Origin of the sequence: Intrasporangium oryzae NRRL B-24470 (genome assembly GCF_000576595.1) — a bacterium.
GTDB classification, from domain to species: Bacteria; Actinomycetota; Actinomycetes; order Actinomycetales; family Dermatophilaceae; genus Intrasporangium_C; species Intrasporangium_C oryzae.
In genome coordinates this window covers 1-56,808 of the sequence record NZ_AWSA01000025.1, presented here as the reverse complement: position 1 = coordinate 56,808, position 56,808 = coordinate 1, and the positions used below count along the sequence as shown (strand labels likewise).

Sequence of the window (56,808 nt, the reverse complement as noted above, 5' to 3'; positions counted from 1 at the left end):
ATACGAGCGATCGCCCGAAGTTGGCCCGGGCCGCCGAGGCGGCCGCCGCCGAACGCCCGGCCACCGGACGGCCGAGCGTCGAGGCGAGCGCCGAAGCGACCATGACCACGAGCAGGACCGCGCCCGCGAGCCAGGTGCCGGCGATGAGTGCCGTCATCGAGGCGACGACGAGGCCGTTGGTGAAGTCGACCCAACGGTCGGTGTAGCGCGCCAAGCGATCGGCGTCCATCGTGCGGGCGACCACTTCCCCGGGCGGGGTCCGCACGAGCCGGCGCTGAGCAGTCTGGCCCGCGAGCACGGCGGCGCGCACCCGGAGCCGGACCTCGACCCACCAGTGCGGGTAGGAACGGAAGGCCTGCGACAGGACGATCGGACCGGCGACGAGCGAGACGACCAACGCTGCCGCGAGCCAGCCGGGGTTCTGACCGGCCTGAAGGTCGGTGACGACGAGCCCCCAGATCCAGCCGGTGACGGCGCCGAACGCGCCGGTCAGCGACGCGACGAGGAAGAGGGAGGCGCCGAGCAGGCCCCACTGAGGCTGGATGCTCACGGCATGGAGCACCTGCCGGGCCAGGCTCGGAGTCGGAACGAGCTCTGGAGGCGGCGGCGGTGTCGTGCTGCGGCGCACCGAGCCGATCGCGGCGTCTTCGTGGTGGTGCTCCTCCACGGCCACCTCGTGGGCGGCCGCATCGAGCAGCCGCCGGAACGGGCCATCTGTGGCCGCCAGCCGACCGCGCGGACCCTGCTGGACGACGCGACCCGACTCGAGGACGGCCACCTGCTCGGCCCGCTCCGTCGTCGAGAGGCGGTGGGCGACGAGGATGCCCGTGCGGCCCGAGATCAGCCGGTCCGCGGCCCGGACCACACGCGCCTCGGTGACCGGGTCCATGCGGGCCGTGGCTTCGTCGAGGACGACGACACGCACGTCGCGCACGAGCAGCCGCGCGAACGCCACGAGCTGCTCCTCCCCGGCAGAGAGGGACGTGCCGCCCGGGCCGAGCATCGTGTCCAGGCCGTCGGGCAGACCGGCCACCCACTCGGTGAGGCCGAGCTCGTCGACAGCGGCCTCGACTCGGGCACGGGGCACGTCACGGAAGAGCGTCATGTTCTCGGCGAGCGTCCCGGCCAGCACCTCGGTGCGCTGGGTGACGACACCGACGGCCGCGCGCAGCTGCTGCAGGTCGAGGTCGCGCACGTCGACGCCTCCGAGCAGCACCGTCCCGCGCGGCGGCTCCACGGCCCGCGACAGCAGCGAGGCGAGCGTGGACTTGCCGGAGCCGGTGCGTCCGACGAGCGCGCAGGTGTGCCCCGCCGGGACAGTCAGGTTGACGTCACGCAGCGCGAAGGTGCCCGTGCCGTAGGTGAACTCGAGACCGCGGAACTCCACGTCGAGCGGCCCGTCGCGCAGGGGCCGGCCCCCGGTCGGCTCGGCCGGGGCGGCGAGCATGGCCCGCAGGCGCAGGACGGCTCCGAAGCCCTCCTGAAGGTCAGGCAGGTGACGCGCGAGCATGTCGACACCGCCGACGAACATCGTCGTGACGAGGAAGAGGGTGACCAGACGGGCGGTCGACAGGTCGCCGGCCAGCACGAGGGCGATGCCGACGACCGCGACGGCGGCCAGCGCGCCGTGGAGCAGGCCGCCGCTCCGCCGGGTGATCCGGACCTCGACCTGAAGGACCTTGTCGAGGGCAGCGTGGACCCGGGCGGCCATCCGGGCGTTGCGGCGCAGCACGTGCGCCTGGCCCAGCGCCGTCCGCAGGTCGTCACGGGCGGCGACCCCCTCCTCGGTGGAGGCTGCGTGGTCGGTCCACGCGGCCTCCTCGACCACCTTGCGCTCGGCGACCTGGGGAAGCAGCCGGCGGACGACCCAGTACGTCGCGAACCCCGTCAGCGGGAAGAGGACGGCGGCGGGCCTCCACGCGATGGTCGCGACGACCCACAGCGGACCCGAGGCGAGAAGCGTGCGCACGGCCTGCCACACGCCCCAGCGCATCAGCTGGCCGACCTCCCACGTGTCGTCGTCGATGCGGTCGAGCACCTCCCCGACGGCCTGCTCGGACAGCTCGGAGAGCGGCTGGGCCATCGCCGCGTCGAGCAGGTCGGCCCGCAGCCGGCCCTCGGCCCGGTCGCACACGGTCGCCCACATCATCTTGGCGACGGTGTCGATGACGGCACCGCCGACGACGCAGAGCGCCAGCAGGACGACCAGCGTCGACGTGGCGTGCTCAGCCAGCCGACCGGCGACCATCGACCCGAGAGATGCGGCGACGGCGCCCAGCAGCGACATCGAGAAGCAGACAACTGTCAGCGGACGACGCACCCGGCGCCAATCGATGGGGACGCGATCCGCCGGCAGCCCCGTGTCCCGAGGAGCACCCTCCTGCGTCGTGCTCCGCGCCTCTTCATACCCCTGTCTGGTCATCGTCACAGTGACAAGACGCTACCGACCACCCCCGACAGCGCGCCTCCCGTTTTCCTCGGGGCTTCGGGCGCGCCATCGAGAGCACATCCGGAGGCACCATCAGCGGCACCACCCCCCTCAACCGCCAGACCGGGTGACCGCCTCGATGGTCATGCGCCGGGCTCGGCAGCATGCGGTGTCGCCGCACCCTCGTATCGTCAGGGCATGGAGTCGTGTCGGTTCACCGCGGAGCTCTGGCGGTGGGAGGCCCAGTCGAGCTGGTTCTTCGTCAGCCTGCCCGAGGACGCGTCCGCCATGATCCGCGAGCGCCCCAGGCCACCAAGGGGTTTCGGATCCGTGCGGGTCCGGGTCGAGGTGGGCGGCAGCACGTGGACGACCTCGGTCTTCCCCGACGCGAGCCGCGGGGTCTACGTCCTGCCCGTGAAGAAGTCGGTGCGCAGCGCCGAGTCCCTCGCCGAGGGCGACCCGGCCGACGTCCACCTGGAGGTGCTCGAATGAGCAGCAGCGCGACCGGCCCCGCGCCCAACCGGGTCAGCCCCCTCGGCGAGGTCGTCGCCGCGCCCGGGCGCGGTGCCTGGATGGGCAACCGCGGCCGCCTCCACGACGGCGCCGGCCCCCGTGACGTCCGGCGTCACCACGTCGGCCGCGCCTGGATCGTCTGCAGGCTCGACTTCCGCGACCGACGGGTCGAGCAGTGGGCGCCCGGGCGCTACACGCCGCTCTTCTTCCTCGACGAGGCCGTCGCGTTCGCGGCGGGCCACCGGCCCTGCGCCGAGTGTCGACGTCCGGCCTACACCGCGTTCCGCGACCTCGTGGCCGCTGCGCACGGGGCCTCGCGCCTGCTCGCGCCAGAGCTCGACCGGATCCTCCACGAGGAGCGCTGGGATGCCCGGCAGCGCACCCGTCGGCTGCACGCGTGCGCGTGGGGGGACCTCCCCGACGGGGCCTTCGTCCTCGTCGACGACGGCCCGGCCCTCGTCACCGCGGGGGCGCTCACCGTGTGGCGCCCCGACAACACGTATGCCGCGACGCTCCTGGCGAGGCCGACGACCGGCACGGCCGCCGTCCTCACGCCACCCACGACGCTCGAGGCGCTGCGCCGCGGCTACCCCGTGCAGCTCGGGGCTCAGGCGAGCCCGAGCTCCTCGAGCGAGTAGGCGTAGCGGTACTCCACGCCGGCCTCGGCCGTGATGCGATCGCCGGCACCGGTCGCCCGGTCGGCGATGGTCGCGACGGCCACGACCTCGGCGCCGACCTCACGAGCAGCCTCGACGGCGGCGAGCGGCGACGCGCCCGTCGTCGTCGTGTCCTCGACGACGAGGACCCGGCGACCCGCGATGGACGGTCCCTCGATCCGCTGCTGGAGCCCGTGCGCCTTGCCGGCCTTGCGCACGACGAACGCGTCGAGCCGCTCGCCGGCCGCAGCTGCTGCGTGGAGCATCGAGGTCGCGACCGGGTCGGCCCCGAGCGTGAGGCCACCGACAGCGGCATACGACAGGTCCGTGGTCAGGTCGCGCATGACGATCCCGACGAGCGGGGCGGCCTCGCCGTCGAGCGAGATGCGACGGAGGTCGACGTAGTAGTCGGCCTCCTTGCCCGAGGAGAGGGTGACTCGTCCGTGGACGATGGCCTTCTCCTTGATGATCTCGAGCAGTCGGGCGCGGGCGGCAGCTACGTCAGTCACGGCCCCGATCGTATGCCGCTCACCGCGGTCCGCACCAAACCCGCGGACCGCGCGCGGCCCGGCTCCCGGACCCGCGACGGCAGGGTCAGCGGCGGCGCTGGACGCGTGCCACCCGCCCGCGCACGGCCGAGCGAGGCACGACCCGGAGCAGGCCGACGATCGCCTTGTACTGGGCGCCCGGGACGGAGACGACCCGGCCTCGGGCGACGTCGGCGAGGCACGCCGACACGAGGTCGGCCGCGTCGAGCCACATGAACGCCGGCCCTGTCTTGGCCAGGGCCGCCCGCTCGTGGAACTCCGTCGCGGTGAAGCCCGGGCAGAGCGCCGTCGCGGTGACGCCCGTGCCCGCGAGCTCGGCGGCGAGGCCCTCGGTGAAGACGGTGACCCACGACTTCGCGGCCGAGTACGTCCCCGACGCGATGAACCCGGCCACCGAGGAGACGTTGATGATCGTCCCCCGCCCACGCGCCTTCATGGCCCGGGCGCCCGCGTGCGAGAGGACGAGGACCGCCCGCGTCAGGACGTCGAAGAGCCGCTCCTCGACGTCGATGTCGTGCGAGAGGAACGAGCCCTTGAGGCCGTAGCCGGCGTTGTTGACGAGGACCTCGACAGGGTCGCCGGGCGCCGAGAGCCGGTCGGCGACGCGCTGGAGCGCCGCGCGGTCGGAGAGGTCGGCAGGGAGCACCTCGACGTCCACGCCGTGGGCTGCCCGGAGCTCGGCCGCGACGGCCTCGAGTCGCTCGGCGTCGCGGGCGACGAGGACGAGATGGTGGTTGCGCCGCGCGAGCTGGGTGGCGAACTCCCGCCCGATGCCCGCGGTCGCGCCGGTGATGAGGGCTGTCGTCATGGGGCAAGTCCTACGTCACTGCTGCCTCGCACGCCAACTCGGCGCGCCTCCGGCCGCCCGGGGCGCACACCACTACGTTGGCTCAGGTGCCGCGCCCCCGCGCGTCGCGCAGGTGTGTGAGCGCTTCCGGGAGCGGCACTCCCATCACCCAACACATCGGAGGACAAAGGTGTCCAGACGTCTCATCGCCGGAGCCGTCGCCGCCACAGCGGCGTTCGCAATGGCCGGTGCGCCCGCGATCGCTGCGAGCGCATCAACACCGGCCACAACCAGCGCCGGAGCCAAGAAGCCCGAGCCCGCGGGGTCGTTCGCCCTGTCGGGCGCCGACGCAGCCGCCTTCCGTATGCCGCCCGGCATGACGAAGGTGCGCAGCTGGAAGGACGCGGACGGCAACACGCTGACCCGCTACCAGCAGAAGGTCGGCAACGCGACCGTCATCGGCGGCCAGGTCACCGTCGTCAGCGACACGGCCGGTGTCCAGACCGCCGTCGTCGGCGCCTACCTGCCCGGACTGCGGGCCCGTAACGCCGTGAAGCTCACCACGGCCGACGCCCGGGGGAAGGCAAAGGCAGACCTCGCGGCCCGGTCCCTCAAGGGGGATGCAGCCGCGCGCGCCAAGGAGATCAAGACCGACACGACGCTCCGCTTCGACCCGAAGACGGACCGTTACGTCTACGTCGTCGACACCGTCGCCCAGGGGGAGCGCCCGGTCCGCTGGGTCGACGCGGGCAGCGGCGCCATCGTCAAGTCCGTCAACGCGCTGACCGAGGGGACCGGCGAGGGCGTCAAGGGCGACACCAAGTCGGTCGACAGCACCCAGCGCGCCGACGGCACGTGGGTCATGATCTCGGCCGACGGCCGCAAGCAGACCTACGACTTCCGCAACACGACGTCGAGCGTCGTGCGGGCAATCGACGACAACGACGTCTGGGACACCAAGGCACCGCTCTTCGCGAGCCCCGACCAGCGCCCCCTCGTCGACGCGCACTACTACGCGGACGTCGTCGACGACTTCTACCGAGACACCTTCAAGCGCAACAGCATCGACAACGAGGGGCTCGTCATCCGCTCCCTCGCCCACTACGCGAAGAACTACTGCAACGCCTTCTGGAACGGCGTCTACATGACGTACGGCGACGGCAACGGCACGTCGTGCCTGCCGCTCTCGGGTGGCCTCGACGTCATCAGCCACGAGCTGACCCACGGCGTCACCGAGTACACCTCGGGCCTCATCTACGAGAACGAGCCGGGCGCCCTCAACGAGGCCTTCAGCGACATGATGGGCAACACCGCCGAGTTCTACGCCGAGGACACCGGTCGCGACCCGTCGGTCACGCCCGACTGGCGCATCGGTGAGGACGTCATCGTCACGAGCCACGGCTTCCGCAACATGGGCAACCCGGGCGAGTTCGACGACCCCGACCACTACTCGCTCCGCTACACCGGGGACCTCGACAACGGCGGGGTCCACACCAACAGCGGCATCGCCAACCACGCGTACTTCCTCGCGGTCAAGGGTGGCTACAACCGCGGGTGCGCGACGGCGGGCAACCCGACGCCGACCCACACGGCGGACTGCGACGTCTCGGTGCCCAAGCTCGGGCTCGGCCAGGCCAAGAAGATCTTCTACAACGGCTTCACGGCCCTGCCGGAGTACGCCAACTTCTGTGACGCCCGCAACTCCACCATCGCCGTCGCCGGCCGGTATGCCGCGAACATGGGCAAGGTCTGGGACGCCGTCGGCGTCAAGGCCGGCTGCGCCCCCGGCACCCCGCCGCCGCCGCCGTGCGTCGGCGACGCCAACGCGACGATCCCGTTCGGCACGCAGAACGGCTACGGCAACGACGGCGACTGCACCTGGACGTACGACAACGGCACCGCGGGCTTCCGCTTCCGCTTCAGCGTCCTGTCGACGGAGCTCGACTTCGACTACGTCTACGTCAAGGACGCGAACGGCAACGTCCTCGCGACCTACACCGGCTCCTACCCGGCCGGGACCCTCTCGCCCTGCATCCCGACCTCGGTCGGCTCGGTCCAGCTCGTGAGCGACCCCGGGGTCAAGGACAAGGGCTTCGTCGTCGACGCGACCGAGGCCTGCTGAGCGCGACCGCACGACCGGGCCCGACGGCATACGGGCGAATCGACCGACGGGGCCGAGAGCACACGCTCCCGGCCCCGTCGCCGTCCGTGCCTGCGTCTAGGGTGTCGGCGTGCGCATCGCTACGTGGAACGTCAACTCCATCCGCTCGAGGATCGACCGGGTGGAGGCCTGGCTCCAGCGCACCGACGTCGACGTGCTCGCGATCCAGGAGACGAAGGCGCGCGAGGACCAGTTTCCCTTCGACCGGTTCGCGGCCCTGGGCTACGAGGTCGCCCACCACGGGCTCAACCAATGGAACGGCGTCGCGATCGCCTCCCGCGTGGGTCTCGACGACGTGAGGGTCGGCTTCGAGGGTCAGCCCGGCTGGGGCGAGCCCGCCGCGGCCGAGGCCCGGGCCATCGGCGCCGTGTGCCGGGGCGTCCGGGTGTGGTCGCTCTACATCCCCAACGGCCGCGCCCTCGACGACCCGCACCTCGAGTACAAGCTCCAGTGGCTCGACGCCCTCGCCGACGCCGGCCGCGGCTGGATCGCCGCCGACCCCGGAGCCCAGATCGCCCTCCTCGGCGACTGGAACATCGCCCCGCAGGACGACGACGTCTGGAGCGTCGCCTACTACGAGGGCCGCACCCACACCTCGCCCGCCGAGCGCGCCGCCTTCCAGCACGTCGTCGACGCGGGCTTCGCCGATGTCGTGAGGCCGCACGCCCCCGGGCCGGGCACGTACACGTACTGGGACTACACGCAGCTGCGCTTCCAGAAGCGGCAGGGCATGCGGATCGACTTCGCGCTGTGCTCCCCCGCGCTCGCCGACCGTGTGGTCGGCGCGGCGATCGACCGCGAGGAGCGCAAGGGCAAGGGCGCCTCCGACCACGCGCCGGTCGTCTTCGAGATCGCCGACTGAGGTCGCCGCCCCCGCCAGGTGCCGGTCAGCGGGCGCGGCGCAGCCCGAGCGTCAGGGCGAGCAGGCCACCGACGAGCGCGGCGAGCGCGCCGCCGAGGAACACCGTCTGGACCTGGACGACCCCGGTCGCGACGAGAGCGTCGGTGTCGAGCGGGTCGGGCAGCCGGCGCACCGCATCGAAGTAGCGGGACAGGCCGACCGAGGTGAGCAACGCGAGCCCCACGACCATCCCGACCATCCGGGCGACGACGACGAGCGACGAGGCGACACCGTGCGCATGCGACGGCGAGTCCGCCAGCACGGCGTTGTTGACCGGGGCAAGGGCCAGCCCGACCCCGAAGCCGACGAGGACGAGGACCGTCGTCGTGGGCCCGGTGTCGGTCACCGAGCCGAGCGTCCACCCCGACATGACGAGCATCCCGGCCGCCCCGAGGAGCAGCCCGGCGCCCGCGACGAGCCCGTCGCCGAGTCGCCGCAGCGACCAGCCGCCGAGGAACGCTCCGGCCGGCACGGCGACGAGGAAGCGGACGAGGACGAGTGCCGCGCCGGTCTCGTCGTAGTGGTCACTGAGACGCGCGAGGAGCGGCACGTCGACGATGACCGCGACGAGGGCCACCCCGACGAGCAGGCTGACGCCGAGCGACCTGAGGCCGCGCGCGTGGACGACCCCGCGCGGCACGAGCGGGTCGGCGGCTCGACGGTGCCACCAGAGCAGCGCGAGGACCGCGAGCGCACCGAAGGGCAGGAGCGTGTAGCCGAGCGGGCCGACGACCTCCTTCTCGGGGTCGGACGACGCGAAGGTCAGGACGAGGCTGCCGAGGGCGACCGCGACGAGCAGGGCACCGACGAGGTCGGCCCGGCGCAGGACCACCCACCAGCGTGGCGCGGTGAGGACGGCGAGCAAGAGGAGGAGGGCGAGCGCCGTGACCCCGATCGGCGTGACGACCCGCGAGTCGCCCGTGAACGCCACGAACGGCGCCCCGAGCGCCACGTCGGTGACGAGCGAGTCCGGTGCCGCGAGGGCGAGCCCGCCCAGGCCGAGCCCGAGTGCGGCGAGGACCCAGGCGACGACCGTGACGACCCGCGACCGCCCGACCACGGAGGCCGACTCGCCCGATCCGGCCGACTCGGCCGACTCCGACGCGACGGTCGGCGCCCCGATGACGCGGATGACGGCATACAGGACGACGCCGGCAGCGACGTTGGCCCAGAAGATCGCCCGCCAGCCCGACCAGGCGAGGATGACGGCGCCGAGGACGGGCCCGAGGACCGACCCGAGCTCCTGGACGGCCCCGACCGCCCCGAGGGGGGTGCCGCGTCGGTCGGCGGGCCAGAGGTCGGCGACGAGCGCGAGGGTCGCGGGCACGAGGCCGCCGCCCCCGATGCCCTGCAGGACGCGGCCGGTGACGAGGACCGGCATCTCCACCGCGAGCGCCGTGATCGCCGACCCGACGACGAAGACGACGAGGCAGCCGAGGAGGATCCTGCGCCGGTCGAGCAGGTCGGACAGTCGGCCGATGAGGGGCAGGACTGCGATGTAGCCGAGCAGGAAGCCGGAGATGATCGGCGTCGCCCGCTGGAGCGCGTCGATGCCGATCCCGACCCCGGCCATCATGTCGGTGAGGGCAAGGACGACGACGTAGGTGTCGGCCGCCGCGAGGGCCACGGCCGCAGACGCCGCGGCGAGGAGGGGGAGGCGGCGCGCAGCGACCTCGGACGCGGGTGCGTCGACCGTCGACACGGTCACGGTCAGGGCTTCGTGATCGTCACGGGCGCGTTGTACTGGTCGAGCGTCAGCGTGTACGTCGACGTCGTGCCCGGTCCAAAGAAGGGACCGGTCAGCGTCACGGTTCGCAGCTCCTGGTCGTCGGTCAGGCCGAAGGTCGCGTCGAACGTGCCGTTGCGGTCACCGACGAGGAAGAGGTCGACGACCGCGGACCCGGGGATCTTGCCCTTGATCTGCGTCAGGACCTCGGAGCCCTTGCGGATCTTCTCGCCGGCTACCGGCGAGGTCGTCGCGGCGAGGAGGGTCGTGAGGCCCTTGTCGGGCGAGAAGAGGACCGCCGGGTCGGGCAGTCCGAAGGCGTTGGGGTCGATCTTGTTGACGCCCGGGATGAGCGGCAGCTTGGCCCAGACCTCGCCGTCGACCGAGGTCAGCTCGGCATCGGCGGGGACCCCCTTGAGCGACACCTTGAAGGTGCCCTTGAAGGCCGGCGGGTGCTTGCCCACGCCCTCGGCGGAGACGACGCCGCTCGACCCGCTCGGCACGTCGGAGCTCGCGAGCTTGAGGTGCACGGACGACGCGGCGTCGACCTTCGTCTTGGCGGCGGCGAGCCGCTGGGCGGCGGTCAGCTCGGCCTGCTGGGTCGAGGAGGCTCCGTCCCCGGAGCTCGTGCAGGCGGCCGTCCCGAGGACGCAGAGTCCCGACAGGGCGGCGGCGGCGAGCTTTCCCGTGATGCGCATGGGGGTCAGGCTAGCCCGCCCTCCTGTCGCGACGGGGTCACGATCCACGTCGCGTCGCGGCAGGCAGCGTGATGACGGCCCGCAGGCCGGGCATCGCGTCCTCGAGGCGGATCCGGGCCCCGCCCCGGGCCAGCAGCGCCCGGGTGATCGCGAGACCGAGGCCGCTCCCTCCGCTGTCCCGGTCGCGGCCCTCGTCGAGCCGGGTGAAGCGGTCGAAGACGCGCTCACGCTCCGCCGCTGGTATGCCGTGCCCGTCGTCCTCGACGGCGAGCTCGACCCGCTCCCCCACCGTCCACACGCGGACCGTGACCTGGGTGGCCGCGTGACGGACCGCGTTGTCGACGAGGTTGCCCACCGCGCGGGAGAGGTCGCCCGGGACGGCGACCACGACCGGGCCGTCGCCCGTCGCCGTGGAGCCCGCCGACGTGGAGGGGGCGAGTCGCACGGGAACCCGCGCGGCGGCATACCGGCGGAGCACGTCGGCGAGGAGCGGCGCGAGGGGCAGCTCCGTGGGCACCACGGTCGCCCCCGCGTCCTCGGCCCGCGCGAGGACGAGGAGGTCCTCGACGAGCCCCGCGAGGCGCTGCACGTCCGTCAGCAGGTCGTCGACGAGCGGTCCACCCTCGCCGAGGCGCTGCGCGACCTCGAGCTGCGTGTGCATGCTCGCCAGGGGGCTGCGCAGCTCGTGGGCGGCGTCGGCGACAAAGGCACGCTGCTTGCGGCGCGCGGACGCGACCCGGTCGAGCATGTCGTTGAGCGTCGTGGCGAGGGCGCTGATCTCGTCACGCGTCGGCGGCACCGGCAGGCGCTCCGTTTCGGCCGACGTCTCGTCGATCCGGGCGGCGCCGACCCGGAGGCTCTCGACCGGCCGAAGGGCCAGGCCGATGAGCCGCCAGCTGAGCAGGGCCAGCACGGCGAGGAGGAGAGGGAACGACACGAGGAGGAGGCGACGCAGCGTCGCGGCACTCGACTCGATCTCGGCGGTGGGGACCGCCGCGACGACGGTCACCCGGCCGGTGACCGGCCCAGCGGCCACCGCGGCCACCTGCAGACCGCCGGAGAGGCCCGTCCGGTTGCCCGGCACGACGACCGCCTCTCCGGCCAGGGCGCGGACCTTCTCTTCCGGCGTCACGAGGGGCGTCAGCCGGTCGGCCGTGACCGAGCCGCCGACCACGCGGTCCTGCGCGTCGAGGAGCTGGATCACCTGGACCCCGGAGACGGGGACCGGGTCAGGCACGCGGCCGGTGTCGACGAGGAGCGCGACCTCGGCGGCACTCGCGTGCGCCGAATCCTGCGCAGCTCGGGTGAGGGAGGCCGTGAGGACGACGGAGAGCAGCACCCCGCCGACGAGCAGGGCCGCGGCCACCGCGAGGACGCTGAGCGCCGTCAGCCTCGCCCGCAGGCTGAGCCGGTCGAGCCGTCCATGCGACCGGCTCACGACGGGACCCGGTAGCCCGCGCCCCGCACCGTCTCGATCCGGCCGCGGCCGAGCTTGCGGCGCAGGTAGCCGACGTAGACCTCGACGACGTTGACGTCGTCGGAGGACCCCCAGACCGACTCGAGGAGCGTCTCCTTGCTCACGACCGCGGGGTGGGCGCGCAGGAGGTGCTCGAGGAGCAGGAACTCCCGCGGGGACAGGTCGACCTCGTGCCCCGCGTCGCGGACGACGTGCGTCGCCGGGTCGAGACTGAGCGAGCCGACGACGAGGACGGTGGGGCGCGGCTGCGGGTCGCGCCGCAGCAGGGCCCGGAGCCGGGCGAGCAGGACGACGAACGAGAAGGGCTTGGTCAGGTAGTCGTCGGCGCCGTAGTCGAGGCCGTCCGCCTCGTCGTACTCCCCGTCCTTGGCCGACAGCATCAGGACCGGCACCCAGTTGCGCTCGGCCCGGAGGGTCCGCACGACGGTGTAGCCGGACATCCCAGGCAGCATGATGTCGAGGACGACGACGTCGTAGCCGCCGAAGCGGGCCAGGTCGAGACCGGACGGGCCGTCCCCCGCGCGGTCGACGACGAAGCCCTCGGCCTCGAGACCGCGCGCGATCGCCGCCGCCATCCGCGGCTCGTCCTCGACCAGGAGCACTCGCACGGCCTCACCATCGCACGCGGGGCCGCCACGGCGCGCACCGGAGGCACGCCTTCTCAGGACGCTCTCAGGAGCCCGGGGCGACGATGAGGTCATGACCTACTTCGCCCAGCACCCACGCGCCCGCTGGATCGCCCCGACCGCGGCCGTCGCCGTCATCGGCGCGACGAGCTTCCTCGTCACGCGGACCGCCACCGCCGACGCCGGGCTCCCGCCGCGCACCGCGGCGCAGTTGCTGGCGGACGTCCAGAAGGCCAGCCTCGAGAGCCTGTCCGGCACGGTCGTCCAGACCGCCGACCTCGGCCTCCCGCAGATCCCCGGCCTGAGCGGCTCGTCGGGCGGCCCTGGAGGCGCCAGCAGCTCGCTCACGTCGCTCCTCGCCGGCAGCCACACGTTGCGGGTCTGGTTCGCCGGGCCGACGCAACAGCGCGTCGCCGTCATCGGCAACCTCGGCGAGTCGGACATCATCCGCAACGGCACCGACCTCTGGCTGTGGTCGAGCCACGACAAGACGGCTGAGCACCACGTCCTCGGCTCCGGCCCCAAGCGCGACGCCGCCCACGCGGACCGGCCGGCCGGGCTCCCGACCGGGATCCCCACCGGGCTCGCGTCGGGGATGCCCTCGCAGCTGCCGACCACGCCCGACCAGGCGGCCCAGCAGGCCCTCGCCGTCCTCGGCACCACGACCACGGTCTCCACGTCCGGCACGGCCGTCGTCGCAGGCCGCCAGGCCTACGAGCTCGTCCTCGCCCCGAAGGGCACGACGACCTCCCGGATCGCGCAGATCCGCATCGCCATCGATGCCGAGAAGCACATCCCGCTCCGAGTCCAGGTCTATTCGACCAAGATCTCCAACCCGGCCTTCGAGGTCGGCTTCACCGCGGTCGACTTCAGCAAGCCCGACGCGCGCCAGTTCGCCTTCAACCCGCCACCCGGCACGACGGTGACCCAGTCCGGCTCGCTCAAGCCGGGCGGGGCGGCGACCAACCGCCTCCCGTCGCAGTCCGGAACACCCGCGACCGGAACCAAGCCGGCCGCACCCAAGATCGTCGGCACCGGCTGGAGCACCGTCGCCGTGACGACGCTGCCGGCCGCGACGGACTCTGCGGGCGCGACGGGCGCGACGGGCGCGGCCGGAACGAGCCTGCAGAAGCAGCTGAACGGCATACTGCGGTCCATCCCCACGGTCTCGGGCAGCTGGGGACGCGGGCACCTGCTCGACGGCACCCTCTTCTCCGTCGCGCTGACGGACGACGGACGGGTGGCCGTGGGCGCCGTGGCCCCGGAGCAGCTCTTCACGGCCCTCTCGGCCAAGTGAGGCGCCCCGACGAGACGCACGACCCCGAACGACCGACCACCACCGACGGACGATGAAGGACGGACGATGACCTCCCCGGCGCTCGCCGCACCGACCCCCACCGGAGCGCGCGAGCGCCCGGCCGCCCCCGGCGACCTCGCCATCCGGACGACCGGGCTGACCAAGCGCTTCGGGAGCCAGACGGCCGTCGACTCCGTCGACCTCGCCGTGCCACACGGATCCGTCTACGGGTTCCTCGGCCCCAACGGGTCGGGCAAGACGACGACGATCCGTATGCTGCTCGGCCTCGTGACGCCGTCCGCCGGGTCGAGCGTCCTGCTCGGCCACCCGATGCCGGACCAGGCCGGCTCGGCGCTGCCGGCGGTCGGGTCGCTCGTCGAGGGCCCCGCCTTCCACCCGTACCTCTCGGGACGAGCCAACCTGGCCCGGCTCGATGCGGCCGACCTGTGGGCCGACCCGCGGACGGCGCGGACCCGCATCGACGCCGCGCTCGACCGAGTGGGCCTGCTCGCCGCGGCGACGAAGCGCTACCGCGCCTACTCCCTGGGTATGCGCCAGCGGCTCGCCATCGCCGCGGCCCTGCTCGCGCCGCGCGACCTGCTCATCCTCGACGAGCCCACCAACGGCCTCGACCCGCAGGGCACGCGAGAGGTCCGCCACCTCATCGGCACGCTCGCCGAGGACGGGGCGACCGTCTTCGTCTCGAGCCACCTGCTCTCGGAGGTGGAGCAGATCTGCACCCATCTCGGCGTCATGAGCGAGGGGCGGCTCGTCGCCCAGGGGACCACGTCGGTGATCCGCGGCTCCTCCGCGGCCGTGGCTCGCGTCGTCACCGTGGAGCCCGATGCCGCCGTCCGAGTCCTCACGGCCCTGGGCCTGGCCGACGTCGAGGCGGTCGCGCTGGCGGGCGGCCTCGACGGAGCCTTCGAGGTGCGCGCCGATCCCGGCACCCGTCCGCCCGAGGAGATCGTCGCCGCGCTCGTCGGCGGCGGCGTCGGGGTCAGGTCCTTCACGGTCTCCATCCCGAGCCTCGAGGACCTCTTCGTCTCGCTCACCGGGGAGGGCTTCGATGTCGGTCGCTGAGCTCCAGAACGTCACCGCGGTCCCCGAGCAGCCGCGACGACGACGGGCCCTCGTGTCCACGCGCCTGCTCCGCTCGGAGGTGCGCCTCATCGCCGGTCGGCGCCGCAACCAGATGGGGCTGCTCGTCCTCGCAGCGGTGCCCGTCCTCCTCGCCATCGCCGTCAAGATCTCGGCGCCGAGGCCGGGGCGGGGACCCGACTTCCTCTCTTCGATCACCGCGAACGGGCTCTTCGTCCCGCTTGCGGCCCTGACCGTCGAGCTGACCCTCTTCCTCCCTCTCGCGATCGCCATGCTGAGCGGCGACGCCATCGCCGGCGAGGCCAACCAGGGCACCCTGCGCTACCTGCTCACCGTGCCGGTCCATCGCACGCGCCTGCTCGCGGTGAAGTACGCCTCGCTGTGCATCGGCGCCCTGTGGGGCGTGGGTCTCGTCAGCCTCGTCGGGGCCCTCGTCGGGATCGCCCTCTTCGGGACCGGACCCATGACGACCCTGTCCGGCAGCCAGATCGGGTTCTGGGAGGCCGCCTGGCGCCTCGCTCTCGTCACGCTCTACCTGAGCGCCGGGCTCGCGGGGCTGGCCGCCGTGGGGCTCTTCATCTCGACGCTGACGGAGCAGCCGATGGGCGCCACCGTGGCCCTGGCGATCTTCACGATCCTCTCGTGGATCGTCGACTCGATCCCGCAGGTGAGCTGGATCCACCCGTGGCTCATCGTCGACCAGTGGATGGCATTCGGGGACCTGCTGCGCGACCCTCCCGCCTGGGGGAACATCAGCCAGGGACTCCTCGTCGACCTCGGCTACGCCGTCGTCTTCTGGCTCGCGGCCTGGGCGCGCTTCTCGAGCAAGGACATCACCAGCTGAGGTCGGCAGGGCGCAAACCCCTGACGGCGCAGCCATCGCGTTAGGGTCGAAGGATGCCCTGGGCGCTCGCCGCCCACCCGACGAAGGAGTCATCATGACGCTGCTCGGACTTGTCCTCATCCTCGCGGGAGCCGCCCTCGGCGTGCTCGCCGTCGCGGCCACCTCGGGCCACGCAGGGACGATCACGGTGAGCGCCCTGGGCTTCTCGCGTGAGGCCCATGCGCTCGAGCTCGTCATCGTCGGGGCGGCCGCGACCCTGCTGGTCTGCCTCGGCTGGGCCCTTGTCTCGGCCGCCATGCGGCGTCGCGCCCGGGTGCGCCGGGAGGACCGCGAGCGCGAGCGCGTCGCCGAGCTCGAGCAGGCCGCCGAGGACGAGCGCGTCGAGCACGAGCGCCGGATGGCCGAGGCGGGTGCGAGCCAGGAGGCGCTGACCCGTCGGGCCGCCGAGCTCGACGAGCGCCACGGCGCACTCGACGCCCGTGAGCAGGAGCTGGCCCGCCGTGAGGCGGAATGGCGCGACCGGGAGGGGCCCTCTGTCGCCGACGTCGTGACGGGTCGGGCTCAGGGCAGCGTCACCGAGGGCACGGCGCAGTGGTCCGAGGGCTCGACGACCACCTCGGAGCCGACGGTCGCCCCGAACGGGCCCGGGCAGACCGGCGGCCGTCCCGTCCACCGCCCGGAGCGCCGCTTCCGCGCATGAGGCGGCACACGGCATACGTCTTCGACCTCGACGGCGTCGTGCGCGACTTCGCGCCCGGCGACGCCAACGCCGCCATCGAGGCGGCCCTCGGCCTCCCCGCCGGCCACGTCGCGGCGACCGCCTTCCGCCCCGACCTGCTCCTGCCGACGATCACGGGCCGGCAGACCTTCGACGAGTGGTATGCCGCCATTTGCCTTGCGCTCGGGCCCGCGGTCCCCGAGCCCGCTCGGGCCGCCCGGATCGACGAGCACATGGAGGCGTGGCGGGCGCACCGCGGAACCCCGGTGGAGGAGACCGTGGAGCGGCTGCGGTCGCTGCGCGCCGACGGCCACCGGACATACGTCTTCACCAACGGAACCGACCTCGTGCCGCAGGAGCTCGAGCTGCTCGGGCTCGCACGCCTCTTCGACGGGCTGCTCAACAGCGCCGACTTCGGCGTCGCCAAGCCCGACCCCGCTGCCTACGCAGCGGCCCACAGGGTCATCGAGTCCGACCTCGGGCGACGCGTCGACCGCGCGGACGTGTGGTTCACCGACGACCGGCAGGACAACGTCGACGCGGCCTGCGAGTTCGGTTGGGAGGCAGTGCTCTTCACGCGCACGACAAACGTGGGGCAACCCGCCTGAGCGCCCCGCCCCCAGCTACCCCGGGCACACTGGCCCGCCTGCTCGTACGGCACTGCCCAGGATTCGTGAGCAGTGCCGTAGCCCCCGGCGCGCTGTCCCGCGCTCTCCTTACGTCACTGCCCAGGAATCGTGAGCAGTGCCGTAGCCCCCGGCGCCCTCTCCCGCGCTCTCCTTACGTCACTGCCCAGGGATCGTGGGCAGTGCCGTAGCCGCCGGCGCCCTGGCGTGGATCGTCGAGACCTTCACGACGTATGCCGCTGGGCGAGCGTCGGCCCCGCTCAGCGGCATACGTCGTGGTGGCGTGGCTCGTCAGCCGAGGGCGAGCGCCTCGCCGGCCTCGTCGACGTCAACCGTGACCGTCTGCCCGTCGCGGACCTCGCCCGCGAGCAGGGCGCGGGCGAGCCGGTCGCCGATCTCCCGCTGGACGAGCCGGCGCAGCGGCCGGGCGCCGTAGGCGGGGTCGAAACCCTTGCGCGCCAGCCACGTCCGCGCCGCATCGGAGACGTGCAGCGTGATCCGGCGGTCGGCGAGACGCGTGCCGAAGGCGCGGACCTGCAGGTCGACGATGTGGGCGAGGTCGTCCTGGGACAGCGGGTCGAAGACGACGACCTCGTCGAGACGGTTGAGGAACTCCGGCTTGAAGGAGGCACGGACGACCCCCATGACCGCCTCCCGCTTGGCCTCGGGGCTCAGCGTCGGGTCGACGAGGTACTGCGACCCGAGGTTGGAGGTGAGCACGAGGATGACGTTGCGGAAGTCGACGGTCCGGCCCTGGCCGTCGGTGAGGCGGCCGTCGTCGAGGACCTGAAGGAGGATGTCGAAGGTCTCGGGGTGCGCCTTCTCCACCTCGTCGAGCAGCACCACCGAATAGGGCCGCCGGCGAACCGCCTCCGTCAGCTGACCGCCCTCCTCGTAGCCGACGTAGCCGGGGGGCGCCCCGATGAGCCGCGCGACGGAGTGCCGCTCGGAGTACTCGGACATGTCGATGCGGACCATGGCCCGCTCGTCGTCGAAGAGGAAGTCGGCGAGCGACTTCGCGAGCTCGGTCTTGCCCACGCCCGTCGGGCCGAGGAAGAGGAACGAGCCGGTCGGGCGGTCGGGATCGGACACCCCCGCCCGTGTCCGGCGCACGGCGTCGGACACGGCCCGGACCGCCTCGGTCTGGCCGATGAGCCGCGCCCCGATGTGCTGCTCCATGTGGAGCAGCTTCTCCGACTCGCCCTCGAGGAGGCGCCCGGCGGGAATGCCGGTCCACGCCGAGATGACGTCGGCGATGTCGTCGGCGGCGACCTCCTCCTTGACCATCGGCTCCTCGGTCACGGCTGTCGAGGCGGCCTCGCGCTCCTGGGCGGCGGCGAGCTGCTTCTCGAGCGCGGGGATGTCCCCGTAGGCGATCTTCGACGCCCCCGCGAGGTCGCCCTCGCGCTGGAGCTTGTCGGCCTGCATCCGCAGGTCGTCGATCCGGGCCTTGATGTCGCCGACGGCGTTGAGGCCGGCCTTCTCGGCCTCCCACCGCGCGTTGAGCGCGGCGAGCTCCTCCGAGCGGTCGGCGAGGTCCTTGCGCAGGCGCTCGAGGCGCTCGCGCGAGGCCTCGTCGGTCTCCTGCTCGAGGGCGAACTCCTCCATCTTGAGCCGGTCGACGGCGCGGCGGAGCTCGTCGATCTCGACGGGGCTCGAGTCGATCTCCATCCGCAGGCGCGAGGCGGCCTCGTCGATGAGGTCGATCGCCTTGTCGGGCAGCTGGCGCCCGGAGATGTAGCGGTCGGACAGGCTGGCCGCGGCCACGAGTGCGGAGTCGGCGATCGTCACCTTGTGGTGCGCCTCGTAGCGCTCCTTGAGGCCACGGAGGATCGCGATGGTGTCCTCGACGGACGGCTCGCCGACGAAGACCTGCTGGAACCGGCGCTCGAGGGCGGCGTCCTTCTCGATGTGCTGGCGGTACTCGTCGAGCGTTGTCGCCCCGACGAGGCGGAGCTCACCGCGGGCGAGCATGGGCTTGAGCATGTTGCCTGCGTCCATGGCGCCCTCGCCGCCCGCGCCCGCACCGACGACCGTGTGGATCTCGTCGATGAAGGTGACGATCTGCCCGTCGGAGCCCTTGATCTCCTCGAGGACGGCCTTGAGCCGCTCCTCGAACTCGCCGCGGTACTTCGCCCCGGCGAGCATCGCTGCGAGGTCCAGGCTGATGAGGGTCTTGTCGCGCAGGCTCTCGGGGACGTCGCCCGCGACGATCCGCTGGGCGAGACCCTCGACGACCGCCGTCTTGCCGACGCCGGGCTCGCCGATGAGCACGGGGTTGTTCTTCGTGCGGCGGCTGAGGACCTGGACGACCCGCCGGATCTCGGCGTCGCGGCCGATGACGGGGTCGAGCTTGCCGTCGCGGGCCTGCGCGGTGAGGTCGGTGCCGTACTTGTCGAGGGCCTCGTAGGTGCCCTCGGGGTTCTCGGACGTGACCTTGCGACCGCCGCGGAGGTCGGGGATGGCCGCCTCGATCGCGTCGGCGTCGAACCCGAACTGGCCCGTGCGCGCGAGGGCGAGGAGGAGGTGGTCGGTCGAGAGGTAGGAGTCGCCCATGGCCGTCATGTACTGCTGAGCCTGCTGCACCATGGCGAGCCCCGCGCGCGAGAGCTGTGGCTGCTGCGCGACGCCGGAGACCTGTGGCAGGGAGGCCATCGCCCGCTCGGCTGCTGCGGTCGCCGCGGCGGGGGTCGAGCCGCCGGCCTGGAGCAGGGCGGGGGTCGTCGTGCCGGGCTGAGCTGCCAACGCGAGCAGCAGGTGGGCCGGCTCGATGTTCGGGTGGTGCTTCGCGGCCGCGGTCGTCGCGGCCTGCGCGAAGGCCTCCTGGGCCTTGTTGGTCAGCGAGAGGTCCATGCGTTCTCCTGGTCGGGGATCGGATCACTTCGGACAACCGGTCCACAGTTGAGTCTATTCCACTCAACTTCGTGGTGGTGCGCGATGGTGACGCAGGCCGCCCCGACCCGCCTCGTCAGGATGTCGGGTTCGGGTCGTACCAGCCGTCGTGGTCGGCTGCGAGCGCGACGAAGCGAGCGGCATACGACGGTTCGTCGGGGGTCCGGACGTAGACGGCCCACTCGTGGTCCTCCGAGTCGTCCTCACCGGCGAGCGCCTCACGCACGACACGGACGTCGTGCAGCCCCTCGTCGGACAGCGCCTCCGCGACCTCCTCCGCGACACCGCGCTCGGGGAAGACGAGGAGGTGCTCGATGTCCACACCGGCAGTCTAGGCAGCCGTCAGACCGTGTCGGAGGGCTCCATCCCGGTCTCGATGACGCGTGTCGCGAGCTCACGGAGCTTGATGTTGCGGTTGAGCGAGGCCTGCCGCAGCATCTCGAAGCCCTGCGCCGCGGTGACCTTGTGCCGCTCGATGAGGATGCCGACCGCGTGCCCGATGAGCCGGTGGCTCTCGACGGCCCGCTGGAAGTGCTGCTCCTGCTGCGCCCGGTCCTGCCGGGCCGCGACGCGGTCGACCGCCTGCGCGAACGCCAGTCCGAGGAGGTCGCCGACGACGAGCTCGTCCGACGGCACGACGCGGGGCTCGTGGAACTGCACCCACGCGCGACACTCGGCGTCCGCACCGGCCGGCGCCAGCAGGAGACCGGGGACCGGTTCGGGCGCCGACACGCGCCGGTGCGCTCCGGGCTCGGCCTGCCTGGCGCCGGAGGACGCCTCGGCCAGCTGGTCGACGTCGCCCGCCATGCGGTCCCGCATGGCGGGTGACAGGTCGCCGAGCGGGGTGAGCCCGCTCGGGGTGAAGACGACATCGCGCCGCCCCACGGCGACGCGCACCGTCGCCTCGCCGTCGAAGAGCACGCTGAACCCGGTGACTGCCGACGAGAGGACCTGTTCGAGGTCCTCGGCCTTCGCGAGCTCGACGGCGAGACGCGCCGCGAGGCTGCGGCGGAAGCGGGACTCGCGCTCGCGCGTCTCGTCCCGGAACGTCCCGAGGAGGAAGCCGGGGTGGTCGGACGCGTCCGGCACGCCCGCCGCCGCCACGGAGACCCACACGTCGCTCCCGTTGCGGCGCCGGAGCCGGAACGTCTCGTCGAAGCTCGGCAGACCGGACTGGAGACGCTCGAGCCCGAGCACGGCCCAGTCGCGCTCCTCGCGGTCCTCCTCCGGGTCGACCCACCACGGGTACGGCGGGGAGATGGGGCCATCGGCGAGGTCCCACCCGTAGGTGCGGGTGAAGGCCTCGTTCATCTCGAGGATGTTCCCGTCGCGGTCGGCGATGACGAGCGGCTCACGCAGGGCCGCGAGGACGGCCCGGCGCCACGCGGTGTCTCGGGACCGGCCCCGGGCCCGGGCCAGGTTCGCGGCCAGCCGGGACCGCAGCTCGGCCGCTTCGAAGGGCTTGACGACGTAGTCGTCGGCGCCGTGGTCGAAGCCTGACGCGCTCGCCTCGACGCCAGCCCGCGCCGACAGCAGGACGACGGGCACGTCGCGGAGGTGCGCGTCGGCCCGCAGCTCGCGGACGAGCTCGAGCCCGTCGACCCCGGGCATCATGACGTCGGAGAGGATGAGGTCGGGCCGCAGCGCGCGCGCCCGCTCGAGACCCTCGAGTCCGTCGCCGGCGGTGACGACCTCGTAGTCGTTCTCGAGGATCGAGGCCAGGTACTCCCGCAGGTCGGCGTTGTCCTCGACGAGGAGGAGCACCGGCAGGGGCGCCTCCGGGCCGTCGGACCTCGCGGCGGACCCGTTGGGACGGTCGACCCTGACGACGGCGCTCGCCGCCCGGTCCCGGGTGCCTGCGCCCTGCGGAGTGTCCCGCCTGCTCCAGGCGTCGGCCTCCGCGACGAACGACTCGGCCGGGCGCGGGGAGAGCGACGGCAGCCCAGACTCACCCGCTGCGGGCTCACCGTACGGGAGGAAGACGGTGAACGTGCTGCCCTGCCCCACGACGGACGCGACGCCCACGTGGCCACCCTGAAGCTCGGTCAGCTGACGGACGAGGTAGAGGCCGATGCCGGTCCCCTCCCGCGCACGCCTCCGGTCCGCTCGGGGCAGCTGGCGGAAGCGCTCGAAGACCAGCTCGAGGCCCTCCTCGGGGATGCCGATGCCGGTGTCGCTGACAACCACCTCGAACCCGTCCGCCACGGCGCGGAGGCGGACCTCGATGGCGCCCTCCGGCGTGTACCTGAGCGCGTTGGAGAGCAGGTTGAGGACGATCCGCTCGACCATGTCGGGATCGACGTAGGCCGGCCGCGGCAGGGCGGTGCAGCTGAGGGTGAAGGCCAGGCCGGCGCGCTCGATGGCGGGCTCGAAGCTGGCCGCGAGGCCGCGCACGAGCGCCTGCACGTCGGTCTCGACGTGGCGCGCCTGGACGACGCCCGCCTCGACGCGGGAGAGGTCGAGGACCTCGTCGACGAGCAGGCGGAGCCGGTCGACGTTGCGCTCGACGAGCTCGAGCCGGGTCCGGTGCGCCGGGCTCAGCGGGTCGTGCACGTCGCCGAGAAGGTCGGACACCGGACCGGCGACGAGGGCGAGCGGAGTGCGGAGCTCGTGGCTGACGTTGGCGAAGAAGTCCGACTTGGCGGCGTCGAGCTGGGCGAGGGCCTCGAGGCGCACCCGCTCGTCGTCGATGCGGCGCACCGCGGTGAGCGCACTCGCGATGTGGGCGGCGCACAGCTCGGCGTAGACCTGGAGGGCGTCGTCCCACGGTCGCTGCGGGTTGGCCGTCAGGACGAGGTGACCCGAGGGCGTCGCGCGCCCCGGTTCGAGGACCTCGACGACGTGGAGCGAGCCCTCTCCCGCCCCGGCCGGGAGGGCCGCACCGGGCGGCAGGACCTCCACGGCGGCATGGTCGGAGCTGTTCGCCCGGAGGCTCTCCTCGGCGCGACGGCGCACGTCTTCCGTGCTCCTCACGCCGACAAGTGCCGCGGCGAGCGCCGCCTTGGTGCGCGACCGGCGCTCGGTGAGGACGCGCGACGTGGTCTCGGTGACGGCGCAGAAGACCCCGCCGACGAGGCCGTCGTCCTCGTGGATCGGGCTGTACGAGAAGGTGAAGTAGGCCTCCTCGATGAGGCCGTTGCGGTCGATGAAGAGCAGCTGGTCGTCCGACCAGGTCGCCCCGCCACCCGCCATGACGCCGTCGAGCATCGGGCCGATGACGTCCCAGATCTCCGGCCACACCTCACGTCCCGGACGGCCGAGGGCCTGCGGGTGCTTCGTCTCGCCGAGCATCGGCCGGTAGGCGTCGTTGTAGACCATGACGAGCTCGGGTCCCCACCAGAGGAAGATCGGGAACCGCGAGGCGAGGCAGAGGCCGGCGGCGGTCCGCAGGCTCGAGGGCCAGGAGTCGATCGGCCCGAGGGGCGTCGCGCCCCAGTCGGTGGCAGCGAAGAGCCGGCCGAGATCGGTGTCGGGAACCGGGAGGTCCACTCGTGACCCGGCCGGACGAGGACGGGCTCCGGGCCGCGGTTCGGGCGGCGGTTCGGGAGCGGACAGGGGCCCGCCGGGCGAGTTCACGGCTGCAGAAGCGTCCTCGTCACGGTGTGGCGTCACCGGGTCTCCTGGGGCTCGGCTCACCGGCTCAGGGGCAGGTGACATGGGTACCCGCGTGTCTGGAGGCAGGGCCCAGTCTGTCATCGCGGGGTGCCCACGACCAACTTTGCGCACGTCCGAGCTGCGCGCCCCTTCCGACCCCCGGGCAGTCCGCGACCCGACCGCGACCCGACCGCGACCGCGACCACGACGCGGCGCGCCGGCCACGCCGATCGTCCGGGTCAGCGCGAGCCGGGACGCCAGACCACGAGGGCCTGCGACGAGGCCGCCCGCGGCGGTCGCTCTCCGGGACGCACGGCGAAGACCTCGCCGCGGGCCCCGGCGGCGAAGACGCGCGCACTGCGCAGCTGTGCGGCGCGCGCCGCGTCGACCTCGGCGGTGAGCTCGTCGACCCGGGCCTGCAGGGCGGTCACGTGGTTCTCGAGCTCGAGGATGCGCTGGATCCCGGCAAGGGAGACGCCCTCCTGGGAGAGGCGCTGGACCTCGCGGAGCAGCGCCACGTCGCGCCCGCTGTAGCGGCGGCCGCCGCCCCGGGTCCGGGACGGCGAGACGAGGCCGAGCCGGTCGTACTGGCGCAGCGTCTGCGCGTGCATGCCGGCGAGCTGGGCCGCGACGGAGATGACGAAGACCGGGGTGTCGTCGTCGTGTCCCGCGGGGCCCGTCTTCGGCTGTGCCATCGCCATCACCATCCTTTCCTTCTCCTCGGTTCTCTTCCCGGGCTCTCTTCCCGGGCTCTCTTCCTCGGTGCTCTCTTCGGTTCTCGGTCCCAGGTCCCCCGCGAGAGCCTGTGCTCTCGCGGGAGCCCTCGAACCGCCCGGCTCAGGCCTTCGCCCGCTCGAAGAGGTCGGCCCTGGGGTCGTGTCCCTGCTCGGCGGCGGCCATCTTCTCGATCGCCTCGCGGGCCTCGTCGGTCAGGCGCTGCGGGACGACGACCTGGATCTTCGCGAGGAGGTCGCCCGTCGTGTCGCCGCGCCGGACGCCCCGGCCCTTGAGCCGGAGCACGCGCCCGCTCGGGGTCCCGGGGGCGACCTTGACCTTGACGGACGAGCCGTCGAGGGTCGGCACGGCGACCGTCGCACCGAGCGCCGCCTCGGCGAAGGTGACGGGCAGGTCGACCGTCAGGTTGTCGCCGTCACGCCCGAAGACCGGGTGCTTGTCGACGGTGACCGTGAGGATGAGGTCGCCGGCCGGCGCGCCCGGGTCGCCTTGGCGTCCCTTGCCGCGCAGCCGGATCTTCTGGCCGTCCTTCACGCCCGGGGGGATCCGGGCCGTAACCCGCCCGAGGTCGGGCGAGGTCAGGGTCACCGTGGAGCCCTCGACGGCGTCGCGGAAGCCGATTCGCGTCGAGGCGGCGACGTCCTGTCCCGCGCGGGGACCCGTGGGTGCGCCGAAGCCGCCGTAGCCGGCTCCCGGACCCGCGCCGCCGAACATCTGACCGAGGATGTCCTCGAGGCCCGGCTGGCCCGCGCCGGCACCGCCCGGCCCGAAGCGCACGCGCTGGCCGCCAGGCGCGCCGGAGCCGAACGCCGAGAAGATGTCCTCGAAGCCGGCGCCGCCGCCCGGACCGCCCGCGGTGAAGCGGGCGCCGCCGTGCGACATCGCGCGGATCGCGTCGTACTCCTTGCGCTGCTCGGGGTCGGAGAGGACGGCATACGCCTCGCCGATCTCCTTGAAGCGCTCCTCGGCCCTGGTGTCCCCGACGTTGTGGTCGGGGTGCATCGTCCGGGCGAGCTTGCGGTACGTCTTCTTGATCGTCGCGGCGTCGGCGTCGTGGGGCACGCCGAGGATCGCGTAGAAGTCCTTCTCGAACCAGTCCTGGCTAGCCATCCCGGCGCACCTCCTTCTCCTTGCTCTCCGTGGTCTTCTGCTCCAACATCACTGTCGTCACGCTCTCACGTCCAGCCTGCCGTATGCCGTTGGGCGCGGTGGTCGGCACGGCGACGTCCCGCTCAGTCCGGGTCGGCGACCGAGACCCGGGCCGCGCGGACGAGGCGCTCGCCGATGCGGTAGCCCGGCTGGAGCACCTGGACGACGGTCGTGCCGGTCGCGCCCTGGGGCAGCTCGGCCTGGACGTGCATGAGGGCCTCGTGCACCGTGGGGTCGAACTCCTCGCCGGCCGCACCGACCCGCTCGACCCCGAACTTGCCGAGGATCGACTCGAGCTTGTCGGCGATCGACGCGAACGGCCCGTCGGCGAGGTCGCCGGCCTGTCGGGCCATGTGGATGTCGTCGAGCACGGGCAGGAGCGACTCCACGACGCCACCGACGGCGGTCGTCCGGATGACCTCGCGGTCACGGTCGACGCGCTTCTTGTAGTTGACGTACTCGGCCTGCAGGCGCTGCAGGTCGGCGAGCAGGGTCGCCGCCATGGTGTCCTCCTCGGCGAGCGCGTCGCCCTCGGACGCGCGCACCTCTGGTCCGGCCGCGTGGTCGTACTCGTCGTCGCCGCCGGGCTCCGCCGAGGCGCCGGGGCCGCCCTCGTAGTAGGTGTGGTGCCCGGCCCGGCCGGTGCCCGGCGCGGCCGGGGTGCCGGCAGCATCGCTGCCGGCACCCGCGACCTCGTCAGGTCCGACGCCGTCCGGGCGCACGCCCTCGGGCGTGCCGTTCGGGTCGGACGTGGTCACTTCGCGTCCTTCGCCTCGTCCTCGTCGATGACCTCGGCGTCGACGACGTCGTCGTCGGAGCCGCCCGTGGACGCACCCGCACCGGCGGAACCGTCCTGCGCCCCAGCGGAGCTCGAGGCGCTCGCGGAAGCCTGGTCAGCGGCATACACGGCCTGGCCCATGGCCTGGGACTTGGTGTTGAGGTCCTCGATCTTGGCCTTGATCTCGTCGGCGCTCGCCTCGGAGCCCTGGGCGATGGCGGACTTGAGGTCGGCGAGCGACTCCTCGACCGGCGTCTTGACGTCGGCGGGGATCTTGTCGCCCGACTCCTTGAGGAACGACTCGGTCGAGAAGACGAGCTGCTCGGCCTGGTTGCGCAGCTCGGCCTCCTCGCGGCGCTTGCGGTCCTCCTCGGCGTGGGCCTCGGCGTCCTTGACCATCTTGTCGATCTCCTCCTTGGAGAGGGCCGACCCGCCGGTGATCGTCATCTTCTGCTCCTTGCCGGTGCCCTGGTCCTTGGCGGAGACGTTGACGATGCCGTTGGCGTCGATGTCGAAGGTGACCTCGATCTTCGGGATGCCGCGCGGCGCCGGGGCGATACCGGTCAGCTCGAAGGTGCCGAGCGACTTGTTGTGCTGCGCGATCTCGCGCTCACCCTGGAAGACCTGGATGAGGACGGACGGCTGGTTGTCGTCGGCCGTCGTGAAGATCTCGGAGCGCTTCGTCGGGATGGCGGTGTTGCGCTCGATGAGCTTGGTCATGAGCCCGCCCTTGGTCTCGATGCCGAGCGAGAGCGGCGTGACGTCGATGAGGAGGACGTCCTTGCGCTCGCCCTTGAGGACACCGGCCTGGAGCGACGCGCCCATGGCGACGACCTCGTCGGGGTTGACGCCCTTGTTGGGCTCCTTGCCGCCGGTCAGCTCCTTGACGAGGTTGCTCACCGCGGGCATGCGGGTCGAGCCGCCGACGAGGACGACGTGGTCGATGTCGGAGACCTTGATGCCGGCGTCGTCGATGACCTTGTGGAAGGGAGCCTTCGTCCGGTCGAGGAGCGCCTTGGTCATCTGCTCGAACTGGGCGCGCGAGAGGTTCTCGTCGAGGTGGATGGGGCCCTCGGGGGTCATCGAGATGTACTGCGCCGAGATGTTGGTGCTCGTCGCGGTGGAGAGCTCCTTCTTGGCGCGCTCGGCCTCGTCACGCAGGCGCTGCATGGCGATCTTGTCCTTGGACAGGTCCTGGCCGGTCTTGTTCTTCACCTGGGTGATGAGGTGCTGGACGATGACGTCGTCCCAGTCGTCGCCACCGAGGTGGTTGTCACCGTTGGTGGCCCGGACCTGGATCGTCGCGAAGCCGTCCTCGGCGTCCTTGCCGACCTCGAGGAGGGACACGTCGAACGTGCCGCCACCGAGGTCGAAGACGAGGATGAGCTCGTCCTCCTTGCCCTTGTCGAGGCCGTAGGCGAGCGCCGCCGCGGTCGGCTCGTTGACGATGCGCAGGACGTTGAGGCCCGCGATCTCACCGGCCTCCTTCGTGGCCTGGCGCTCGGCGTCGTCGAAGTAGGCGGGGACGGTGATGACGGCGTCGGTCACGGTCTCGCCGAGGTAGGACTCGGCGTCGCGCTTCAGCTTCTGCAGGATGCGGGCGCTGATCTCCTGGGCCGTGTAGGTCTTGCCGTCGATGTCGGGCGTGCGCCATGCCGTGCCCATGTGGCGCTTGACGGAGCGGATCGTCCGGTCGACGTTGGTGACGGCCTGACGCTTGGCGACCTCGCCGACGAGGACCTCGCCGTTCTTGGAGAACGCGACGACGGACGGCGTCGTCCGGCCGCCCTCGGCGTTCGCGATGATCGTCGGCTCGCCGCCCTCGAGGACGGAGACGGCCGAGTTGGTGGTACCGAGGTCGATTCCGACCGCACGTGCCATGGGGGATCTCCTTGCTGTCTGGGGCCTGGGTCGACTCCCGACGACGTATGCCGCTGGGCGCGGTCGCGATGAACCGCCTGGGTCCGGCTCTGGCCCGGTGAGTCACTGGTTGGGACAGGTTCTGCTGCTCAATCTGCTCCTGCCGGCCCGCGTTGTCAAAGCCGCGCTCGCAAATCTTGCGTTCACTGGACTCAACTTTGGACGCGCCGAGATTGTTCCCGCCTGCGAGGCTCGTTCTGGCGGGTCAGACGTCCGGGATCAATGGCCGGTACTCAACGTGACAGGAGTAGTAGCGCATCGACAGAGCCCTCCGACGCGCGTCGAGGCTGCCCTCGCCAAGGGCGATCACCTCGTTGAGCCAGAGGTACTCGTCGTGATCGGTCTGGAAGGTCATGACGTGGATGCCGGCACCGTCGGTGAGGTTCGACAGGCCCCTGAGCGTGAACAGCACGAGGCCCCCGCCGGCCGTCTCGATCGCGCCGCGAGCGTCGGGGAAGGTGTACCCCGCGCGAGCGCGAGGGAAGTTCGACCAGCGCGCCACGCCTGCCAGACGCCCCGTGAGGATCGCGGTGCCCTGTCCGTAGTACTGCCCGTCGCCGGGCCCCGAGGCCCCGACCTCGTGCAGCAGGTCGTAGCGCCACTCCACGTCGCACAGGTGCTCGGGCCGCATGGTCAGCCCCTCTCGGTCGTCATGAGAGCGACCTTCCTCCCCGCGGCCGGCCCACGCAACGGGACGGCGGCACGTCGGTGCGTTCGGGATGCCGACCACGAGCGGGTTCCGAGCGCGGCGGCGACGCCTGGCGGGGCACGGTCTCCGCGATGACGGTCGTCATCGGGAACAGCGGCGATCACCGGGACCAAGGGCACTGGTCGGCGCGGGCCACCTCGACGCACGCTGGTGGGTGGGAAGGGAGACCACCATGAACGACGAGATGGCCAGCCAGGGTACGGAGGTGCCACCCGACCGTGTGCCGGAGGACGAGCTCCGGGCGCTCGCGCTCAAGCACCTCAAGGCCAAGCGGGACTTGCAGGCCCACATCATCGCCTACGTGACCGTGAACCTCCTGCTCGTGGGCATCTGGGCGGTCACGGGAGCCGGGTTCTTCTGGCCGATGTTCATCCTCCTCGGATGGGGCATCGGCCTCGCCTTCAACATCTGGGACGTCGTCACGCCCGAGCCGGGGCCGGAGCAGGTCGAGGCCGAGATGCAGCGGCTCCGGCAAGGCCGCCGCTGACGCGACCCCGGTCACCGAGGTCAATCAAGGGTGGCGCCCGTCCTGGTGCGGGGGCACGTCGATGCGGACCGTCGCGATCGTCGTCAGGGCCGGATGCTCCTCGTCCCCGCCCCTGACGTCGCCGCCGCGCCACGTCATCGAGAGTCCTCGCTCGTCGACCGCCAGCTCTGCGAGGCAGTTGTCGAACCAGGGGCCACGGGTCACCTCCCAGGCGTACGGAGGGTCGGGGACGCGGCTCGACCACTGCCGCCAGAGGTTCATCGGGCGCACGAGGCCCTTGGAGAAGGCCGACATCATGACCCGGATCCCCCGCGGCATCGGGTTGCGGATCGGCGAGCAGACGGCCTGGACGATGCGTGAGCTCGCCCCGTGCTCCCGGGCGTCGGTCACCTCCGCGACGTACGAGTTGTGGACGTCGCCGGAGAGGAACACGATCGTCCCCGGCGCGGTCCCGCGGTTGCCGCGGGCGACGTCCATGACCATGGCGAAGACCTCCACGAAGCCCTGGTTGAAGGCCGCCCAGTGCTCGAGGTCGATGGACCGCCGGGACTTCTCGGCCACCCGCGAGACGAACCGGCCGTAGGCGCCCTCGGCCGCCGCCTCGTCGATGGCCTCGAGGTCGTGCAGGCCGGGTGGCAGCAGGAACGGCAGGGAGGTCCCGATGAACAGGTGCTCGACGTCACCCGTCAGCTGCTGGTCGAGCCAGCTGACCTCCTCCGGGTCGAGCATCGAGCGCTGAGTGGGCTCGAGGACGCGTGCCGCGCGCGAGTCCACGACGACGAGCCGACTGTCGCCGAGGTCGCGCCGGTAGCTCCAGCGGTAGACCTCCGGATGGCGGTCCACCCGCCGAACGAGGTCGAAGAGGGCGTCACTGAGGTCGAGCTCGTCGTCGCTGTCGAAGGCCTCGGCAGCGAGCACACCGGCATACACCTCGTCCTTCGCGAGCTCCTCCGGGGAGAGGTTGCCGATGTGCTGGTAGACCCAGTACGAGGCGAGGCCGCCCATGAGCCGCTCGTGCCACCACGGCGTCCGGTTGATCTCCTCGTGCCAGGTCCACGAGGTGTTCCAGTCGTCGCGGATGTCGTGGTCGTCGAAGATCATGCAGGTCGGCAGGTTGGCGAGGAGCCACCGGTTGGCCGGGTCGCTCCACGCGAGCCAGTAGAGGTGGGCATACTCCTCGTAGTCCTTGATCTCGACTCCCGGGGGTTCATCGAGGGAGCGCCGCGCCGCGATGAAGGCCCGCATCTCGTCCGAGGTCTCGTCGGCGTAGACCTGGTCACCGATGAAGACGACCAGGTCGGCCCAGGGCGCCCGGTCCTCGGCGAGTGCGAGGGCGAGGGTCCGCAGGGCGTCGACTCCGTGCGAGGCGTTGCCGGCCGCGTCGTGGGACACGCTCGTGCGGCACGACCCGAACGCGAGCCGCGTCGGCCGCTCCCGGTCGAGGGTCCGGATCCGCGGTGGCGGGTAGGGGCTCGAGGGCTCCGGCCAGACGTGGACCCCGTCGATCTCGACGGTGTAGGCCTCGCTGGTCCCGCGCTCGAGGCCGTCGACGACGACGAGCGCGTAGTGGTGCCCGCGGACCCCGAACGTCCTCGCCGACCAGTGGCGCCGGGCGCATCGTACGGTCACGGTGCAGGCGCCGGCCGTCTCGACCCACACGGTGGCTGCGTGCTCCCCGACGAACCGGAGCATCGGCCCGAGGACGAGGGGGCCCGGCGCGGCGACATCGCTCATGCCACAGGCTTACTCCACCGGCGGCCCTTGCGGTGGCGATACGCGCTGTGGACCGTCTGTGACCGCAGGTCAGTCGGCGAACCGATGCTCGAGGAACTCGAGCGTGCGCGTCCACGCGTCGGCGGCGACCTCCGCGTTGTAGGTCCGCGCGTTCGTGTCGTTGAAGAAGGCGTGGCCGACCCCGTGGTAGACCCGGGCGGTGAAGTCGACCCCGGCCTCGGCCATCCGCGACTCGAGGTCCGGGACGCCGTCAGTGATCCCGTGGTCCTTCTCGCCGTAGAACGCGAGGATCGGGCAGCCGATCGTCCGCGGGTGGCCCGTCTCGGGGAAGCCGCCGTAGAAGACGACGGCACCCTTGAGCCGCGGCTCCGCGAGCGCGAGTCCGAAGGAGTACGACCCGCCGAAGCAGAAACCCATGACGGCGATGTCGCCGTCGACCCCCGGCGCCTCGTCGAGGAGGTCGACCACCGCCCGGAGTGCCGGGATGGCCCAGGCAGCGAACTCGGGGACGCGGGCCGGCCCTGTCGCCTCCCGCATCCTGGGCTGGGCCGCGGCCCTGACCTGCTCGTCACCGCTGAAGAGGAGCGACTGGAGCTCCTGCCCGACGTCCGGCGCCAGCCCGATGTGGCCGAGCAGGTCGGGCGCGATGGCGATGTAGCCCTCGGCGGCAACCCGGTCGGCGACGTCCTTGATGTGGTCGACCAGGCCCCAGATCTCCTGGATCACGATGACCGCCCCGCGGACCTCGCCCGGGGGGTCGGCGCGGTAGGCGGTGAGGTCGTGCTCCGGAAACGCGATCATCGTGCCCATGCGGTCATCCTCGCCTGCATCGGACCTCGCCGCCACCGGCTCACAGGCGGCGCCCAGACAAGGGGTGCCGACCGCGGGCCCAACCTCTGGCGCCGTCAGCCCTCAGCTCTCGCGCGCCTCGCGCCGGGCGTCGAGCCGTCGCAGGACGGGCGTCGCGAGCACGCCGTGGACGAAGACCGACGTGACGATCGCGAGCGCGACCGTCGACCAGAGCCAGCGCTCCTCGGCGAAGGCGTGCTGCCCCGCGGCATAGGCGAGGTAGTAGAGGGAGCCGACGCCGCGGACCCCGAAGAAGGCCACCGCCAGGGCCTCCGACCGGCGCAGCCCGCCGGGGAGCCGGGCGTCGCGTCGCCGCGCGACGAGGCTCAGCCAGCCTGCCACCGGCCGCACGACGACGATGAGCGCGGCCACGATGAGGGCGCTGCGCCAGTCGAGGTCGGCGAGCAGCCCCTTCGTCATCGCCATCCCGAGCAGCAGCAGGACGACGAGGGTGAGGAGTCGCTCGAGCCGCTCGATGACCTCGTGCATCGCGCCGTGGTAGTGGTGCCCGCGCTCGGCGCCGCGGATCGTCATCCCGCACGCGAAGACCGCGAGGAACCCGTAGCCGCCGAGGAGCTCGCTCAGGCCGTACGTCATGACGAGCGCGGCGAGGGCGAGGAGCGGCTCGCCCTGCTCGGCGAGCTGGAGGGGCCGGCTCGACGAGCCGAACGCGACGCGGGCGAGGGCCCAGCCGACCGCGGCGCCCACCGCGATGCCGACGGCGATCTTGCCGACGAGCTCCCAGGCGAGCCAGCCCCCGAGCCACGACGAGGCCGGGCCGAGCGTCGCGAGGAAGAGGGCGGCATACACGAAGGGAAACGCGAGACCGTCGTTGAGCCCGGCCTCGGACGTCAGGGCGAAGCGGACGTCGTCGTGCTCGTCGATCTCGGCGTCCTCGGCGGCCAGGTCCTCGATCGCGCGGCCCTGCTCGGCCTCGTCGCGGACCTGCGGGCCGCCGACCTGGACGTCTCCGGCGAGGACCGGGTCAGTCGGGGACAGGATCGAGCCGAGGAGGAGGGCGACGGCCGGAGCAAGTCCGAGCCCCCACCCGAGGAGCGCGATGCCGGCGATCGTCAGGGGCATCGCGAGCGCGAGCAGGCGCCACGTCGGCGACCAGGCCGCCCACGACGTGCGGTCGCGGAGCCGGAAGGGCCGGTCGAGGGCGAGGCCGACACCCATGAGGGCGACGAGCACGGTCAGCTCGGTGAAGCGCTGGATCTGCGGGCGCAGCTCGACCGGGTCGAGATGGAGGCCGTCGGGCATCGGCAGCAGACCGATCCCCATCCCCATCGTGAGCAGGACCATCGGGGCGGAGATCGCATACCGCTCGAGCGCCACGGGCAGCACGGCGGCGAGGAGCAGGGCGATGCCCGCGATGAGGTAGACCGCGTTGATCGACATTCCGGCCATCGTGTCATCCCGCGGGCGGGGCGACCGTGTCCCACACTCGGGGGGCGACCACGACGACGCCTGGGTGCGGACGTATGCCGCTGGGCTCGCCCCCACGGTCGACGCGCGGTCCCCGGTCGGCGACCTTACGGGCCTGGCCGCCGCGCCTCCCGGAGGCCACCGTCAGTGCGAGCGGACGACCGTCGTCACCACGTCGGTGACCGACGGCCTGCGCGGTGTCGACGAGAACCCGAAGCGGCACGGCGGGTCGACGGGCGCCAGGGCCCCGATCGGCTCGCCGTCGAAGCGGCCCTCGATGCCGGTCACCGCATGGACGTCGGTCGCACCGTAGTACTCGCGCCGGCCCTCGAGCGCCATGCCGGCGGTGCGCACCCCGCGCAGGGCGATTCGCGCGATCGGGTCGACGAGCTTTGCCCACGTGGGGCTCGCCGCGACGGGAGCCGGCACGACCCGGAGAAGCCGGCCCAGCGGCATACGGGCCCCGACGGTCAGCTCGAGCGAAAGGGTGGGCGAGTCGACGACCCAGCGGTCCGGGGTGGCCTCGACGGCGAACGGCTCGACCCGCACCTCGTCGAACTCGTAGGTCGCACGGACGAACTCGGCCACGTCGGCGTTGGGGGCGAGGAGGACGCGGTGCCCCGGCGCGGTCTCGACCATGGCATCCGCGAACGAGCCGAGGGGCGTCCGCTCCCAGCGTCCGACCACGACGCGCACGCCTGAGGTCGACCCGACGCCGGCGATCTGCCCGTGGAACCGGAAGGCCCGCCCGCCGCTGTGGTGCATGGCCCGAGCGTAGCGATGGACCCCGCTACCCCGCCCGGGCGGACTTGTTGTGCTCCCCCGACCCCGAACACCGGATCACCTCCGCCCCGGCGGACTTGTTGTGGTGCCGGTGGTGGCGCGGCCCGAGCCTCCTGGGGCGAGGGCGGTCACTCGACCCGGTTCACGGTCTTCTGCACCCCGGCGATGATCGCGGCGTAGTCGGCCCCGGGCACGCCGCCGAGGACCGCCCCCCACGCCTGCACGAGCTCCGGCCCGTAGCGGTGACCGTAGCCATCAGGCGGGTCGTGCCCGACGGCCATGTCCGTCGTCAGCTGCCAGAAGGTGACGAACGGGATCCACGTGACGTCGGGGTTGACGTCGCGGCCGCGGGGCTCGCGCAGCCAGTCGGGCTCGGCGCCGAGGAGGGCGGGGTTCCACCAGACGACCGGGTCGGACGGGTGCTGCGCGTAGACGAACCGCGGGAACTCCCAGGTGCCGTAGGGGCGGCCGTCGTAGTCCCTCGTCAGCTCGCTGCCGTTGGTGGCGAACCGGAAGTGCCGGCCCGCGTCGTACACCGGTGCGATCTCACGGGAGCCCTCGTTGCGGGCCGCGGTCAGCGCGGCATGGATGTCCGTGAAGCTCGGGGTACCGACCCACACCCCGCCCTGGGCCCGTCGCAGCATGTCGTTCGCGTCGGCGAACGCCGCCTGGCCGCCGTAGGCCCCCAGCGACTCGCCGCCGACGACGAGCCGCGGGCGGGCATCGGCAGGCAGGGCGAGCCACGCGGCATACACCGTGTCGAAGAGGACCTTGCCCGCCTCGCGCGACGACTCGCGGTCGGTCATCATCGACAGCGCGCTCGGCAGGTAGGAGTACTGCATCGCGGCGATCGCGCTGTCGCCGTCGCTGAGGTACTCGATGGCCTGGGCGTTCCAGTCGTCGACCCAACCGGTGCCGGTCGTCGTGATGACCGCGAGGACGCGCCGGTCGAAGGCCTTGGTGCGCTTCAGCTCCGCGAGGACCGCCCGCGCCACGTCGGGGATGGTCCGGTCGGCCGTGTACCCGGCGTACACCCGGATCGGGTCGAGCGCCGCCCTGCCGGTGGCGGCCGAGATCTCGGCCGCCGTCGGGGCGCTCGTGACGAACATCTGGCCCTGGTAGCCGAGGCTCGCGTAGCTCTCGAGCGACCCGGGTCCGCCGGAGAGCAGGGGCGAGGTCGGTGCAGGGCGACCCGACGGGGACGCGTTGACGCGCGCCGCGATGGCCGCCATCGCCTGGATGCTGCGGTGGAACAGGACGCTGTCCGTCACCCACGCCGTCCCCGTCGCGACGACCGCCACGGCGATGACGGAGGCGAGCGTCTTGGGGAGCACGTGGCCGGCCGCCTCGGCGAGCCGGCGGGTCATCAGGCGCAGGCCGCGGGCCGCGGCGAGGAACACCGCTGCGACGGCGAGGGCGAGGACCAGCGCCCCGAGCCAGTCGAGCGGGCTGAGCGGGGTGAGGTGGACGACGGCCGCGGTCCGGGCCTGGGACCGGACGTTGGCGACGGTGATGCCGACGACGGCGACCGCCGCGAAGATCGGCCACGCGACCCGGAACCAGTGGCCGGCCTCGCGGCTCACGCTGATCCGCAGGTCGATGAGCCGGGCGACGCGACGCACGACCCAGGCGACGAGGACGCCGAGGCCGTAGCCGACCGCGGCGCACAGACCCGTGATGAAACCCTGGAAGTACCACGTGCGCGGCAGGAGGCTCGGCGACGTGGAGATGAGCACGTAGGCCGACGCGAAGAGCAGGCCGACATGCGAGAAGTGCCACCACCGCGGTCGCACGTGCGCGCGTGACGTGGTGTCGGCCATGACCTCACAGTAGGTGGGCCCACGCCGCCGGCGCCTCGGGATTCCCCCCGACGTCACCCCGACGTGACCCCGACCTCACCCCGACGTCACCGCCACGTCACCGCCGCAAGACCCCAACGAGACCCGGCGCCGAGCCGCATGATGGGCCCATGCCCGCAACCGAACCCCGCGTCGAGACCTTCCAGCGCGACGGCCTGACCTTCGAGGTGACCGACTCCGGACCGCTCGACGGCACCCCGGTCGTCCTGCTGCACGGCTTCCCCACCGACCGCACGAGCTGGACGCGCATCACCGACCGGCTCGCCGACGCCGGCTGCCGCACGTGGGCTCCCGACCAGCGCGGCTACTCGCCCGAGGCGACCCCGCCGTCGAGGTCCGCCTACCGCCTCGAGGAGCTCGTCGCAGACGCCCTCGCGCTCGTCGACGCGACCGGCCACGAGCGGGTCCACCTCGCCGGGCACGACTGGGGCGGAGCGATCGCCTGGCTCGTCGCCGGCAACGCCGCCGAGCGCATCGCCTCCCTCACCGTGCTCTCGACGCCGCACCCGGCGGCCCTCTCGCGGGCCTTACGGACCCCCGACCAGCTGCGCCGGTCCTGGTACATGGGCGCCTTCCAGGTGCCGTGGGTGCCGGAGCACGTCTTCGCCGCCGGGTTCCGGCGCATCATGCGCGGCAGCGGCCTGCCCGCCGAGGACGTCGAGAGGTATGCCGCTCGCCTCGGTCACGCGGACGCGCTCACCGGGCCGATCAACTGGTATCGAGCCACCGGCTCCTCGCACGTCCGGGCGCACCGGGTGACGGTGCCCACGACGTACGTGTGGGGTCGTGACGACGTCGCCCTCGGCCGGCACGCGGCGGAGCTGACGCGCGAGCACGTGACGGGTCCGTATGCCTTCCTCGAGGTCGCGGCCGGCCACTGGCTGCCGGAGACCCGCGCCGAGGAGTGCGCGACGGCCATCCTCGCCCGCATCGCCTCGACCCAGGGCGGGTGATCCGAGCCCCGGGAGGACGTCGTGGCGCCGGGACCGAGCCCGGCGGCATACGACTCGCTCGTCGGGGCAGGGAGGGAGCCCGTGCGGCCTGCGTCTCATTTCGGCGATGCGGGGAAGACGGGCGCGCGGAGGTAGGTTTCACGACCGTGAAGATCGACATCTGGTCAGACATCGTGTGCCCGTTGTGCTACATCGGCAAGCGCCGCCTCGAGACGGCCGTGGCCCGGTTCGAGCACGCTGACGAGCTGGAGATCCAGTGGCACAGCTTCGAGCTCGACCGTGGCGCCGCAGCGGTGGTCGACGGTGAGCTCGTCGACCTCGTCGCCCGCAAGTACGGCACGACCCGCGAGCAGGCGGTCGCCCAGCACGAGTCGATGGCCGCAGCGGCTGCCGAGCTCGGCCTCGAGTTCAACTGGCAGCAGGCCCGGTACGGCAACACGTTCGACGCCCACCGCGTCGTCCACCTCGCCGCCGAGCAGGGGCTCGCCGACGCCGCCCACGAGCGCCTCATGCGGGCGTACTTCTCCGATGGACTCGCCGTCGGAGACCGCGAGACGCTCGTCCGGCTCGCGACCGAGATCGGTCTCGACGAGCCGGTGGTGCGCGACATGCTCGACTCCGACGACTACGGCAACCACGTCCGCAGCGACGAGGCGACGGCCAAGATGCTCGGCATCGAGGCGGTGCCCTTCTTCGTCTTCGACCGCAAGTACGGCATCTCCGGGGCCCAGCCGACGGAGGTCTTCACCCAGGCCCTCGAAACGGCGTGGTCGACCCGGCACGAGGTCCCGGAGCCCGCCGTGGCGGCCGGCGGCTGCGGCGGCGGGTGCGGCGCAGGCGGCTGCGGCGGGGTGTGCGGTCGCTGAACCCCGACCACGCCTGTCCTCTGCCTCCCCCTCGCGCGGAAGGCGCATTTCGGACTCCCGGTGATGCGTCCCGGCGTACGCTGAGCCCGTGCCGCTCAGCCACTACGGCGTCCTCGCGGGCACGCTCACGAGCCACGTTCGAGACACCCCGGACGACCAGGGACGCTGGTACCACGTCAACCTGCAGCTCTCGGCGCCGCAGGGGTCCTACCGGTGCGCGGTCGACGTCGACAGCAAGCAGTCGCAGGTCGGCGTCCAGTGGAAGGTGCTCACCGTCGCGCGGAGCGCGATCGCACCCGCCGGAGACGCGATCCCCGGCTACCACGACCTGGTGACCGCCCCCACCACCGGCGCCCTCGACCACATTCGTCACCCGGCCCTCGTCGACAACCCCGGGTGCCTCTTCGTCGTCGCACCGCCGCCGTGGCTCGCTGGGCTGTTCCCGCGGCGCCCGTGGCAGACCGGCTCGAACATCGACGCCTCGGTGGCCCTCGAGTCGATCCTCGTGATCGGGCGCCGGACCCTCGTGTGGGGCGAGCCGTTCGACGTCGGGCTCGGGGTCCACAACGTCCACCAGAACCAGGGCGACCCGCTCGACTCCCAGTGGGCGTCCGAGAACGGGATCTGGCAGGACGGGGGCGTCATGGTCGAGCGCCCGGACGGCAGCTTCGACGCCTTCGTCTCGAAGTTCTCCTCACAGGCCTCGAAGACGGACGACGCCGGCCATCCGGCCTGACCCTCGGGTCCGCCCGAGTCGGCCCCAGTCGGCTACTTCGCCTCGGGATCGGGTTGGTGGATCCCGAAGGTGTTGCCCTCGGTGTCGAGGTAGTAGCCCTGCCAGGCCATGCCGGTCAGGGCCATCTTCGGCAGCGCCACCTGGCCACCCGCCTCGAGGATCCGCCGCTCGGTCTCGTCGTAGTCGCCGACCTCGACCGTGCAGACGAAGGCGTTGGTCCCCTGCCCCGGTCCGGGGGTCGGCGCCGGTCGCTGCAGGAGACCGCCGTTGATGCCGGGCTGGTCCTCGGGCCCGGTGGTGATCCCCCAGTAGGTCGACCCGGTCACGGGGCCGTAGTCCTCGAACGACCAGTCGAACGCGGCGCCGTAGAAGGCCTTCGCCCGCTCGACATCATCAGCCTGGATCTCGAAGTGCACCACGCGGGACATGCCGACCTCCTCGCTCGAACCGGACGCTCTCAGTCTGGCACCGGGGCCAGGGGCCCACGGGCGTTGGGCGAGACCGGAGTGGTCCTCGCGCGGGCTAGCCTGACGGCGTGAAGCCGTTCCACAGCCAGGACCGCCACGTCGTCCGTCTCGAGTGGGGTCCCACGGGCGGCCGGGCCCTGACCACGTATGCCGCCGAGCGCGGTGAGTCGGTCATCGCCGTCGTGCTCGACGTCCTCAGCTTCACCACGTGCGTCTCCGTGGCCTGCGACCGGGGGCTCACCGTCTATCCCTACCGGTGGCGGGACGAGTCGGCCCAGCGGTTCGCCGCCGAGCACCGGGCCGAGCTCGCGCGGCCCCGGTCGCACGCCCACGACGGGGTGAGCCTCTCCCCGCGCTCGATCCGAGACGCGCCTGCCGACCTGAAGGCCCTCGTGCTCCCGTCCCCGAACGGCTCGACGACCAGCGCCGTGCTCGCCGAGTCGGGCGCCACGGTCGTCGCGGCGTCGCTGCGCAACCGGGCAGCCGTCGGTCACCGCCTCGTCGAGCACCTGCGCGCGGCAGCCGGGACGTCGGGCAGGCCCCCGGCGATCGTCCTCGTCCCGGCGGGTGAGCGCTGGCCCGACGACCACACGCTGCGCCCGTCCGCGGAGGACCTCTGGGGTGCGGGGGCGGTCGTCGAGGCGGTCGTCGCCCGGCTCGAGCACCAGGCGGGCCCGCTCCTGCTCAGCCCGGAGGCCGAGCTCGCCCTCCACGCCTGGCTCGGCGTGGCGCACCGGGTCGAGGACGCGCTCGCCGCGTCCGCGAGCGGGCGCGAGCTGATCGACATCGGCTGGCCCGACGATGTCGAGATCGCGGCGGAGGTCGACGGCAGCGAACGCGTGCCGGTGCTCCGCGACGGCGCCTTTGTCGCCGCGGGCCTACTGGCCGATGGCCGACCAGAAGGCTGAGGCGGCACGCGACGGCCGGCCCGTGCGCCGCTCCGACCAGTCGGCCGAGGACATGATGGCGGTGACGGCGTTGACCCCGAGCCACCGGAGCGGCTCGGGCTCCCACGGGCGGGAGGTGCGACCGGCCCAGGGCAGCGTCGCCAGGCCTTCGGGGTCGTCGTCGCGGATCATCGCGGCGAGCGTCCTGCCGGCGAGCGCCGACGTCGCCACGCCGTCGCCGACGTAGCCGCCGGCGAAGGCGAGGCCGGTGCGCTTGTCGTGGCGGACGGAGGGGAACCAGTCGCGCGGCACGCCGAGGTTGCCACCCCAGGCGTGGGTGAAGGTGACGTCCCGGAGGACCGGGAAGAGCTCGAGAAGGATGCGCCGGAGCATGAGGTGGACTCGGGCGTCGCGCTCGAAGGCCGCGTTGACCTTGGACCCGTAGTGGTAGGGAGCGCCCCTGCCCCCGAAGGCGATCCGCCCGTCGCGGGTCCGCTGGCCGTAGACGACGAGGTGCCGGTTGTCGGCGAAGGTCGTGCGCTTCTCGAGCCCGATCTGCGCCCAGATCTCGGGTGTGAGCGGCTCGGTCGCCGTCATGAGGGAGTAGACCGGGGCGATGGCCCGGCGCCTCCCGGCGACGGTGGGCGTGTAGCCCTCGGTCGCGAGGACGACGTGCTCGGCGCGGACGGTGCCGTGCGGGGTGACGACGCGGCCGCCGTGGACGTCGACCGCGGTGGTGCGCTCGTGGATGACGACGCCCCGGCGCTCGACGGCGCGGGCCAGACCACGGACGAGGCGGACGGGGTTGATCGCGGCGCAGTGCGGCGTCCACGAGCCGCCCAGCGCGTCGGACACGGCGGCGATCTCGCGGACCTCGCCGGCGTCGAGCAGGCGGTGGTCGTCGGGCCCGAAACCCCACGACGCGTAGTCGGCGACGTCCTCGCGGACCCGCTCGAGCTGGGCCTGGTTGCGGGCGACCGAGAGGTAGCCGCCCTGCTCGAAGTGGCAGTCGATGCCCTCCTCGGCCGCGATCCGCCCGACCTCGGGGACGGTCTCGTGGAGCCGTTGCTGCATGCGGATCGCGGCGTCGCGCCCGCGCTCGGCGGCCATCCGCTTGAGGGAGGTCGGGAAGAGGGCCGAGCACCAGCCCCCGTTGCGCCCCGAGGCGCCGAACCCGGCCACCTCCTTCTCGATGACGGCGACGCGGATCGAGGGGTCGGCCGTGACGAGGTGGTAGGCCGTCCAGAGCCCGGTGTATCCGGCGCCGACGATCGCGACGTCGACGTCGAGGTCGCTCGAGAGGGCCGGCCGGGGTGCGAGATCGTCGTCGATCGTGTCGTGCCACAGGCTGAGGCCGCGATAAGCGCTCGGGGACATGCCCGAAGTATGCCCTTCGACGCAGGTCCGCGGCAGCCGGTTGGAGGTCCTTTATCCGTCGATTTCTCGGGTCCTGACGACGGATTCCGAAGGGCCACTCGATGCAGGCGGCCCCTTCCGTCATCGGGCCAGGCAGGACAAGATGGCCCCATGAGTACCGTCGACCGCCGTCGTCTCGCCGAGCTGCATGCCCGCGAGCGCGCCGCCTTCACCGCTGCCCGACCCCGTTCGCAGGCCCTCGCCGAGCAGGCGAAGGCCCACATGCCGGGCGGCGTCCCGATGAGCTGGATGGTCAAGTGGCCGGGTGACTTCCCCGTCTTCGTCGACCACGCGGAGGGAGCCCACTTCACGTGCGTCGACGGCATCGACCACGTCGACCTCTGCCTCGGCGACACGGGTGCGATGATGGGCCACTCCCCCGCGCCGACCGTCGAGGCCGTGACCCGGCAGCTGTCCCGGGGCATCACGACGATGCTGCCGACCGAGGACGCCATCGCCGTGTCGACGGGGCTCGCCGAGCGCTTCGGGCTGCCGTTCTGGCAGTTCACGCTGACCGCGACCGACGCCAACCGCCACGCGATCCGTTATGCCCGGCACCTGACCGGCCGGAGCAAGATCGTCGTGCACAACTACTGCTACCACGGCTCCGTCGACGAGACCTTCGCCACGCTCGGCGAGGGCGGCGAGACGGTCAACCGGCGCAACAACATCGGCGCGCCCGTCGACACGTCCGAGACGACCCGGGTCGTCGAGTTCAACGATGTCGAGGCCCTCGAGAAGGCCCTCGCCCACGGAGACGTCGCGGCGGTCCTCGTCGAGCCGGCCCTGACCAACATCGGCATCGTCCTGCCCGACCCGGGCTACAACGAGGCCCTGCGCGAGCTGACGCGGAAGTACGGCGCCCTGCTCATCAACGACGAGACCCACACGATCTGCGCGGGCCCGGGCGGCTTCACCGGCCGCGACCACCTCGAGCCCGACATGCTCGTCATCGGCAAGTCGATCGGCGGCGGCATCCCTTGCGGCACCTTCGGTTTCAGCCAGGAGGTCGCCGACCGGATCGCCCGGTCCATCGAGCTCGAGGACATCGACGTGGGCGGCATCGGCGGCACGCTCGCCGGCAACGGCCTGTCGATGGCGGCGATGAAGGCGACGCTCGAGCAGGTCATGACGCCGGCCGCCTTCGAGCACATGGTCCCGCTCGCCGACGCGTGGGCCGACGGGGTCCAGGCCGGGATCGACGCGGTCGGGGCCGACTGGCACGTGACCCGTCTCGGCGCGCGGGCCGAGTACAACTTCTCGGCCCAGCCCTCCCGCAACGGCCAGGACGCCCACGACGCCGACGACTTCGAGCTGCAGCAGTATCTCCACCTCTACGCACTGAACCGGGGCATCCTGCTCACCCCCTTCCACAACATGGCGCTCATGTGCCCCGACACGACGCAGGCCGACGTCGACGCCCACAGCGCGATGTTCCTCGAGTGCGTGCAGGAGCTCTTCGCCTGAGACCCGGCCGGCGTCCGGCGGCGCCGGCCGACGACACCTCGCTGAGCGGCATACGGACGAGTCCGTATGCCGCTCAGCCATTCTCGCGCCCAGCCGACCTCGCGCCTGGAGCCCCTTGACAATATACTAAGCGCGCTTACCATTGACCCATGATCACTCTCGCGCAGTTCCGGACCGACGTCCCTGTGACCCCCGCCGACCTCTACGCCCGCTGGGCCGACGTCGACACCCACCCGCAGTGGAGCACCGACCTCGCCTGGACCCGGCTCGACGAGCCGGTCCGGCTCGGCGCCCGCGGCAAGCTCAAGCCGAAGGGCGGCCCGACGTCGCGCTTCGAGGTCACCGAGCTCGTCGAGGGCCGCACCTTCGCCGACACGACGATGCTCCCGGGGGCGCGGCTCACCTTCCGCCACCACGCCGAACCGACCGACTCCGGCGCTCGTGTCGAGGTGACCGTCACCGTCTCCGGGCCGCTCAGCGGGCTGTGGGCCCGCATCCTCGGCCCGGCGGCGACCCGCGACGGCGTCGAGAACGACCTCGCCCGGCTCGTCGCGCTCATCAGCGAGGACGCCGACACCGAGGTGGCCCGATGAGGTTCTGGCTCGGGGTCGTCTCCGCCTCCCACGTCCGACGCGGCGTCGAGCTCGGCATCGCCCAGGTCCACCACGGCAAGCGCGCCGGCCTCGCCCGGATGGCCCCCGGCGACGGGCTCGTCTACTACTCGCCGAAGGACGAGCTGCGGGGGACGGTGCCGTGCCGGCAGTTCACGGCCGTGGGCCGCATCGCCGACGGCGAGATCTGGCAGGCGGACGAGGGCGACTTCAGGCCCTTCCGGCGGCGCGTCGACTGGGCCGATGCCCGGCCCGTGCCCCTCGCCGACCTCACCGACCGACTTCTCCTCACCCGGGCACCCAACTGGGGCTATGCGCTCCGGCGCGGCCTGCTTCCACTCGAGGAGGCGGACTTCCTCCTGATCGAGCAGGCCATGACCGGGCCGATGCGGTCCGCGCACCCCGAGGCGGAGCATCGGTCGGCATGAGCCGGCTGCGCACCCGCTTCACCGACGAGTCCGAGAGCCCCGGACTGCTCCTCTGGCGGGTCGGCAACCGGTGGCAGGCCGCGATCCGCGACGCGCTCGCGCCGTACGACCTCACCCACACGCAGTTCGTCCTGCTCGCGTCGCTCACGTGGCTGCGGCGCGAGCGGGACGAGCCGGTGACGCAGCGTGAGCTCGCCGACTACGCGATGACCGACGTGATGATGACCTCGCAGGTCGTGCGGACCCTCGAGTCCAAGGGGTTCATCGAGCGCCGGCCGCACCCGGGCGACTCCCGGGCCCGCGACCTCGTCGTCACGGCCGCGGGCCTCGACCGCGTCAACGCCGCGATCGTCGCCGTGGAGGAGTGCGACGCCACGTTCTTCGCCGCGGCCGGTCCGACCTTCCTCGGCCTGCTCGCGGGCCTCCAGCGGCTGGCAGGCGAGCCCTCCGCGTGAGCGTTCGGTCCGGTTGTCACCGGCGCACCGCTCCCCGGGTGACCGGACCGCTGACGCCGAGCGGTTCCGACCCCGGTCTCCTCCTCGGGCGCCTCGACCGGGCAGGTTCGCACACCCGCCCACGGTCCGGCGCCGCCGGCACTAGCCTTGTGCGCACTGCGACACCACCCCACGACACCACCCCCGACACCACCCCCGACACCACCCCGACGCCGCAGAGCCCAGGGAGGACGACGATGACCGAGGCAGCCGCGACCACCACGCCAGAGGTCCCCACCCGACGGCGCACGACCAACGTCGGAATCGTCGGGGCCGGCGCCGTCGGCGCGACGATCGCCTACGCGACGCTCATGCGCGGCGCCGCCCAGCAGGTCGCCCTCTTCGACGTCAACGGCGCGAAGGCGCGAGCCGAGGCGCTCGACCTGAGCCACGGGATCCAGTTCGTCCCCATGGCCCACGTCGAGGGGTCCGACGACGTCGCCGTCCTCTCTGACTCCGACGTCATCATCTTCACGGCGGGCGCCAAGCAGAAGCCGGGCCAGTCGCGACTCGAGCTCGCGGAGACGACGATTGCCCTCGTCAGGCAGATCGTCCCCCGCCTCGTCGAGGTCGCGCCCGACGCCGTCCACATCCTCGTCACCAACCCCGTCGACGTCGTGACGTATGCCGCGCTCAAGGCGTCCGGCCTGCCGTCGTCGAGGGTCTTCGGGTCGGGCACCGTCCTCGACTCCTCCAGGCTGCGGTTCCTCCTCGCCGAGCACACCGGCGTCGCGGTCCAGAACGTCCACGCCTACGTCGCCGGCGAGCACGGCGACTCCGAGCTCCCGCTGTGGAGCTCGGCCTCGATCGCCTCGGTGCCGCTCCTCGACTGGCCCGGTCTCGACGGGACGGGCCTGCTCGACGCCGAGGTCCGCGACCGGATCGCCCGCGACGTCGTCGAGTCGGCCTACCGCGTCATCGAGGGCAAGGGGGCGACCAACTACGCCATCGGCCTCGCGGCCTCCCGCATCCTCGAGGCCGTCGTCTACGACGAGCGTCGGGTCCTCCCCGTCTCCTCGCTCCTCGAGAACTACCACGGCATCAGCGACGTGTGCCTGTCCGTGCCGTCCCTCGTCCACGCCGACGGCGTCGGCGACCGCATCGAGGTGCCGATGACCGACGCCGAGCTCGACGGGCTGCGCCGCTCCGCCGAGGCGGTCCGGGCCACCGCCCAGCGGTTCGGCCTCTGAGCCCACCCACCACGGGACGTATGCCGCCGGGCTGACCCGGCTGGACGGCATACGTCCCGCGTCGTGGCGGGCGCCACACGGCGAGGAGCGCCGAGCGGGCCACGGCCGCGGTGGCGAGAGAGGATGATGGCTGCGTGAGCTCTTCGGCCGTCTCTGACCCGGACCGGTCCTCCGCCCCCCGGGCGACGTACCACCACGGGGACCTCCGGCGTGCCCTGCTCGAGGCGTCGCTCGAGCTGGCCCGGGAGGGCGGACCCGACGCGGTCGTGCTGCGCGAGGCGACCCGGCGGGTCGGGGTCTCGGCCAACGCCGCGTACCGCCACTTCGCCGACCGCGACGCACTCCTGTCCGCCACCGCGTCCCTGGCCCAGGCTCGTGGGGCCGACGTGATCTCCGCGACGATGGCGGACGTGAGCCGCGGGACGACGCACGACGCGAGGTCCCTCGCGCGGGCCCGGTTCCGGGCGGTCGGCGTCGGCTATCTCCGCTTCGCCATGAACGAGCCGGGGCTGTTCCGGACGGCCTTCGCCGTGCCGACCGACCTGCGGAGGTCGGCGGCGCCGGAGGCGGCGGGCGAGTGTGGGCGCACGCCGTTCCAGCTGCTCAGCGACACCCTTGACGAGATGCTCGAGGCGGGCGTCCTGCCCGCGAGCGAACGTCCCGGCGCCGAGCTGCTCGCGTGGTCGGCCGTCCACGGCCTGGCGATGCTCGCGCTCGAGGGACCGCTGCGCGAGCTCCCGCCGACGTTCGTCGACGAGCTCGCCCCGCGGCTCGTCCGAATGGTCGACCTCGGCCTCGGGGTGCTCTCGGGCGGCGACGAACCCGGTCCGGAGGGCGGTCCGGTGACGCAACCGTCGCTGGACGCGACGGCGCCCGGACCCGGCGAGCGCACCCACCGCGAAGCGGGCGTGGGCTGAGGGCCCTCGGCCGAGCGGCGGTCCCGGCGTCCTAGAGTGGAGCGAGTGACGAGCGACGCGACCCCCTCCCCGTCCCCGGCCCCGAGTCCCGGCGAGGGCGTCGAGCACGGGCTCGATGTGGCCCCGGCGTTCTACCGGCGCCTCGGTGAGGACCTGTTCCTGCCCACGGTCCACACCCAGGGCGCCTGGCGTCCGGACGAGCAGCACATGGGCCCGGTCAGCGGCATCCTCGCGCACGCGATCGACCTCCACGAGCCGCAGGAGCACCTGCAGCTCGCCCGGGTCAGCTATGACATCCTCGGGATGATCCCGGCCCGCCCGAGCCGCGTCACCGTCCGCACGACCCGCCCCGGCCGCACGATCGAGCTCGTCGAGGCGACGATGACCGTCGACGACCGGCCCGTCGTCCGCGCCCACGCCTGGCGCCTCTCGGCCCAGGACTCGACGCCCGTCGCCGGGGTCGAGCTCGACCCGATGCCCGGACCGGGCGACTTCCCGGCCTGGCACGGCGCAGACACCTGGGAGGGCGGCTACATCCGCGGCCTCGAGTTCCGCGCCGACCCCGAGCGACGCCCCGGCCGAACCCGGACGTGGATCCGGGCCCGCAACCCCCTCGTCGACGGCGAGACCTGCTCGCCGACGACCGACCTCATCCGCCTCGCCGACACCGCGAACGGCATCGCGGTGCGGGTCTCGCCGTCCGAGTGGATGTTCCCCAACGTCGACCTGACGGTCCACCTCTTCCGCGAGCCCGTCCGCGGCTGGGTCGGGTTCGACACCCGGGTCACGATGGGCACGACCGGGCTCGGGCTCACCTCGACGACGCTGCACGACGAGCTCGGCCCCGTCGGCCGCGCCGAGCAGATCCTCACGGTCCGGCCGCTACCGGGCGCCTGAGCCGACCGCGCTCGAGGGCGCCTGCGGCCGGGTCGACTGCGCAAGGATGATCAAACCGGGCATCCCCCACCGCACCGAGGATCGGTCCATGAGCGCCGCCACCGACACCTTCGCCTCCTGGCTGGACGTGCTCGTCGACACCATCGACGAGCAAGACCTGACCGGCGACGAGATCGCGGCGCGATTGCACCTGTCGCGGTTCCACCTCGACCGGATCGTCAGCAGCACGGCGGGCGAGGCCCCGAGCTCCCTGCGTCGCAGGGTCCTGCTCGAGCGGTCCGCCTACCGTCTCGCGACGAGCCGTCGCACCATCCTCGACGTCGCCGTCGAGGCCGGCTACGGCTCCCACGAGGCCTTCACCCGGGCCTTCCGCCGCGCCTACGGGACGACCCCGCGAGGCTGGCGCGAGCGCCCGGGCACGATCCGGCTCCCGGCGGGCAACGACATCCACTTCCACCCACCCGGCAGCATCCGACTGCCGGCCCAGAGGAGAGTCACCGCCATGGACCTGATCGAGAAGATGGTCGAGCACCACATCTGGCTGACGGGCGAGCTCATCGAGTGCGCCGGCCGGCTCACCGACGACCAGCTCGACGAGCCGATCGTCCTCAGCGTCGAGGACGACCCCGACCCGTCGACCCTCCGCCGCATCCTCAGCCGCCTCGTGGGGCAGATGGCGATGTGGAACGCCACGATGGACAGCCGGCCCTACGACTTCGCGGTCGAGCAGCACGAGACGACGACGCAGCTGCGGCGACGCCTCGCGGAGGCCGCCCCGGTCTTCCTGGCCCACGTCCGAGACGCGACCGAGAAGGGCGAGCTCGACGACGTCTTCGTGGACGCGTCCTGTGAGCCGCCGTTCACCTGCACGTACGGCGCGATGATCGCCCACGTCCTCACCTTCGCGGCCCACCGCCGGACGCTCGCCGTGCTCGCCCTCGACAAGCACGGCGTCAGCCGGCTCGGCTGGGGTGACCCCATCAGCTACATCGACGCCGCCCCGACGGCGTGAGGCGGGCACTCACGGAGGGCTCGTATGCAGCCGGGCTGAGCGGCATACGAGCTCCCCACGTGAGCGCAGTGTTCGTTCACGAACACAGCGGTATGCCGCTGAGTTCACGCACGAACACCGCGTTCACTCGACCGTGGCGGTGACCTTCGTCCCGAGCTCGACGGTGCGGCTGACGGTGCACCACTCGTCGTGCGAGCGCTGCACCATCTTGGGGAGCATCTCGCGGGCGGCGTCGCCGCCGTCGCCCTCGGGGAACCGCACGCGGAAGGTGACGGTGATGTCCTGCAGATGGTTGCCGTGCTCGTCCTTGACCTTGTCGGCCGCCACCTCGACCTCGAAGCTCTCCGGCTCGGCCCGGCGGCTCGTCACCGTGTCGACGTCGACCGCGGTGCAGGCCGCGATGCCGGCGAGGAGGAGCTCCACGGGCGAGAGCTCATCGGTGCCAGAGCTGACCGAGATCGAGCCGCCTCGGCGGTTGCGTGCCGTGTAGCGGCCCTGGCTGTCTCGGGTCAGGGTGATCGTGCGGAGGTCGGGCGTCTCGGTGCTCATGGGTGCAGCCTTCCAGATGGGTCCGCAGCGGGTGCCGGGGGTTCGCGTCACGACCAGGCGTCGGCGAGCAACTCGAAGGAGCGCAGCCGCGCGGCGTGGTCGTGGGCGCCGCAGGTGACGACGAGCTCGTCGACGCCGGTCGCCTCGGTGAAGGCCGCGAGGTCGTCGCGAACCCGCTCCGGCGTGCCGACGAAGGAGACGCGGGTCATCTCGGTGACGGCCGCGCGCTCGGCCGGGCTCCATGAACCCAGGAGGCTCGCGACGTCGCCGTCGGGGCGCGGGAGCGCCGTGCGCCGGCCCGTGACGATCCCGTGGAAGCGCATGAGGACCGACGTGAAGAGGCGGTCGGCCTCCTCCTCGGTGTCGGCGACCATGACGTTGGCGCCCGCCATCGTCCGCGGCTCGTCGAGGCCGCCCGGGTGGATCGACGGCTGGAACTGGCGGCGGTAGACCTCGAGGGCGCTCAGGAGCGCGGCCGGCGCGAAGTGCGAGGCGAACGAGTAGGGCAGCCCGAGCGCGGCGGCGACCTGCGCGCCGCCGTGGCTCGAGCCGAGGATCCAGATCGGGACGTGGGTGCCCTCGCCCGGGATCGCCCGGACCGTTGCGTCCGGGTCCGGGTCGCCGAGGTAGCCGATGAGCTCCTCGACCTCGCCGGCGAAGTTCATCGCGGCCATCTCGTTGCGGCGCAGGGCCCGGGCGGTCGGCTGGTCGGTGCCCGGGGCGCGCCCGAGACCGAGGTCGATCCGGCCCGGGTACATCGTCGCGAGCGTGCCGAACTGCTCGGCGACGACGTACGGCGGGTGGTTGGGCAGCATGATCCCGCCCGCGCCGACCCGGATCGACGCGGTGCGGCCGGCGACGTGCCCGATGAGGACGGCCGTCGAGCTCGACGCGACGCCGCGCATGTTGTGGTGCTCGGCCATCCAGTAGCGGTGGTAGCCCCACCGTTCGGCGTGCTGCGCGACGTCGACCGTGGACCCGATCGCCTCCGCTGCGGTCCCTCCGTCGACGACGGGGACGAGATCGAGGATGTTGAGGCGGGCGCGGTTCGGTCGAGTCACACCAGGGACCAACCGCGACGCCTCCGGACCGTATTCCGGAGGTGCTGCGGAGCGGGCGTCAGGGGAGGCCGAGCTGCGGGATCTGGTCGGTGTAGTCGGGGCAGAAGGCCTGGACCGCGGCCGCCATGAGCTGCTTCGTCCGCAGGGCGTCGCCGGTGTTGCCGAGCGGCTGGTCGTCGTCGCCGACGGCGATCTGCTTGAGCGTCACGCCGCCGTTCTGGAGCGCCCAGCAGGTCGTCGTGCCGGTCTCGATGTCGTCGGCGACGCTCGCGCCCGTGACCGTGGCGCCGAGCTTCTGGGCGTCGAGGACGAAGTCCGCCTCCTCAGCGGTGATCGTCGGCCGCGCCTGGGCCACGCCCTTCGGGAGGTCGCCGAGGGTCGGGTCGCTGCCGCACGCCGAGAGCAGGGCCGTCGCGGCCAGCGCCGCCCCGAGGCAGGCGAGGGCGCGTGGGGCCCGGCGGGGGCGGCCGGTCGTTCGGATCATGTGCGGCTCCATCGTTACCCTGAACGCGTGTCCGACAACGATCATGCCCCGCCGGGCGACGACGCGCGCGAACGGCTCGACCGCTTGCCGCGGCTCGCGACCGAGGCCCCCCTCGCTCGCGGCGCCGTCGTCGCCGCCCTGTCCGGCATCGTCCTCGGGTTCTGCTTCCTCCCGCAGCTGCTCGGCCTCGCCCTCGCGGGTCTCAGCATCGCCCGCGGCGAGCGGGCCGCCCGCCGTTATGCCTGGCTCGCGATCTGGGTCAGCCTGGCGCTGACGGTCTTCTGGGCGGTCGTGCTCGGCCTCTTCCTCAAGTGGTGGGCCTCGACGCAGGTGGCGTGACGCCCAACCGCCCCCGGAGCGGGCGTATGCCGCTGGGCCGGCCCAGCGGCATACGGCGCGGTCGGGCTACTGGGAGTACGTCGAGAGGAACTTCCCGAGGCGTCCGATCGCGTCCTCGAGCTCCTCGACCCGGGGCAGGAAGACGATGCGGAAGTGGTCGGGGGTGGCCCAGTTGAACCCGGTCCCGTGGACGACGAGGAGCTTCTGCTCGCGCAGCAGGTCGAAGGCGAACTGCTGGTCGTCGTGGATCGCGTGGACCTTCGGGTCGAGGCGCGGGAAGAGGTAGAGGGCCCCCTGGGGCTTCGTGCACGAGACCCCGGGGATCTGGTTGAGCAGCTCCCAGGCCACGTTGCGCTGCTCGAGCAGGCGACCGCCGGGCAGGATCAGCTCGTTGATCGACTGGTAGCCGCCCAGCGCGACCTGGATCGCGTGCTGCGCCGGGACGTTGGCGCACAGGCGCATGTTGGCGAGGATGTCGAGGCCCTCGATGTAGTTGCGGGCGTGCTCCTTCGGGCCGGAGAGGGCCAGCCACCCGGAGCGGAACCCGGCGACGCGGTAGGCCTTCGACAGGCCGTTGAACGTGAGGCAGAAGAGGTCGGGCGCGATGGCCGCGATCGAGGTGTGCACGGCGTCGTCGTAGAGGATCTTGTCGTAGATCTCGTCGGCCATGACGATCAGCTGGTGTTTGCGGGCGAGGTCGGCGATGCCCTCGAGGACCTCGCCCGGGTAGACGGCGCCGGTCGGGTTGTTGGGGTTGATGACGACGATCGCCTTGGTCCGGTCGGTGATCTTGCGCGCGATGTCGTCGAGGTCGGGAGCCCAGTCGGCCTGCTCGTCGCAGACGTAGTGGACGGGGGTGCCGCCGGCGAGGCTCGCGGCCGCGGTCCAGAGCGGGTAGTCGGGGGCCGGGATGAGCACCTCGTCCCCGTTGTCGAGCAGGCCCTGCATCGCCATGACGATGAGCTCGCTGACGCCGTTGCCGAGGTAGATGTCCTCGATGTCGATCCGCGGGAAGCGCCTCAGCTCGTAGTGCTGGGCCACGGCCCGGCGCGCGGAGAGGATGCCCTTGCTGTCGCTGTAGCCCTGCGCGGTCGGCAGCTCCTGGATGACGTCGACGAGGATGTCCTCGGGAGCCTCGAAGCCGAACGGCGCGGGGTTGCCGATGTTGAGCTTGAGGATCCGATGACCCTCCTCCTCGAGCCGCTTCGCCTCGGCGAGCACCGGTCCCCGGATCTCGTAACAGACGTTCTGGAGCTTCTGGGACTGGGTGACCGCGCGCATGCGGTCCAGCGTGACACTCCCGTATGCCGCCCGCTGCCCCATTCTCGCCATGTGGCCTGTGTCTTCGCTGACGTTCCGGGTCCGAGGGGCGTCGTCGCTGCCTGAAGTCAGGTGCGCGGCGGTCAGTGCCCGAGGCAGCCGAGCGCCGAGCCGGGGCTGCGCGCGGTGAGCGTTCCGACGAGCAGGTTGAGTGCGGGCCCGGACACCTCGATGGTCAGGGCGTGGTCGTCGGTGGTCATCGTCAGGCGGGAGAGGAGGGGCGGGGCCGGCTCCGGTTGCTGGACCCAGCCCTTCTCGACGAGGTAGCCGATGAGCTCGGCGGCCTGGGGACCGGTCGACTCGGGGTACTGGCGCGTGATCGTCCCGCCGGGCTCGTCACGGCAGGGCCTGACCTCGCTGTGGCCGAGCGGGGTGTAGGACCGGTCGAGCTCGTCGATCTGGGCCGAGAGCGTGTCCCAGGCGGCGAGGTCGTCGCCGTGCAGCCGGTTGAGCCACGCCCACGCGCCGAAGACGACGAGGCCGACGGCGAGGACCGTGAAGACGAGCGCGACACCCCCGGGCCGGCGGGTCCGACGACGGGTCGGGCCATCGCCGGGCTCCCCCTCCCCTGGTGCCTCGTCGACGAAGCCGAAGTCGCTCACCGGGACAGTGTGGGCGAGGACCATGCCCCGCGCGGGCGATCGGGAGAGCCGGGTGGGAACTGTCGCCATTCCGTGACCGATACCGGTCGTCACGAGAATCGGGCCGCGCGCTCGCCCGGCGACCGCAGGATCTGGGGTCAGACGCGCTCTCCGCCGGCGATCCCGCGGTCGTCCACGATCGGCCGGCCCAGGTCGAGCAGGTGGGCCCAGTCGGCCCGGCGGCCCCAGCGAACGCCCCGGCGGGCGAGGACGACCGTCGCGACGAGGACGACCGGGACCCCGACGGCCGTCGTCGTCAGACCGAGGCTGTAGCCGTCGGGCAGCTGGGCGAAGCAGAGGACCGAAGCGACGGCGGCGAGCCAGGTCTGGAGCCGACCGGACACGGCGGCGACCGAGGCGGCGAGGACGGGCAGCACCCAGAGGTAGTACCACCCGAGGAAGGCGGGAGCGAGGGCGACGACGGTGAGCATCGCCCAGCCGACGGCCCCGACGACCCGGAGCCGGTCGAGGCGCGCGTCCAGGACGGGGTCGTGGGGGCCGCCGTGGTCTCGGTGGGCCCCCGGCTTGGCGGCGGTCAGCCAGACGAGGACGAGCACGACGACCATGACGAGCAGGCCGACGGCCCGCATGGTGGCGATGCCCGAGTCGCGCCACTCGTCGTGGCCGAGGACGTGGCCGACGGCGCCCACGGCCATGCCCAGCCCCGTGGGCAGCGAGGTCCACTGCTCGTTCCTGCCCGGGGTCGCACCGGGGTTGGTCCAGGCGAACCCGAGCCCGGTCAGCAGTCCGAGCGCCGCCATCGGAAGCGCAGCGATCACGAGAGTCCGGAGGCCCGCCCCGATCACCGCTGCCCACGTGAGGGGCTCCCAGGCGAAGGGCTCCCGGGCCGCGACCGGGGCCCGGGACCCGCCGCGCGCCGGGTGGAGGCCGCCCACCCCCGAGCGACGCGGCGCGTGGGCCCAGAGGAGCGCGAGGAAGGGCAGCGCGATGACGGCCGTCACCTTCACCATGGCCGCCAGCGCGACGATGACGACCGCGACGGCGAACCGGCCCCTGAGCGCGAACGCGATCCCGGCCAGCAGGCCCGCGACCATGAGGGCGTCGTTGTGGGCACCGCTGACGAAGTGGGCCCCGACGAGCGGGCACGCGACCCCGAGCCAGGTGGCGCGGGTGGCATCGACGCCGAGGCGGCGGGCGATGTCGGCGACGGCCCAGGCGATCGCGACGACCCCGGCCACGGCCAGCAGTCGCAGCAGCAGGAGCGCGACCCCGAGCCGGTCGCCCGAGACCGCCGCGACACCACGGGCGAGGAGGAGGAAGACCGGGCCGTAGGGCGTCGGGGTGTCGAGCCAGGTCGGTGCGGTGGAGTCCTTCCAGTCCGACTCGAGGTCGCGCACCCCGTGCTCGTAGGGGTTGAGGCCCTCATGCCAGAGGGCACCTTGAGCGGCATACGAGTAGAGGTCCCGGCTGTAGAGCGGCACGGAGGCGACGAGCGGGACGAACCACGCGGCGGCGGTCACCCACCACCAGCGCACGGGGACGACAGCGTCGCGCAGCCGCCACCACGAGAGCACGAGCACCGCCATCGCGAGGACGGAGACCGTCGCGAGCAGGGGTGACCCGCCGGTCTCGCTCCACCAGGCGATCCCCGGCCAGACGACCCTCGTGTTGAGCGTCGACCGCGAGCCGGAGCCCCACGACGCGAGGGCGAGGACGACCGCCGCGAGGGCCCCGACGAGGCGCCAGCGGCCGGGCGGCACGGCCGGCACGGCCGGCACGGCCGGCATCGGGGAGGGCATCGACCCGTCAGTCATGCGTGACCGGCTCGTCGCCCCACGCGAGCAGCGTCCAGCCGATGTCGGGGTCCCCCTCGAGCGTGACGATGTGGGTGTTGTCGAGGCGACGGGTGTCGAAGAAGTCGGGCGGGAGGTCGAGAACGACACCGCACCAGACGCGCATCGCCGCGCCGTGGCTGACCGCGAGCGCCGACGCGTGGCCGTCGGCCGCGATCGTCCGGATCGCCTCCTGGAAGCGGTGCAGGAAGCCGATGCCGCTGTCGCCACCGGGGATCGTGTGGCTCGGGTCCTCACGCCAGCGCACGACGGCCTGGACGTAGGGCTCCCAGTCGGTCGACATCTCGTAGTCGCCGGCCTGGATCTCGCGCAGCCCGGGCAGCACGACGAGCTCGAGCCCGAGCTCCTCGGCGAGCGGCGCTGCGGTCTGGTGGGTGCGCACGAGGTCGGAGACGTAGATCGCGCCGAGGTCCTCGCCGCGGAGCCGGTCGGCGAGCGCGCGGGCCTGGTCGTGCCCGACGTCGGTCAGGTCGGCGCCCGGGTGGGCGGTGTCGAGCTGGCGTCCGACGTTGGCGTGGGTCTGCCCGTGGCGCACGAGGTAGAGGCGCACGTCACTGATCCTTCACGGTGACGCCGGCGAGGCACTCGACGCCCTTGGGCTCTCGGGTGGCGAAGGCCTTCGCCGCGACGGGGGCGCTCCCCCCGGCGGGGATGGTCACGTCGAGCTGCTTCGTCACCGCGGGGTCGGGATCCGCAGATGTCGTGAGGAACAGCGCGACGGTGAACGTGTGTGCCGACGAGTCGGGGTTGGTGACCCTCCCGGAGAAGCTCCACACGCCCGACGCGTCGGCCGTGCACGTCGAGGACGTGAGCTGGTCGGACGCGTCGAAGAGGCCGCCGTCGCTCGCCGCCGACGGGTTGACCGTGTCCGGCGTGGTGGTGGTCGTCGTCGGGAGCGGCTCGAGCGTCGGCTGGATCGGCACGCTGACGGTGGGATCGATGCCGTCGCCCGCGGTGGGGGCTGGCTGGCCGCACCCGCCCAGGGCCCCGAGGGCCAGAGGGGCCACGAGGACGAGCCCGGCGGCATACCGGCGCCGCGCGCGAGCGCGACCCATCGGCACGGTGGCAGGTGCAGGGAGCACGGCGTCCCTCTCGTCGACGGGGTCGGTCCGGGACATTCTCCCCCCACCCGACGCGCGCGCGTGCGACGGCGCGCGTCGTCAGCCGGAACCCAGCGAAGGCTCAGCCGGGCAGCACGAACCGGGCCACCACCGCGGCCGCGATGACGGCGATGCCGCCGAGGAGGGCGAGCGTGTCGGCCTCGCGCCAGGGCGCCTCGCCCGCCCAGGTGCGACGTCGCGCCTCGGCGAAGCCTCGGGCGTCCATCGCGAGCGCGAGCGTGGCCGCCTGCCCGAGCGCGCCGACGAGGAGCCCGCCGGTGACGACGAGGAGCTCCCGGCCCTTCGCGAGGGGTCCCCGGTCGGCCCGGATGCCACGGACGCGACGGGTCGTCATGAGCTCGGTCCACAGGGCGTCGAAGGACTGGACGCGCTGGAGGGCGGCCGTCGCGGCCACGACCGGACGGGCCGGCAGGTGGAGCCGCTGGGCGAGGTGGTCGCCGAGCCCTTCGGGCTCGATGAAGCCGCCGACGAAGGCCGACGGGACGATGAGGCAGAGGACCCGGAGTGCCGCGCCGGCCGCGACCTCGACGTCCCGGCCGCCGAGGAGCCACGCCGACCACGCCACCCCGACGACGGCGAGAGCCGCGGGTGCGAGGCGGACGAGGAACCCGCGCAGCCGGCCGCGCGGGCGCCGGCCGGGTCCCGGGGCGAGCAGTCCCACGAGGCCGAGGACGAGCTCGACGCCGAGGACGACGAGGCCCTGGCGCCACGTGTCGAGCAGGGCGGGCAGCGGCAGGACGCAGAGGGCGACCGCGAGCAGCGCGAGGGGACCCACGCGGCCGAGGAGCGGTCGCGCCTCGGGCTCAACGGGCCCGGGCGGCTGGGGCGGCCGCGTCATCCGGACGGTCCGGTCGGCGCGGGAGGTCGCCCCCGAGTCGTGGGTGGTGACGAGGACCGCCGCCCCCTCCTTCCGCGCGGCCTCGAGGGCACCCATGACGGCCGACCACGTCAGCCGGTCCTGCCCGACCGTCGGCTCGTCGGCGAGGACGAGCGCCGGGCCGTGGGCGACCGCGGCGGCGACCGCGAGACGCCGCTGCTCGCCCCCGGAGAGATGGCGCGGGTCGACGTCGGCGAGGTGGCCGAGGCCGAGGGCGTCGAGCAGGGCCTCGGCCCG

General features: G+C 72.7%; 54 protein-coding genes (1 of these 54 only partly in view). 23 read left to right on the top strand and 31 right to left on the bottom strand.

Features of this window, described 5'->3' with window-relative positions; all coding sequences use genetic code 11:
• A protein-coding gene (locus N865_RS12675; protein WP_034806484.1) for an ATP-binding cassette domain-containing protein crosses the window boundary here: on the bottom strand, positions 1–2,422 show its 5' portion. Its footprint begins 1,100 nt before the window's first position; the window shows 2,422 of its 3,522 coding nt (coding positions 1–2,422); the start codon lies at positions 2,420–2,422; its stop codon lies beyond the left edge, outside the window.
• Positions 2,423–2,626: 204 nt separating this feature from the next.
• Here N865_RS12675 and N865_RS12670 point away from each other — a divergent pair, with 204 nt between their 5' ends.
• Together N865_RS12670 and N865_RS12665 are read left to right on the top strand one after the other, a co-directional pair.
• On the top strand, positions 2,627–2,920 hold the full coding sequence (locus tag N865_RS12670; protein ID WP_034806431.1) for a DUF1905 domain-containing protein: 294 nt from the start codon (positions 2,627–2,629) through the stop codon (positions 2,918–2,920).
• Positions 2,917–3,579: a hypothetical protein gene (locus tag N865_RS12665; protein ID WP_034806427.1), complete on the top strand. Its 663-nt coding sequence runs from the start codon at positions 2,917–2,919 to the stop codon at positions 3,577–3,579. The genes N865_RS12670 and N865_RS12665 overlap by 4 nt, the downstream gene beginning before the upstream one ends.
• Here the strand turns inward: N865_RS12665 and pyrE are convergent.
• Both pyrE and N865_RS12655 read right to left on the bottom strand, forming a co-directional pair.
• Complete coding sequence (pyrE, locus tag N865_RS12660; RefSeq protein WP_034806424.1) at positions 3,549–4,106, bottom strand: orotate phosphoribosyltransferase; 558 nt, start codon at positions 4,104–4,106, stop codon at positions 3,549–3,551. The two genes, N865_RS12665 and pyrE, sit on opposite strands and share 31 nt — an antisense overlap.
• An 85-nt stretch (positions 4,107–4,191) precedes the next feature.
• The gene (locus N865_RS12655) at positions 4,192–4,953 is read right to left on the bottom strand and encodes an SDR family NAD(P)-dependent oxidoreductase (RefSeq protein ID WP_034806419.1); all 762 of its coding nucleotides are present in this window, start codon (positions 4,951–4,953) and stop codon (positions 4,192–4,194) included.
• Positions 4,954–5,122: 169 nt separating this feature from the next.
• On the opposite strand from N865_RS12655, the gene N865_RS12650 reads away from it, so the two are divergent.
• The gene (locus tag N865_RS12650) at positions 5,123–7,054 is read left to right on the top strand and encodes a M4 family metallopeptidase (RefSeq protein ID WP_051510524.1); all 1,932 of its coding nucleotides are present in this window, start codon (positions 5,123–5,125) and stop codon (positions 7,052–7,054) included.
• 109 nt (positions 7,055–7,163) lie between these two features.
• Positions 7,164–7,955 (top strand): exodeoxyribonuclease III, encoded by a 792-nt coding sequence (locus N865_RS12645; RefSeq protein ID WP_034806416.1) that lies wholly within the window; start codon positions 7,164–7,166, stop codon positions 7,953–7,955.
• A 25-nt stretch (positions 7,956–7,980) separates the two neighbouring features.
• On the opposite strand, the gene N865_RS12640 is transcribed toward N865_RS12645, so the two are convergent.
• From N865_RS12640 to N865_RS12625, 4 genes are read right to left on the bottom strand one after another with little or no spacing between them, the layout of a single operon-like run.
• The gene (locus tag N865_RS12640) at positions 7,981–9,702 is read right to left on the bottom strand and encodes an MFS transporter (RefSeq protein WP_245603747.1); all 1,722 of its coding nucleotides are present in this window, start codon (positions 9,700–9,702) and stop codon (positions 7,981–7,983) included.
• Between the two features lie 2 nt (positions 9,703–9,704).
• Complete coding sequence (locus N865_RS12635) at positions 9,705–10,418, bottom strand: LppX_LprAFG lipoprotein (RefSeq protein WP_034806413.1); 714 nt, start codon at positions 10,416–10,418, stop codon at positions 9,705–9,707.
• Positions 10,419–10,455: 37 nt separating this feature from the next.
• Positions 10,456–11,856, bottom strand: a complete 1,401-nt coding sequence (locus N865_RS12630; protein ID WP_034806411.1) for a sensor histidine kinase — start codon at positions 11,854–11,856, stop codon at positions 10,456–10,458.
• Positions 11,853–12,503, bottom strand: coding sequence for a response regulator transcription factor (locus tag N865_RS12625; protein ID WP_034806408.1), 651 nt, complete (start codon positions 12,501–12,503; stop codon positions 11,853–11,855). Before N865_RS12625 ends, N865_RS12630 begins: the two co-directional genes overlap by 4 nt.
• Before the next feature lie 91 nt (positions 12,504–12,594).
• Here N865_RS12625 and N865_RS12620 point away from each other — a divergent pair, with 91 nt between their 5' ends.
• The 5 genes from N865_RS12620 to N865_RS12600 all read left to right on the top strand — a co-directional run bounded on the left by N865_RS12620 (position 12,595) and on the right by N865_RS12600 (position 17,089).
• Positions 12,595–13,818, top strand: a complete 1,224-nt coding sequence (locus N865_RS12620; protein ID WP_034806406.1) for a LolA family protein — start codon at positions 12,595–12,597, stop codon at positions 13,816–13,818.
• Between the two features lie 66 nt (positions 13,819–13,884).
• The gene (locus N865_RS12615) at positions 13,885–14,901 is read left to right on the top strand and encodes an ABC transporter ATP-binding protein (RefSeq protein WP_084328191.1); all 1,017 of its coding nucleotides are present in this window, start codon (positions 13,885–13,887) and stop codon (positions 14,899–14,901) included.
• Positions 14,888–15,763, top strand: a complete 876-nt coding sequence (locus N865_RS12610) for an ABC transporter permease (protein WP_034806404.1) — start codon at positions 14,888–14,890, stop codon at positions 15,761–15,763. Before N865_RS12615 ends, N865_RS12610 begins: the two co-directional genes overlap by 14 nt.
• A gap of 94 nt (positions 15,764–15,857) precedes the next feature.
• A complete protein-coding gene (locus N865_RS22745; protein ID WP_034806402.1) occupies positions 15,858–16,463 on the top strand; it encodes a hypothetical protein in 606 nt (201 codons plus the stop codon).
• Positions 16,460–17,089 carry an HAD family hydrolase gene (locus N865_RS12600; RefSeq protein ID WP_051510523.1) on the top strand — a complete coding sequence of 210 codons (630 nt, stop codon included), beginning with the start codon at positions 16,460–16,462 and terminating at the stop codon, positions 17,087–17,089. Before N865_RS22745 ends, N865_RS12600 begins: the two co-directional genes overlap by 4 nt.
• Before the next feature lie 309 nt (positions 17,090–17,398).
• On the opposite strand, the gene clpB is transcribed toward N865_RS12600, so the two are convergent.
• From clpB to N865_RS12560, 8 genes are all read right to left on the bottom strand, one after another.
• Positions 17,399–19,960: an ATP-dependent chaperone ClpB gene (gene clpB / locus N865_RS12595; RefSeq protein WP_034806399.1), complete on the bottom strand. Its 2,562-nt coding sequence runs from the start codon at positions 19,958–19,960 to the stop codon at positions 17,399–17,401.
• Between the two features lie 115 nt (positions 19,961–20,075).
• On the bottom strand, positions 20,076–20,321 hold the full coding sequence (locus N865_RS12590; protein ID WP_051510522.1) for a hypothetical protein: 246 nt from the start codon (positions 20,319–20,321) through the stop codon (positions 20,076–20,078).
• A gap of 20 nt (positions 20,322–20,341) precedes the next feature.
• The gene (locus tag N865_RS12585; RefSeq protein ID WP_051510521.1) at positions 20,342–23,488 is read right to left on the bottom strand and encodes an ATP-binding protein; all 3,147 of its coding nucleotides are present in this window, start codon (positions 23,486–23,488) and stop codon (positions 20,342–20,344) included.
• A 344-nt stretch (positions 23,489–23,832) separates the two neighbouring features.
• Positions 23,833–24,288, bottom strand: coding sequence for a heat shock protein transcriptional repressor HspR (locus N865_RS12580; RefSeq protein WP_034806469.1), 456 nt, complete (start codon positions 24,286–24,288; stop codon positions 23,833–23,835).
• A 142-nt stretch (positions 24,289–24,430) separates the two neighbouring features.
• The gene (locus N865_RS12575; RefSeq protein ID WP_034806396.1) at positions 24,431–25,438 is read right to left on the bottom strand and encodes a DnaJ C-terminal domain-containing protein; all 1,008 of its coding nucleotides are present in this window, start codon (positions 25,436–25,438) and stop codon (positions 24,431–24,433) included.
• A gap of 122 nt (positions 25,439–25,560) precedes the next feature.
• Positions 25,561–26,235 (bottom strand): nucleotide exchange factor GrpE, encoded by a 675-nt coding sequence (locus N865_RS12570; RefSeq protein ID WP_034806393.1) that lies wholly within the window; start codon positions 26,233–26,235, stop codon positions 25,561–25,563.
• On the bottom strand, positions 26,232–28,136 hold the full coding sequence (gene dnaK, locus N865_RS12565; protein ID WP_034806385.1) for a molecular chaperone DnaK: 1,905 nt from the start codon (positions 28,134–28,136) through the stop codon (positions 26,232–26,234). Before dnaK ends, N865_RS12570 begins: the two co-directional genes overlap by 4 nt.
• Before the next feature lie 244 nt (positions 28,137–28,380).
• On the bottom strand, positions 28,381–28,806 hold the full coding sequence (locus N865_RS12560) for a DUF3237 domain-containing protein (RefSeq protein WP_034806384.1): 426 nt from the start codon (positions 28,804–28,806) through the stop codon (positions 28,381–28,383).
• A 250-nt stretch (positions 28,807–29,056) separates the two neighbouring features.
• On the opposite strand from N865_RS12560, the gene N865_RS12555 reads away from it, so the two are divergent.
• Entirely contained in the window at positions 29,057–29,371 is a 315-nt protein-coding gene (locus tag N865_RS12555) for a 2TM domain-containing protein (RefSeq protein WP_211244900.1), read from the top strand.
• 24 nt (positions 29,372–29,395) lie between these two features.
• On the opposite strand, the gene N865_RS12550 is transcribed toward N865_RS12555, so the two are convergent.
• The 5 genes from N865_RS12550 to N865_RS12530 form a co-directional block, all read right to left on the bottom strand.
• The gene (locus N865_RS12550) at positions 29,396–31,105 is read right to left on the bottom strand and encodes an alkaline phosphatase D family protein (protein ID WP_034806383.1); all 1,710 of its coding nucleotides are present in this window, start codon (positions 31,103–31,105) and stop codon (positions 29,396–29,398) included.
• Between the two features lie 69 nt (positions 31,106–31,174).
• Positions 31,175–31,915 carry a dienelactone hydrolase family protein gene (locus N865_RS12545; RefSeq protein ID WP_034806382.1) on the bottom strand — a complete coding sequence of 247 codons (741 nt, stop codon included), beginning with the start codon at positions 31,913–31,915 and terminating at the stop codon, positions 31,175–31,177.
• Positions 31,916–32,017: 102 nt separating this feature from the next.
• Positions 32,018–33,355: a cation:proton antiporter gene (locus tag N865_RS12540; RefSeq protein ID WP_211244899.1), complete on the bottom strand. Its 1,338-nt coding sequence runs from the start codon at positions 33,353–33,355 to the stop codon at positions 32,018–32,020.
• A gap of 171 nt (positions 33,356–33,526) precedes the next feature.
• A complete protein-coding gene (locus N865_RS12535; RefSeq protein WP_034806378.1) occupies positions 33,527–34,147 on the bottom strand; it encodes a hypothetical protein in 621 nt (206 codons plus the stop codon).
• Between the two features lie 146 nt (positions 34,148–34,293).
• A complete protein-coding gene (locus N865_RS12530; protein ID WP_051510520.1) occupies positions 34,294–35,985 on the bottom strand; it encodes an alpha/beta hydrolase in 1,692 nt (563 codons plus the stop codon).
• Between the two features lie 149 nt (positions 35,986–36,134).
• Here N865_RS12530 and N865_RS12525 point away from each other — a divergent pair, with 149 nt between their 5' ends.
• From N865_RS12525 to N865_RS12515, 3 genes are all read left to right on the top strand, one after another.
• A complete protein-coding gene (locus N865_RS12525; RefSeq protein WP_034806375.1) occupies positions 36,135–36,977 on the top strand; it encodes an alpha/beta fold hydrolase in 843 nt (280 codons plus the stop codon).
• A 146-nt stretch (positions 36,978–37,123) separates the two neighbouring features.
• Positions 37,124–37,843: a DsbA family oxidoreductase gene (locus N865_RS12520; RefSeq protein WP_034806372.1), complete on the top strand. Its 720-nt coding sequence runs from the start codon at positions 37,124–37,126 to the stop codon at positions 37,841–37,843.
• Positions 37,844–37,931: 88 nt separating this feature from the next.
• Positions 37,932–38,579, top strand: a complete 648-nt coding sequence (locus N865_RS12515; RefSeq protein WP_034806369.1) for a DUF2278 family protein — start codon at positions 37,932–37,934, stop codon at positions 38,577–38,579.
• Between the two features lie 32 nt (positions 38,580–38,611).
• On the opposite strand, the gene N865_RS12510 is transcribed toward N865_RS12515, so the two are convergent.
• Positions 38,612–39,007: a VOC family protein gene (locus N865_RS12510; RefSeq protein WP_034806366.1), complete on the bottom strand. Its 396-nt coding sequence runs from the start codon at positions 39,005–39,007 to the stop codon at positions 38,612–38,614.
• A gap of 107 nt (positions 39,008–39,114) precedes the next feature.
• Between N865_RS12510 and N865_RS12505 the strand changes: the two genes are divergently transcribed.
• A complete protein-coding gene (locus N865_RS12505) occupies positions 39,115–39,954 on the top strand; it encodes a 2-phosphosulfolactate phosphatase (protein ID WP_034806363.1) in 840 nt (279 codons plus the stop codon).
• On the opposite strand, the gene N865_RS12500 is transcribed toward N865_RS12505, so the two are convergent.
• Positions 39,925–41,310 carry an NAD(P)/FAD-dependent oxidoreductase gene (locus N865_RS12500; protein ID WP_034806360.1) on the bottom strand — a complete coding sequence of 462 codons (1,386 nt, stop codon included), beginning with the start codon at positions 41,308–41,310 and terminating at the stop codon, positions 39,925–39,927. The genes N865_RS12505 and N865_RS12500 overlap by 30 nt on opposite strands.
• Before the next feature lie 150 nt (positions 41,311–41,460).
• On the opposite strand from N865_RS12500, the gene N865_RS12495 reads away from it, so the two are divergent.
• From N865_RS12495 to N865_RS12460, 8 genes are all read left to right on the top strand, one after another.
• Entirely contained in the window at positions 41,461–42,816 is a 1,356-nt protein-coding gene (locus N865_RS12495) for an aspartate aminotransferase family protein (RefSeq protein WP_034806357.1), read from the top strand.
• A gap of 149 nt (positions 42,817–42,965) precedes the next feature.
• Positions 42,966–43,409, top strand: coding sequence for an SRPBCC family protein (locus N865_RS12490; protein ID WP_034806353.1), 444 nt, complete (start codon positions 42,966–42,968; stop codon positions 43,407–43,409).
• Positions 43,406–43,855 carry an EVE domain-containing protein gene (locus tag N865_RS12485; protein WP_051510519.1) on the top strand — a complete coding sequence of 150 codons (450 nt, stop codon included), beginning with the start codon at positions 43,406–43,408 and terminating at the stop codon, positions 43,853–43,855. The genes N865_RS12490 and N865_RS12485 overlap by 4 nt, the downstream gene beginning before the upstream one ends.
• Positions 43,852–44,310 (top strand): MarR family winged helix-turn-helix transcriptional regulator, encoded by a 459-nt coding sequence (locus N865_RS12480; RefSeq protein WP_034806350.1) that lies wholly within the window; start codon positions 43,852–43,854, stop codon positions 44,308–44,310. Before N865_RS12485 ends, N865_RS12480 begins: the two co-directional genes overlap by 4 nt.
• A 236-nt stretch (positions 44,311–44,546) precedes the next feature.
• Positions 44,547–45,539: an L-lactate dehydrogenase gene (locus N865_RS12475; RefSeq protein WP_034806347.1), complete on the top strand. Its 993-nt coding sequence runs from the start codon at positions 44,547–44,549 to the stop codon at positions 45,537–45,539.
• A gap of 134 nt (positions 45,540–45,673) precedes the next feature.
• Positions 45,674–46,456, top strand: coding sequence for a TetR/AcrR family transcriptional regulator (locus N865_RS12470; protein ID WP_084328188.1), 783 nt, complete (start codon positions 45,674–45,676; stop codon positions 46,454–46,456).
• Between the two features lie 117 nt (positions 46,457–46,573).
• Entirely contained in the window at positions 46,574–47,353 is a 780-nt protein-coding gene (locus N865_RS12465) for a thioesterase family protein (protein ID WP_034806456.1), read from the top strand.
• An 88-nt stretch (positions 47,354–47,441) separates the two neighbouring features.
• Entirely contained in the window at positions 47,442–48,365 is a 924-nt protein-coding gene (locus tag N865_RS12460) for a helix-turn-helix transcriptional regulator (protein WP_034806344.1), read from the top strand.
• 123 nt (positions 48,366–48,488) lie between these two features.
• Here the strand turns inward: N865_RS12460 and N865_RS12455 are convergent, their stop codons facing one another.
• From N865_RS12455 to N865_RS12445, 3 genes are read right to left on the bottom strand one after another with little or no spacing between them, the layout of a single operon-like run.
• Complete coding sequence (locus N865_RS12455; protein WP_034806341.1) at positions 48,489–48,914, bottom strand: OsmC family protein; 426 nt, start codon at positions 48,912–48,914, stop codon at positions 48,489–48,491.
• Positions 48,915–48,961: 47 nt separating this feature from the next.
• The gene (locus N865_RS12450; protein WP_034806338.1) at positions 48,962–49,975 is read right to left on the bottom strand and encodes an LLM class flavin-dependent oxidoreductase; all 1,014 of its coding nucleotides are present in this window, start codon (positions 49,973–49,975) and stop codon (positions 48,962–48,964) included.
• 58 nt (positions 49,976–50,033) lie between these two features.
• Positions 50,034–50,459 (bottom strand): DUF732 domain-containing protein, encoded by a 426-nt coding sequence (locus tag N865_RS12445; RefSeq protein WP_034806327.1) that lies wholly within the window; start codon positions 50,457–50,459, stop codon positions 50,034–50,036.
• 27 nt (positions 50,460–50,486) lie between these two features.
• On the opposite strand from N865_RS12445, the gene N865_RS12440 reads away from it, so the two are divergent.
• Positions 50,487–50,798 (top strand): hypothetical protein, encoded by a 312-nt coding sequence (locus N865_RS12440; RefSeq protein ID WP_034806326.1) that lies wholly within the window; start codon positions 50,487–50,489, stop codon positions 50,796–50,798.
• Positions 50,799–50,864: 66 nt separating this feature from the next.
• On the opposite strand, the gene N865_RS12435 is transcribed toward N865_RS12440, so the two are convergent.
• The 6 genes from N865_RS12435 to N865_RS12410 all read right to left on the bottom strand — a co-directional run.
• Positions 50,865–52,079 carry a pyridoxal phosphate-dependent aminotransferase gene (locus tag N865_RS12435; RefSeq protein ID WP_034806324.1) on the bottom strand — a complete coding sequence of 405 codons (1,215 nt, stop codon included), beginning with the start codon at positions 52,077–52,079 and terminating at the stop codon, positions 50,865–50,867.
• A 122-nt stretch (positions 52,080–52,201) separates the two neighbouring features.
• Entirely contained in the window at positions 52,202–52,720 is a 519-nt protein-coding gene (locus N865_RS12430; protein WP_157557680.1) for a hypothetical protein, read from the bottom strand.
• Positions 52,721–52,857: 137 nt separating this feature from the next.
• Positions 52,858–54,534, bottom strand: coding sequence for a polyprenol phosphomannose-dependent alpha 1,6 mannosyltransferase MptB (mptB, locus tag N865_RS12425; protein ID WP_084328187.1), 1,677 nt, complete (start codon positions 54,532–54,534; stop codon positions 52,858–52,860).
• Entirely contained in the window at positions 54,527–55,123 is a 597-nt protein-coding gene (locus tag N865_RS12420) for a histidine phosphatase family protein (RefSeq protein ID WP_034806321.1), read from the bottom strand. The genes mptB and N865_RS12420 overlap by 8 nt, the downstream gene beginning before the upstream one ends.
• A 1-nt stretch (position 55,124) precedes the next feature.
• A complete protein-coding gene (locus tag N865_RS12415; RefSeq protein WP_034806319.1) occupies positions 55,125–55,691 on the bottom strand; it encodes a hypothetical protein in 567 nt (188 codons plus the stop codon).
• A gap of 64 nt (positions 55,692–55,755) precedes the next feature.
• The coding region (locus N865_RS12410; protein ID WP_034806317.1) for an ATP-binding cassette domain-containing protein at positions 55,756–56,808 on the bottom strand (1,053 nt) is incomplete at its 5' end.

Excerpts from the sequence above, each read along its gene's own strand:
- N865_RS12455 (WP_034806341.1), bottom strand. The coding sequence starts at position 48,914 with ATGAGCACCGAGACGCCCGACCTCCGCACGATCACCCTGACCCGAGAC.
- N865_RS12655 (WP_034806419.1), bottom strand. The coding sequence starts at position 4,953 with ATGACGACAGCCCTCATCACCGGCGCGACCGCGGGCATCGGGCGGGAG.
- N865_RS12510 (WP_034806366.1), bottom strand. The coding sequence starts at position 39,007 with ATGTCCCGCGTGGTGCACTTCGAGATCCAGGCTGATGATGTCGAGCGG.
- N865_RS12615 (WP_084328191.1), top strand. The coding sequence starts at position 13,885 with ATGACCTCCCCGGCGCTCGCCGCACCGACCCCCACCGGAGCGCGCGAG.
- clpB (WP_034806399.1), bottom strand. The coding sequence starts at position 19,960 with ATGGACCTCTCGCTGACCAACAAGGCCCAGGAGGCCTTCGCGCAGGCC.
- N865_RS12610 (WP_034806404.1), top strand. The coding sequence starts at position 14,888 with ATGTCGGTCGCTGAGCTCCAGAACGTCACCGCGGTCCCCGAGCAGCCG.
- N865_RS12670 (WP_034806431.1), top strand. The coding sequence starts at position 2,627 with ATGGAGTCGTGTCGGTTCACCGCGGAGCTCTGGCGGTGGGAGGCCCAG.
- N865_RS12475 (WP_034806347.1), top strand. The coding sequence starts at position 44,547 with ATGACCGAGGCAGCCGCGACCACCACGCCAGAGGTCCCCACCCGACGG.
- N865_RS12415 (WP_034806319.1), bottom strand. The coding sequence starts at position 55,691 with ATGTCCCGGACCGACCCCGTCGACGAGAGGGACGCCGTGCTCCCTGCA.
- N865_RS12525 (WP_034806375.1), top strand. The coding sequence starts at position 36,135 with ATGCCCGCAACCGAACCCCGCGTCGAGACCTTCCAGCGCGACGGCCTG.
- N865_RS12480 (WP_034806350.1), top strand. The coding sequence starts at position 43,852 with ATGAGCCGGCTGCGCACCCGCTTCACCGACGAGTCCGAGAGCCCCGGA.
- N865_RS12635 (WP_034806413.1), bottom strand. The coding sequence starts at position 10,418 with ATGCGCATCACGGGAAAGCTCGCCGCCGCCGCCCTGTCGGGACTCTGC.
- N865_RS12620 (WP_034806406.1), top strand. The coding sequence starts at position 12,595 with ATGACCTACTTCGCCCAGCACCCACGCGCCCGCTGGATCGCCCCGACC.
- N865_RS12550 (WP_034806383.1), bottom strand. The coding sequence starts at position 31,105 with ATGAGCGATGTCGCCGCGCCGGGCCCCCTCGTCCTCGGGCCGATGCTC.
- dnaK (WP_034806385.1), bottom strand. The coding sequence starts at position 28,136 with ATGGCACGTGCGGTCGGAATCGACCTCGGTACCACCAACTCGGCCGTC.
- N865_RS12445 (WP_034806327.1), bottom strand. The coding sequence starts at position 50,459 with ATGATCCGAACGACCGGCCGCCCCCGCCGGGCCCCACGCGCCCTCGCC.
- N865_RS12580 (WP_034806469.1), bottom strand. The coding sequence starts at position 24,288 with ATGGCACAGCCGAAGACGGGCCCCGCGGGACACGACGACGACACCCCG.
- N865_RS12600 (WP_051510523.1), top strand. The coding sequence starts at position 16,460 with ATGAGGCGGCACACGGCATACGTCTTCGACCTCGACGGCGTCGTGCGC.
- N865_RS12575 (WP_034806396.1), bottom strand. The coding sequence starts at position 25,438 with ATGGCTAGCCAGGACTGGTTCGAGAAGGACTTCTACGCGATCCTCGGC.
- N865_RS12665 (WP_034806427.1), top strand. The coding sequence starts at position 2,917 with ATGAGCAGCAGCGCGACCGGCCCCGCGCCCAACCGGGTCAGCCCCCTC.
- N865_RS22745 (WP_034806402.1), top strand. The coding sequence starts at position 15,858 with ATGACGCTGCTCGGACTTGTCCTCATCCTCGCGGGAGCCGCCCTCGGC.
- N865_RS12535 (WP_034806378.1), bottom strand. The coding sequence starts at position 34,147 with ATGCACCACAGCGGCGGGCGGGCCTTCCGGTTCCACGGGCAGATCGCC.
- N865_RS12540 (WP_211244899.1), bottom strand. The coding sequence starts at position 33,355 with ATGTCGATCAACGCGGTCTACCTCATCGCGGGCATCGCCCTGCTCCTC.
- N865_RS12485 (WP_051510519.1), top strand. The coding sequence starts at position 43,406 with ATGAGGTTCTGGCTCGGGGTCGTCTCCGCCTCCCACGTCCGACGCGGC.
- N865_RS12560 (WP_034806384.1), bottom strand. The coding sequence starts at position 28,806 with ATGCGGCCCGAGCACCTGTGCGACGTGGAGTGGCGCTACGACCTGCTG.
- mptB (WP_084328187.1), bottom strand. The coding sequence starts at position 54,534 with ATGACTGACGGGTCGATGCCCTCCCCGATGCCGGCCGTGCCGGCCGTG.
- N865_RS12530 (WP_051510520.1), bottom strand. The coding sequence starts at position 35,985 with ATGGCCGACACCACGTCACGCGCGCACGTGCGACCGCGGTGGTGGCAC.
- N865_RS12545 (WP_034806382.1), bottom strand. The coding sequence starts at position 31,915 with ATGGGCACGATGATCGCGTTTCCGGAGCACGACCTCACCGCCTACCGC.
- N865_RS12500 (WP_034806360.1), bottom strand. The coding sequence starts at position 41,310 with ATGTCCCCGAGCGCTTATCGCGGCCTCAGCCTGTGGCACGACACGATC.
- N865_RS12490 (WP_034806353.1), top strand. The coding sequence starts at position 42,966 with ATGATCACTCTCGCGCAGTTCCGGACCGACGTCCCTGTGACCCCCGCC.
- N865_RS12555 (WP_211244900.1), top strand. The coding sequence starts at position 29,057 with ATGAACGACGAGATGGCCAGCCAGGGTACGGAGGTGCCACCCGACCGT.
- N865_RS12495 (WP_034806357.1), top strand. The coding sequence starts at position 41,461 with ATGAGTACCGTCGACCGCCGTCGTCTCGCCGAGCTGCATGCCCGCGAG.
- N865_RS12460 (WP_034806344.1), top strand. The coding sequence starts at position 47,442 with ATGAGCGCCGCCACCGACACCTTCGCCTCCTGGCTGGACGTGCTCGTC.
- N865_RS12435 (WP_034806324.1), bottom strand. The coding sequence starts at position 52,079 with ATGCGCGCGGTCACCCAGTCCCAGAAGCTCCAGAACGTCTGTTACGAG.